Source organism: Streptomyces sp. NPDC051664, assembly GCF_044453545.1.
In the GTDB taxonomy this organism is placed as follows: Bacteria; Actinomycetota; Actinomycetes; order Streptomycetales; family Streptomycetaceae; genus Streptomyces.
In genome coordinates, this window is the sequence record NZ_JBITCU010000001.1 from 55,249 (window position 1) to 110,359 (window position 55,111).

A 55,111-nucleotide genomic window follows, 5' to 3' on the forward strand; every position below is an offset into this window, starting at 1 on the left:
TGGTGGGGCGCCCTCGGAGCGCCACGGCTGGTCGGTCCGATCGCGTGGCGGTACAGGACTGGTCACGCGCGCTCCTCTGCCGACGACCTTGAGGCGACATTAAGCACCAGAGCCTCAAGGGGCCCGTCCGGTGGGCCCATGGGGGGACATCGGCGCGCGGACGCGTGAACCCTTGCCAATATCCAGAATCCTGTTTACTGTTCGATCTGTGAACGTCACCGACGAACGCTTCCTCACCCGCAACGGCCTCGCCGCCAGGCAGCTCGCCGTCCTGCTCCTCAACCATGAGTCGGACACGCGCATGCCCCGGGTACGCGACTTCGCCGAGGAACTGGGCTGCGGAAACGGCACCGTACAGGCGGCGTTGCAGCTGCTGGAGGAATCCGGCGCCATCGAGACGACCGCCCGCGGCCACCTCGGCACCTTCCTCGTCCGCTCGGACCGCTCCGTGCTCTGGCGGCTCTCCGGCCTCGGCACTCTGCTCGCCGCGATGCCCCTGCCGTATTCACGTCGGTACGAGGGTCTGGCCACCGGGCTGCGCGGCGCCTTCGAAGCGGCCGGCGCACCGTTCGCCATCACCTTCATGCGCGGCGCCGGGGCCCGCACCGCCGCACTCCTCGAAGGCAAGGTCGACCTGGTCGTACTGTCCCGCTTCGCGGCCGACCAGCTGATCGCCGAGCATCCGGTGGAGCTGGTCGCCGATCTCGGTCCCGCCACCTACGTCGGGGCGCACGGCATGCTGCTGCGGCACGGTGCAGACCTCGGCTCCCCCGGGCTGCGGGTGGCGGTCGACCATGCCTCCGAGGATCTGCGGATGCTGGTCGAGCGGGTCTTCGCCGGCCGCGAGGACATCGAGTGGCGCGAGGCCTCGTACATGCAGCTGCCCGACCTCTTCGCCCGTGACGAGGTCGACGCCACCGTCTGGAACCTGGACGAGGTGCAGGACCGGATCGGGCTCGGGGTCGACGTGCTTCCGCTCGGAGACGAGGTCACCCGCGAGCTGTCGCTGCGCAACTCCAGTGCGGCAATCATCGGCCGGACCGGCGGAGCGAAGGCCCTCGCTGCCGTCCGGGAGTCGCTCGATCTCCCGCTGGTGACCCGGCTGCAGACCGAGGTACTGAAGGGCGAGCGCGTGCCCTCGTACTGATCCGGCGGATCCTGTGAGACCGACCCCGGCCACCTACGGCCTCGGACAACCTGAAAATACAAAATCCTGGTTTCTGTCGATTATAGGAGGATCATCGTGGACGACCAGCTCGCATTGCGGATCCGGCTCTTCCGTGAAGGAGGCCAGGTCAAGCCCGAAGTGGCCGACTTCGTCGCCGCCGAACTGGCCGCCCTCGAAGCCGACGGGCGCACCGTCACGGAAGCCAGCGCCGGAATGCTGACCAGTCACCTGATGATGGCCCTCACCCGGCTCCTCGACGGCGAACCGATCGAGCAGTTCCTCACCGACGACCAGGTCGCCGCCGAACTGGCCGGACATCCCCACGCCGTCGCGCGCGCCCGCGCCATCTCCGCGCGGGCCGAGCAGAAGCTCGGAGCGGCGCTCCCCGACTCAGAGATCAACTTCCTCGGCATGCACCTCGCCGTGCTCGCCCAGCACTCACCGGCCGCCCCGGCCTCCTGATCCCACCCCGTCCAACCCCAGACAGAGAAGGACCAGCCATGACGAAGATCCTCACCGGCGGTGTCGGCAAGATCGAGGTCACCGACACGATCAAGCAGCTCGCGATCGACGGCATCGACATCGTCGCCTCCAGTGACATGGACGCCGCGATGAAGCTGCGCGTCGGACAGGCCGACTACTACCTCGGCACCTGTCACACCGGCGCCGGCGCCTCCCTCGGCGTGCTCGTCGGCCTGATGGGCTCGGCCGCCTGCCACACCTTCGGGCGCAGCATCCCCTCCGAGGACGAGGTCGCCGCTCTCCTCGCCGACGGCAAGAAGGCCTTCGGATTCTCGATGGATCAGATCGACGCCGTCGCCCCCCTCATGGCGCGCGCCATCGCCGCCCGCGGCTGATCCCGGCCACCTCTTCCTGAACACCCCGGGCACGAAGGAGTGACCCTGTGAGCACGACACTCGCCGCCGGTGCCGGCCTCGATTTCACACTGGCCCAGCAGCTGACCGTGATAGCCCTCTGTGCGCTGACCGCGTACATCTCGCACATGGCGCTGGCCGTCTTCAACGACGGCGTACGCCCGTTCCTACTGGACTTCATCCAGGGGCGCACCACGCGCAGCGCCACGACGGCGGTCTCCTTCGGACTGTCCGCCGGGTTCATCTTCGGACTCGGCGCACCCATGGCGCTCTCCACCGGTGTGCTGAACCCGTGGCTCGTCTTCCTGCCCACCGACATCCTCGGCATGCTGGCGCCGAAGAAGTGGCTCGCGCCGATCCTCGGCGGCGCCTGGGGTGCGGTCGTCGTCTTCGGCCTGAACGGTGCGAACGACGTGGCACACGATCTGCCGGTCGACTTCATCACCGCGATGCAGCAGATGTCGACGCCGATCCTGTTCCTCTTCACGCTGTTCCCGGTGCTCGCGATCACCAAGCAGTTCGGCCGCAAGTGGGGCGGCGTCGCGGGGGGTCTCGAACTCGCGCTGGTCGTCCTCACCATGAAGGTCTGGCCGAAGATGTTCGCCGGGGCGCTGGCCATGGCCATCGGCGTTCTGATGCTGATCGCTCTGGCCATCGCCAAGGACATGAAGCAGCGCAAGGCCGACAAGGCCGCCGGCGTCACGGAGATCGTCCTGGACGACGACCCGATGGCCTCCCTGTTCAGCGCAAGCGCGGCCCGGCTGCGCAGGTATCTGCCACTCTTCATGGTGCTGGGCGCCGGAGTCTGTGTGCTGGCGCAGATGCACATATTCGGCGGCGGCGAGGCGACCAGCTTCCTGATCGCCAAGGGGCAGTACGCGGAAGCCGCCCAGGTCGACTTCTACCGGGTCTTCGGCTTCATCCCGCTGATCGCGACGACCGCGCTCGCATCGGGCGCGTACGGCATCGCGGGGTTCACGCTGGTGTACCCGATCGGCTATCTGATGCCGAACCCGTTCCTCGCCGCGATCGTCGGCGCCGCCGTGTTCGCCCTCGAGATCCTGGCCCTCTCCTCCATCGGCAAGGTCCTCGGCAAGCTGCCCAGCGTCCGCGACTCCTCGGAGCACCTGCGCAGCGCGATCGGCGACACGCTGCAGCTCGCGATCCTCTTCGGCTCGCTGATGGCCGCCAACGCCATGGGCGGCGGACTCGGGATCCTTGTCGTCGGCGGGCTCTACCTGCTGAACGACGCGATGGGCCGGCCGGTGGTGCGGATGGCCGCCGCTCCGGCAGCGGTGATCGTCGGCGGAATCCTCCTCAACGTCCTGTACTGGCTCGACCTGTTCACCCCGATCAAGGGCTGAGGCCGGGTCACGTACGACAGGAAGGCACCCTTCCACGATGCACACCACCGCCCCGCAGCCCGTGCTCCGTACGGTCGTCGGCGATCTCGCCCCCGGCTCGGTGCGCGGCCCCGCCCTCGCCCATGAGCACCTCGTCCTCGACCTCGACCACCGGGGCGACGGCGCGGCCGTCCTCCACCCGGACCGGCATGCCGCGGCCGTCACCGCCGAGCTGGCCGCCCTCCGGGAGGAGTTCGGGCTCGGCCTCGTCGTCGAGCTGACCTGCCGCGGCATGGGGCGGGACGCCGCCGCCCTGGCCCGGATCGCCCGGGACGCGCAGGTCGCCGTCGTCGCCGCCACCGGGTGGTACTACGAGCCGTTCCACACCCCCGAGATCGCCGCCGCCGACGTCGACGAGCTCACCGCCACCCTCGTCCGCGAGATCGGCACGGGCATCGGCTCCACCGGGATCCGCCCCGGCGTCCTCGGAGAGATCGGCAGTCACGGCGACACACCCACCGCCGCCGAGACGAAGGTGTTGCGGGCCGCCGCGCGGGCCGCGGCAACCACCGGGCTGTCCGTCGCCACCCATGCGCAGCTCGGCCGTGGCGGCCTCGCCCAGCTGGAGCTCCTCACCGCCGAGGGCGTGGAGCCGCACCGCATCAGCATCGGCCACCAGGACCTTCTCGACGATCCGGCCGTGCACCGGGAGATCGCGGCGACCGGTGCGTATGTCGCGTTCGACACCGTCGGCAAGGACAGCTATCAGAGCGACGACACCCGGCTGCGGCTGCTGCTCGCCCTGCTGGAGGCCGGGCACGCCGACCGGGTTTTGCTGAGCTGCGACATCTCGCGCCACGGCTACCTGCGCACGGAGGGCGGCCAGGGGTACGGGCATCTCTTCCGGAGCTTCCTGCCCAAGGCCCGCGCCGCCGGCGTCGACGACGGCCTGATCGACCTGATGACCCGCTGCAATCCGCTGCGCTTTCTCACCGGCGCCGGCGTGGAAGAGATCTGATCATGAACCCGGCACTACCGCAGACATTCCCCCTCGCGACCGTGGCACTGGACGACGCGATCGCCCGGCAGTTCCGGCTGCTGGAGGCGACCGCCGCCCACTTCGAGGGCCCCCAGCTCTTCGAAGCGGACGCCGGCGTCGTCCCCGGTCTCGGTCGTCCCCGCACCACCGCCCGCGTCGAAGCGGTCCTGGCCGACTTCTTCGGCGCCGAAGACGCCGCGTTCGTGCAGGGCGCGGGCACCGGCGCGATCCGCGCGGCGCTCAACGCCGCCGTACGGGCCGGGGATCCGCTGCTCATCCACCGGGCGCCCGTCTACCGCACCACCGAGGTCACCCTGCGCGGCATCGGTGTGCGGACCGTCGAGGTCGACTTCAACAACGGTGCCGCACTGCGCGAGGCCCTGGCATCCGGCCGGTTCCGGTGGGCGTACGTCCAGCACACCCGGCAGCGGCTCGCCGACTCGTACGACCCCGCCGAAGTCCTGGCCGCCTGCCGGGCCGCCGGCGTGCGCACGCTCGTCGACGACAACTACGCCGTGATGCGCACCCCCGCCGCGGGGGTGGAACTGGGCGCCGACGCCTCCTGCTTCTCGCTGTTCAAGCTGCACGGCCCCGAAGGCGTCGGCGTCGTCGTCGGGGCCCGCGATCTCGTCGGGCACATCCGGCACGACAACTACTCCGGCGGCGGCCAGGTCCAGGGCCACCAGGCGCTCGACGCCCTGCGCGCCCTGACCCACGTACCGGTCATGTGGGCCGTCCAGTCCAAGGTCGGTGCCGAGGTCGCCGAGCGGCTGGCGGCCGGGGAAGTGGCCGGCGTCGCCGAGGTCCGGATCGCCAACGCCCAGGACCTCTGTCTGCTGGTCCGCCTGGACCGGCCGGTGGCGAAAGAGCTGCCCGCCGTCGCCGCACGCTTCGGGGCCGCACCCTACCCCGTCGGCTCCAACTCGCGCTACGAGATCGCGCCGCTTTTCTACCGGATGTCCAGCTCTGCGCTGGACGACGCACCCGAGCTGGCCGACTGGACCGTACGCATCAACCCGATGCGGGCGGGAGCGGATCTCGTCGTCGATATTCTGCGCCGCTCGCTCGCCGCACTGGACGACCGGCCGGCCGAAGTGAACGACCCGAAGGACGACTGACCGTGTTTCTCGACACCGTGCTCACCCGCAACCCCGAGCTCGTCGACGCCGCGGCCGCCCTCCACCGGCGCGGTGAGATCCCGCCCGACACCTATGTGATGGACCTCGACGCCGTCGAGACCAACGCCGAGCTCCTCGCCGCCGAGGCCAAGCGGCTCGGCCTCTCCCTCTGGTTCGTCGTCAAACAGTTCGGGCGCAATCCCGAGCTGATCAGAGCCGTCGCCCGGCACATCCCCAAGTACGCCGCCATCGACCCGTCCGAGGCCCGCACCCTGCACGCGGCGGGCGCCCGGGCCGGGAACCTCGGCCACCTCGTCCAGGTCCCCCGCCGCGCCCTGCCCGAGATGCTGGCCTGGCGCCCGGAGACCGTCACCGTCTACGACCTGGCCAATGCCCGGGCCGTCTCCGAGGCCGCCGAGCGGCTGGGCCTGGTGCAGGACATCCTCGTACGGCTCGAAGGCGCCGAGGGCACCGTCTATCCGGGTCAGGAGGGCGGCGTCCCGCTCCCCCGCCTGGACGCGTTCGCCGAGGCCGCCGAGCGGCTGCCCGGCATCCGGATCGCGGGCGTCACCGCCTTCCCGTGCGTCCTGTGCGACCCGGCGACCGGAACCCCGTACGCCACCCCCAACTTCATGCTCGCCCTGAAGGCCCGCGAGCTCCTGGCCGCCCGCGGGCACGAGGACCTCAAGTTGAGTGCCCCGAGCGCCACCTCGATGGCCTCGCTGCCGCTGCTCGCCGCCCACGGCGCCACCCACGGCGAGCCCGGCCACGCCCTCACCGGCACGACCCCGCTGCACGCACTGGACCCCGGCCAGCCCGAGAAGCCCGCCTATGTGTACGTGAGCGAGATCGCCCACACCCTCGACGACGGCCGCCCCGCCCTCCACGGCGGCGGCTTCTACGCCCGCTCCCATATCAACAGCGCCCTACTGCCGCGCACCGGCGCACGCCTCGGCGTGCAGGGCGCTCCCGCCGAGAACATCGACTACTACCGGCTGCTCGACGCCCCAGCCGAGGGCCAGGACGTCCGGCTCGGCGACACCGCGCTGCTCGCCTTCCGTACCCAGATCTTCGTCACCCGCTCGACCGTCGCCGTCGTCTCCGGACTCTCGTCCGGAACCCCGCGGCTGCGCGGGCTGTACGACGCCCAGGGCCGGGCCCTGTAAGGAGCACACCATGGCCAAGACCGTCATCGTCGTCGTCGACGGATTCGGCATCGGCGCCATGCCCGACGCGGGCACCCTGCGCCCCGGCGATCTCACCGCCGACACCTGCGGGCATGTCCTCGACCACTGCCGCGAGGCCTTCGGCCGCCCGCTGCGGCTGCCGGTGCTCGGATCGCTGGGGCTCGGACTCGTCCACCCGCATCCGGATCTCGCCCGCCGCACCCATCTGCCCGTCGCCGCGGGCCGGGCCGCCCTGGGCTACCCCGGCGCCGACACGTTCGCCGGCCACCAGACGATGATGGGTGCGGACTTCAGCCGGGTGACGGTGGCCCGGCTCGGCGACCATCTGGACGAGGTGACCACGGCTCTGGAAGCGGCCGGGCACCGCGTCGCACCGCTGGACGGCCGGCCGCTTCTCGTCGTCGACGACGCGGTGCTCGTGCACGACAACCTGGAAGCCGACCCCGGCATCAACTGGAACGCCTCCGGCCGCCTGGAGGACCTCCCCTTCGACGGGCCGGGCGGGATCCTCGCGATCGCCCGTACGGTACGCGCGGTCGCGCCGGTCGCCCGGGTCATCGCGGTCGGCGGTCATGCGGACGGCCCGCTTCCGCAGTTCGTACGCCTCGGCGACGCGGGCACCGTAGGCCTCGACACCCCCGCCACCGGCTTCTACCGCAACGGCGGTCTCGCCGTGCAGCACCTCGGCGCCGGTATCGACCACACCCGCCAGCTGCCCGACCTGGCCGCCCGCGCCGGAATCCCGGTCACTCTGGTGGGCAAGGCCGCCGACATCCTGGCCTGCGACGCGGCCGAGCGGCACCCGGCCGTGCAGACCGCGGACGTCCTCACCCACACCCTCGAAGCGGTACGCGCCCCGGGCGACGCGCTCGTCGTCGCCAATGTCCAGGAGACCGACCTGGCGGGACACCAGCAGGACGCCGAACGGTACGGCCGCCTGCTGGAGCAGGTCGACGCGGGGCTCGCCGCGCTCCTGGCGCTGCTCGACGCCCCCGGCGACCGGCTGATCGTCACCGCCGACCACGGCAACGACCCGACGATCGGGCACGCCTACCACACCAGGGAGTACGTCCCCGTGCTGATCCACCGGCCCGGTGCGGACGGTGTGGAGCTGCTGCCGGACGCGGGCAGCCTTGCGGATGTCGGCGCGACCGCCGCCGTATCACTGGCGCTCGACCCGGCGGGGCTGGCCAACGGGACGACGCTGCGGCCGGGGCGGCGCGCGGCCTGAGCATGCGGGGCGCACACGAAAGTGGCGCCCGCCGGGAAGGCGGGCGCCACTTTCGCGCATGGGCCGAGCGTGGAGCGTCAGCCCATGAACTTCTTGAACTCGTCCGGCAGTTCGAAGTTCTTGTCCTCCTGGGCCGGCAGACCGAACGCGCCGCCCTGCGCCGCCGCCTGCTCGCGGCGGGCCGCCGCAGCCTCCTCCTCGGCCTTGCGCTTCATCGGGTTGCCGCTCTTGCGCTTGCCCTTGGCCTGCTTGATCTGCTTCTTCTGGCGACCGGGACCGCCACCCATGCCCGGCATCCCCGGCATGCCCGGCATGCCGCCGCCCTGTGCCATCTTCGACATCATCTTGCGCGCCTCGAAGAACCGCTCCACCAGGTTCTTCACGGCGGACACCTCGACACCCGAACCCTTGGCGATACGGGCCCGGCGCGAGCCGTTGATGACCGTCGGCTCCTGACGCTCGTGCGGCGTCATCGACTTGATGATCGCGGCGGTACGGTCCACGTCCCGCTCGTCGATGTTGTTGATCTGGTCCTTGATCTGCCCCATGCCGGGCAGCATCCCGAGCAGCTTGGAGATGGAGCCCATCTTCCTGACCTGCTCCATCTGCGCCAGGAAGTCGTCGAGCGTGAAGTCCTTGCCCTTGCTGGACGCCAGCTTGGAGGCCATTTTGGCGGCCTCTTCCTGGGTGAAGGTCTTCTCCGCCTGCTCGATCAGGGTGAGCAGGTCACCCATGTCGAGGATGCGCGACGCCATGCGGTCGGGGTGGAAGGCGTCGAAGTCCTCGAGCTTCTCACCGTTCGACGCGAACATGATCTGCTTGCCCGTGACGTGGGCGATCGACAGGGCGGCACCACCGCGGGCGTCACCGTCGAGCTTGGAGAGCACCACACCGTCGAAGCCGACACCGTCGCGGAAGGCCTCGGCGGTGTTGACCGCGTCCTGGCCGATCATCGCGTCGACGACGAAGAGGATCTCGTCGGGGCTGACGGCGTCGCGGATGTCCGCGGCCTGCTGCATCAGCTCCTGGTCGATACCGAGGCGGCCCGCGGTGTCGACGATCACCACGTCGAACTGCTTGGAGCGGGCGTGCTCGATGGAGTCCTTGGCGACCTGGACCGGGTCACCGACACCGTTGCCCGGCTGCGGGGCGTACACCGCGACACCCGCGCGGTCGGCGACGACGCTCAGCTGGTTGACGGCGTTGGGGCGCTGGAGGTCACAGGCGACGAGCAGCGGCGAGTGACCCTGGCCCTTGAGCCAGACACCGAGCTTTCCGGCCAGGGTGGTCTTACCTGCACCCTGCAGACCGGCGAGCATGATCACGGTGGGCGGGTTCTTGGCGAACCGCAGCCGCCGGGTCTCACCGCCGAGGATGCCGACGAGTTCATCGTTGACGATCTTGACGACCTGCTGGGCAGGGTTCAGCGCCTGGGAGACCTCGACGCCGCGCGCCCGCTCCTTGACGTTGGCGATGAATGTGCGGACCACGGGAAGCGCGACATCGGCCTCGAGCAGGGCGATACGGATCTCGCGTGCCGTGGCGTCGATGTCCGCCTCGGACAAGCGGCCCTTGCCCCGGAGGTTCTTGAAAGTCGCGGCAAGGCGGTCGGAGAGAGTATCGAACACGGCGCTCGTCGGTCCTCAGGGTCGGGGTCGGGTGCAGGTCAGTCGTCCCCCAGGGTATCCGGACGCCGGGAAACACGAAGCCCTCGCCCGCATACTCGTGACGGACCAGGGCCTCTCCACGTGTTCGCGGAAGCTCAGCTCAGGGCCCGCTGCACCTCTCCGGCCAGCTCCGCGGCCCGTACATCGGCCAACGGCTCGCCGTCCGCCCCTGTGACATAGAACGCGTCCACCGCGTTCGCCCCCAGTGTCGACACATGCGCGCTGCGCACCCGCACCGCGCTCTGCTCCAGCGCCCGGCCGATCCGGTGCAGCAGCCCCGGGGCGTCCTGAGCCCGCACCTCGATCACCGTCGCCAGCCGGGAGCCGGCCGGTGCGACCGTCACCCGGGGCGGCGGGGCCTTCACCCCACGGCGCCGCGGATAGGCGGCTTCGCGTTCGGCGAGGCGGGCCTGGATGTCGAGGGAGCCGTCCAGGGCGCGTACGAGATCGGCGCGGAGCCGGGTGGCCTGGGGCAGGGAGCCGTATTCGGCCGCCACCCGCCAGCTGAGCAGCAGGACGTCGACGCACTCGCCGAGTTCGGTGGGGAGCTCGACGGCCCGCAGGTCGGCGGCGCGGACGGTGAGGCGGTGCAGGGCGAGTACTCCGGCGGCGGCGGGCAGGACGCCGGGGCGGTCGGGGACGGCGATGAGGAGTTCGACGCCGACGGGTTCCGGTTCGCCGTCCCCGTTCGCGGGTTCGGCCTGGGCGTGCAGGGCGAGCACGGGTTCCCCGGTGCGCAGTGCCTCGATGGCGAGGCGTTCCTGCTCGGCACTGGGTTCGGCCGGTTCGGGTTCGTCCGGGGCCTCGCCCGCGAGGACGGCGGCGACGCGCTTGACCAGGTCGGTGACGAGGGAGGCGCGCCAGGTGGACCAGGCAGCGGGCCCGGTGGCCAGCGCGTCGGCCTCGGTGAGGGCGTGCAGGAGTTCCAGCGTGGACGTGGTCCCGACGGCGGTGGCGACGGACCGGACGGTCGCCGGGTCGTCGAGGTCGCGGCGGGTGGCGGTCTCGACGAGCAGCAGATGGTGACGTACGAGGGTGGCGATGACGCCCACGTCGTGCTGGTCGAAGCCGATCCGGGCGGCGAGGTCGCGGGCGATGACCTCTCCGGCGACGGAGTGGTCGCCGGGCCAGCCCTTGCCGATGTCATGCAGCAGGGCGGCGACGAGGAGGAGGTCGGGGCGGCCGACGCGGCGGGTGAGGGAGGAGGCCCGGACGGCCGCCTCGACGAGGTGGCGGTCGACCGTCCAGGTGTGGACGGGGTTGCGCTGGGGCCGGCAGTGGACGCGTTCCCAGTCGGGCAGCAGCCGGGTGATCAGCCCTTCCGCTTCGAGGGCTTCCCAGACGGGGACGGTGGCCTCGCCCGCACCGAGCAGGGTGACGAGTTCCTCACGGGCCTCGGCGGGCCAGGGCACGGGCAGCGGGCGTGCGGTGGTGGCGAGGTGGCGTACGACGTGCCGGGAGATCGGCAGTTCGGACTGAGCGGCCGCGGCGGCCGCGCGCAGCACGAGCACCGGGTCGCGTTCGGGGCGGGCGGTGCGGGCGAGGACGACTTCACCGTCGGCCTCGACGACGCCGTCGGCGAGCGGGGTGCGCTCCGGGGCGGCGGCCTTGCCACCACCCAGCATGGCGCGCAGCCGGGGGCGCACGGACCGGGCGCGGAGCACGCGGTTGACCTCGCGCCAGGTGACATCGGTGGCGTACGAGACGGTGCGCGCGGCCTCGTACACCTGGCGCAGCAGTGCGTCGGCGTCGAGGAGGCCGAGGGCGGTGGCGACCTGGTCCTGTTCCTGGAGGGCGAGGCGGTCGGTGGCGCGGCCGGTGGTCAGGTGCAGGGCATCGCGGGCGTCGAGGAGTACGCGGCGGGCCTCGGCGAGGCCTTCGCGGGGCGCGTCGGCGACCCACGAGGCGGCGACGGCGCGCAGGGCGGTGGCGTCGCGCAGTCCGCCACGGGCCTCCTTGAGGTCGGGTTCGAGGAGGTACTGGAGCTCGCCCTGGCGTTCGGCCCGTTCGCGGCAGAGTTCATCGAGGGCCGGGAGGCGTTTGGGGGCGAGGTTGCGCCAGTCGGCGAGGATCGTCGTGCGCATCGCGGCGACCAGGCCGAGGTCTCCGGCGACGGGCCGGGCGTCGAGCAGCCCGAGCTGCACCTTGAGGTCCTCGTCCGCCGTCTTCCTGGCTTCGGCGGGGGTGCGTACGGAATGGTCGAGCGCGAGGCCGAGGTCCCAGACGGGGTACCAGATGCGGTCGGCGAGGGAGGCGATGGCGCCGGCGTCGGCATTGCCGTCGTGCAGCAGCAGGAGGTCGAGGTCACTGCGCGGGGAGAGTTCGCCGCGGCCGTAGCCACCGACCGCGACGAGGGCTGCGCCGCGGACGCCGGTCGCCTCGGCAGCGGCGGTGAACAGGGCGGTCAGCCAGTCGTCGGTGAGTGAGGCGAGGGCCGCACGGCGCGGCGGCCCGGACTGCGCCTTCTCCTGGAGGAGGCGCAGTCGGGCCGCCGCGTAGCCGCTGGGTCCCGAGTCTTCGGAATCGGTGGTCACTTCAGTGCTCGTCACCCAGCTGCCTTTCAGTTTGCGAGACCGTCGGTCAGAGTGCGTCCGGGCCGCGTTCACCCGTGCGGACCCGTACGGCTGTCTCGACGGGGACGCTCCAGACCTTGCCGTCTCCGATCTTGCCGGTTCGGGCGGCCTTCACCACGACATCGACGAGCTGTTCGGCGTCCTCGTCCTCGACCAGTACCTCGATACGGATCTTGGGGACGAGGTCGACGGTGTACTCGGCGCCCCGGTATACCTCGGTGTGACCGCGCTGGCGACCGTATCCGCTGGCCTCGGTGACCGTGAGGCCCTGGATGCCGAAGGCCTGCAGGGCCTCCTTGATCTCGTCGAGCCGGTGCGGCTTCACGACCGCCGTGATGAGCTTCATGCGTCCACCTTCTTGGTCTGCGCTGCTGCCGTCGAGTCCGATACCGCCGCGGACCCCGTGGTGCGCGGGGCCGCACCGCCGCCGGCGCCGCTGAAGTCGTACGCGGTCTCGGCGTGTTCGACCTGGTCGATGCCGGAGATCTCGTCGTCCTCGTCGACCCGCATGCCGATCGTCCTGTCGAGGAGGAAGGCGAGGACCGCGGAGACGACCAGAGAGTATGCGAGGACCGCGAAGACACCGACGGCCTGCTTGCCGAGCTGGTCGAGACCGCCGCCGTAGAAGAGGCCCTTGGCGTCGGACTGGACACCGCCGGTGGCGAAGAAGCCGATGAGCAGGGAGCCCACGACACCGCCGACGAGGTGGACGCCGACGACATCGAGGGAGTCGTCGTAGCCGAACTTGTACTTGAGGCCGACCGCCATGGCGCAGAGCACACCGGCGATGGCTCCGACGGCGATGGCGCCGAGCGGGCTGATCGCACCGCCGGACGGGGTGATGGCGACGAGACCGGCGACCGCGCCGGAGGCGGCGCCGAGGGTGGTGAAGGAGCCGTGGCGGAGCTTCTCGTATCCGAGCCACGCGAGCATCGCGGCGGCGGTGGCAACCTGCGTGTTGACGAACATCACCGCGCCGACGCCGTCGTCGTTGCCGAGCCACGAGCCGGCGTTGAAGCCGAACCAGCCGAACCACAGGAGACCGGCGCCGAGCATGACGAGCGGCAGGCTGTGCGGCCGCATCGGGTCCTTCTTGAAGCCGACCCGCTTGCCGATGACGAGGATCACGCCGAGGGCTGCCGCACCGGCGTTGATGTGGACAGCCGTACCACCGGCGAAGTCGATGACGCCGAGCTCGAAGAGCCAGCCGCCGGCGCCCCAGACCCAGTGCGCGACCGGGAAGTAGACGACGGTCACCCACAGGGTGATGAACAGCGCCCAGGAGGTGAACTTGACGCGGTCGGCGAGGGCACCGCTGATCAGGGCCGGAGTGATGATCGCAAACATCAGCTGGAAGACGGCGAAGACATAGACCGGGATCGTGTAGCCGTCCCAGAGCTGGGTGATACCGATCCCGCTGAGGCCCGCGAAGTCCGAGCTCCAGCCGATGAACGAGCCGATGTCGGTGCCGAAGGTGAGGCTGAATCCGTACAGCACCCACAGGATCGTGACGATCCCGAGGCTGATGAAGCTCATCATCAGCATGTTGAGGGTGCTCTTGACGCGGACCATGCCTCCGTAGAAGAAGGCCAGACCCGGGGTCATGATCATCACCAGGGCCGAGCAGATGAGCATGAACCCGGTGTTGGCGGCAGACAGCGTCGGGGCGTCTGCGGCAAGCGTCGTGATGCCTGGGGGCATCGGCGTCTCCTCGTCGTCGGTGCGGCCGCGTGCGGGCAAAACCTGCGGGACCACTTGCGGGACCACTGTGGAAAAGGTGCGGGCCGGTTATGCGCCATGAGGTTCGCCCAGCGCGGTTTCCGCCGATGCCGCACGATGTTTCGCCGCAGTGACGAAGAGGTGTGTCGTGTTACGTCCCCATGAATCGTGAGTGGCGTATCCGGGGCCGGGCCTACCCTGCGGCCGGGGCCGCATACGGTGCGGTTACGACTCTGGAGTACGGGAACGGGAACGCGAACCGGCCACGCCGATCACCCACTGACCTGGCAAGGGGGAGCCGAGATCGGTCTGTGCGGGGTGCTCGTCGTGGCCGGAGTGCTGGGTGCCCGGTCAGATCGCTTCAGCGGTCTCGGGCAGCTGTTCGGTGAGCAGATCGGTGAGCCTTGCGACCTCGGGAATGTCTCCGAAGTCCCTGGCAGCGGTGTCGACGGTCTTGCGCAGCCGGGTGTTGACGCGCTCGGAGCGGACCTTCTTGGCGACCCGCAGGGCCTTTTCGGCCAGCAGCGTGGACTGTTCGGGTTCGCGCTTGAGGAGGTGCACCGTGGCGAGACCGACCAGGTTCAGTGCGTACGACCGCTGGTGCTCGTCGTCCTCGCCGAAGAGCTCGACGGCCTTCTCCATGATCGGCTCGGCGAGCGAGGCGTACGTGGGGCTCCGGCCGGCGACATAGGCCAGGTCACGGTACGAGTGGGAGTTCTCGCCGTTGAGTTCGGCCTCGGAGAAGAAGCGGATCCAGTCGGGCTCGGGCTCGCCGTCGATCCCGGCGTCGAGGAAGGTGTCCTCGGCCATCCGGACGGCCCGCTTGCACTTGCTGGGCTGGCCCATGTTGGCGTAGGCGCGGGCCTCCATCGCATACAGCATGGCCTGGGTGCGCGGGGTGGCGCAGTCCCGGCTGCCGTACTGCGCGAGATGGATGAGTTCGAGGGCGTCGTCGGGCCGTCCCAGGTGGATCATCTGACGGCTCATGCTGGACAGGACATAACTGCCCAGCGGTTTGTCCCCGGCTTCCTTGGCGGCGTGCAGCGCGAGGACGAAGTACTTCTGGGCGGTGGGCTGGAGGCCGACGTCATAGCTCATCCAGCCCGCCAGCTCGGCGAGTTCGGCCGCGCACCGGAAGAGCCGCTTGGCCGTGGCCACGGGCTGCGGTTCCTGCAACAGGTCGGTGACCTCGTGGAGTTGGCCCACGACAGCCTTGCGTCGCAGGCCGCCGCCGCACTGGGCGTCCCACTGGCGGAACATCACAGTGGTGGACTCCAGCAGGTCGAGCTCGGGGCTGGAGAGGCGGGAGGGGCGCCGGTCCGCCGCGGACGGCCCCGGATCCGCCGGGGCCGCGGCGGCGACCGGCACCAGCCACCGCTGCATGGGCTCGATCAGGGCCGGGCCCGCGGCGAGGGCGAGCGAGGTGCCCAGGAAGCCGCGGCGGGCGAGCATCAGGTCGCTGCGGGAGAACTCGCTGAGCAGCGCAACGGTCTGCGGGCCCGCCCAGGGCAGGTCGACACCGGCCACCGACGGTGACTGATGGGCGGAGCGCAGCCCGAGGTCCTCGACGGCGACGACGGTGCCGAAGCGCTCCGAGAAGAGCTCGGAGAGGATGCGCGGAATCGGCTCACGCGGCTGTTCGCCGTCGAGCCAGCGCCGGACCCGGGAGGTGTCCGTGCTGATGTGGTGGGCGCCCATCTGGCGCGCCCTGCGGTTCACCTGCCGTGCCAGCTCGCCCTTCGACCAGCCGCTGCGCACGAACCATGATCCCAATTGCCCGTTGGGGCGCTTACCGGCATTCGAATCGCCTGCGCCGCTGCCGCTCACTGGAACGCCCCCATCCCGCTGAATACGTGTCGCGCGAACCACTATCAGAATGCCGTGGGCCCAAGCCGTCCGTACGGCGGTTGCGCACCATCGAACAGGAAATCGACTTGCCTCCGGCATACCCGTCGGCGCACATACTTCCATGGTTCGTGTACCGACGGTAATCCTACGATCACCCGCCCGGCGAGCGTGATTACAGAAACGCCACCATTCGCCACCCCATCGAATGAACGCGTTCACCGTCGGGCGCGATTCACTTGACAGACGGCGATCAGTAGCAGACGCAGTGACGCACACCGGGGCGCGCGGACCGTGTCGCACCACCTGAGGTTCATGCGTGCGCTACCCGGTCGGCGGGGCGACGGAATGTAACGACCGCACTCCGCGTCGTAACCACCGGCGAGCCGGACCCGTTGGAGGGGGCATGGGCTTCACGATCGGCGGCATCCGTGAGATGCGATCCGGCGCACGGCGTCGAGGCCGTACGGCCGAGTGCACCGCGGTGGCCGAATACACAGGGCTGTGGGGCTGGGCCGTCGCGCCGGGAGCGCGGGCCGCGGCCGGCCGCTGCTCGTGCGGCGACAGCGGCTGCGCCTCCCCGGGCGCACATCCTCTGGACTTCGCCGACGAGGTGCCCGCCGGCGCCACGCTGGCCATGGCGGCGAGCGCGTGGGCCGAGGTGCCGGGCGCGTCGATGCTGCTGCCGGTGGGGCGCACGTTCGACGTCCTCGATGTCGCCGAACCGGCCGGGCGCCGGGCACTGGTACGGCTGGAGCGGATGGGGCTGCCGCTCGGCCCGGTGGCGGTGACACCGTCCGGGCGGGCCCAGTTCTTCGTCGCGCCGGGCGCCGCCGCCGAACTTCCGCAGCTGCTGTACCGGATGGGCTGGGACGACGCGGATCTGGACCTGCGGGCACTGGGCCCCGGCCGCCACGTCACCGCCCCGCCGTCCGACGAGGGCGGTCTCGGCCCGGTCCGCTGGCTGCGTCCACCGGCGCTCGACACGTCGGGCAGGCCGCCGCAGGCGCGGCTGCTGCTCGGCACGCTGGCGTACATCTGCCATCGCTCCCGGGGCCTGAAACCCAATTGCCGGACGGGCTCGAAAGCGAACCCGTCCGGCAATTGAGGACGAAACGGCGATCGGGCGGACCCGAGGGCGTCAGTCGCCGATCAGCGCATCGACGAACGCCTCCGGCTCGAACGGAGCCAGGTCGTCCGGACCCTCGCCCAGACCCACCAGCTTCACCGGTACGCCCAGCTCACGCTGGACGGCGATGACGATGCCGCCCTTTGCGGTGCCGTCCAACTTGGTGAGGACGATGCCGGTGATGTCGACGACCTCGGCGAACACCCGGGCCTGAACCAGGCCGTTCTGCCCGGTCGTGGCGTCGAGGACGAGCAGGATCTCGTCGAGCGGGCCGTGCTTCTCGACGACGCGCTTGACCTTGCCGAGCTCGTCCATGAGCCCGGTCTTGGTGTGCAGCCGGCCGGCGGTGTCGATGAGTACGACGTCAGCGCCCTCGGCGATGCCCTCCTTCACCGCGTCGAACGCGATCGACGCCGGGTCGCCGCCCTCGGGCCCGCGGACGGTGCGGGCACCGACGCGCTCGCCCCAGGTCTGGAGCTGGTCGGCGGCGGCGGCACGGAACGTGTCGGCGGCGCCGAGCACGACACTGCGGCCGTCGGCGACGAGGACCCGGGCCAGCTTGCCCGTGGTGGTGGTCTTGCCGGTGCCGTTGACACCGACGACCATCACGACGCCCGGGGTGTCGACACCGCTCTCCGTCTTGACCGCACGGTCGAAGTCGGTGCCGAGCAGGGCGAGGAGCTCCTCGCGCAGCAGTGTGCGCAGCCCCTCGGGGGTACGGGTGCCGAGGACGCGGACGCGCTCGCGCAGCCGCTCCACCAGCTCCTGAGTGGGTGCGACGCCGACATCGGCGGTGAGCAGGGTGTCCTCGATCTCCTCCCAGGTGTCCTCGTCCAGGTTGTCGCGGGACAGGAGCGTGAGAAGCCCCTTGCCAAGGGTGCTCTGCGAGCGGGCGAGCCGGGCGCGCAGCCGTACGAGACGGCCTGCGGTGGGCTCGGGGATCTCGAGCGCGGGGGCAGCGGGTACCTCCGGCTCGGCGACTGCCGGGGCTTCCGCGACGGGAGCCTGGGCGTCGGGGGGACCGGCCTCCTCGATGGTGCGGCGCGGTTCCTCGCGCGGTGTCTCGGCTTCCTCGCCGACATGAGGTTCGGCGGGAGGAGTGAGGGTCGGCGTGCTCGACGGTGCCGGGGGCAGCTGCTTCTTCTTGCGGCCGCTGACCACGAGCCCGCTGACCAGGCCGGCCACGACCAGGGCGGCGATGACTACAGCAAGGATGACGAATTCCATAACCCACCCAGTATCAGTCACGGCCGCGCCCGCGGGGGCCCCGGAGGATCACCCCGGAATCCGACAGGGCGTTATGCACCTTTTGGCGGTAACGGTACGATCCCGTTCGTGGAGACCCGCGGCCTGGAACCTGTCCCCGACAGCGAGCGCACCGGTCGGGTCCGCACCCTCTTCCCCACCTGGGCCGCCGCCAATATGACCGTCCTGCTGCTCACCGTGGGCGCGGGGCTGGTCGTCTTCAGCGGCCTGAATCTCTGGCAGGTGCTGATCGTCGCGGTCACAGCGCCCGTCGTCAGTTACGGACTGGTCGGCCTGGTCTCGGTCGCCGGGCAGCGGGGCGGCGCGCCAGGCATGGCGCTCTCCCGGGCCGTCTTCGGACAGCGCGGCAATCTGCTGCCCGGTGCGCTGATCTGGATCGCCCGCTGGGGCTGGGAGGCCGTGAACGCGGTCACCGGTGCGTACGCCCTGCTGGCCGTGCTCGATCTGCTGTTCTCCGTCCGATCCACCACAACGCTGGTCATGGCGGTTCTGGTGGCCTTCGTGGCGAGCAGCTTTCTGGTGTCCGGGCTCGGGGCGGGCGCACTGCGTGCGTGCTCCACCTGGTCGGCGTACCTCTTCGGCGGGTTCAGCGTCCTCGTGCTGATCCATCTGGGGGCCGGGACCGACTGGCGGGCCGTCATGGACAGACCGGCCGGACCGACGGCGCCCATGATCGCCGGGATCGGCACCCTGGCGGCCGGCGGCATCAGCTGGGTGCCGTCCGGCCCGGACTTCACCCGCTATCTGCCGCGCACCACTCCCTGTCGGGCGGTGGTCGGGGCGACCGTGGGCGGAGCGGTGCTCGTCTCGCTCCCGCTGGTACTGATGGGTGCAGTGATGGCGGTGGCCACTCCTGGCCTGGCCACCAGCAGCGATCCGGTCTCCTTCATCGGCACGCTGCTGCCGGACTGGATCTCGGTGCCGTATCTGCTGATCGCCATGGTGGGAATGGTGCTGATCAACGCGATGTCGATGTATTCGGCCGGTTTCACCACGCAGACGCTGGGATTCATGATCCCGCGCACCTGGGCGGTCGGGCTGAATGCCGCCATCAGTCTCCTTCTCGGCGGGTTCCTGATAATGGCGACGAGTGGCTTTATCGATCTGTTCGTCTCCTTTCTGACGTTGCTCGCGGTGACGTTCTCCGCCTGGATCGGCGTCTTCGGCGTGGATCTGCTGCGGGGGCGTACATACGATGCGGCGGCCCTGCTGGACACCACTCCCGCCGGTGCCTACTGGTACACCGGCGGCTTCTCCGTGCCCGCCGTGGCCGCGTGGGGTTCGGGGCTGGTGGTCGGGCTGCTGCTGACCGGCGTGGAGTGGTTCACCGGCCCGCTCGCCACCACCTGGATCGGGCGCCACGGCCTGGGCTGGGCGGCCACCATCGTCGTCTCCGGTGCCCTGTACGCCCTGCTGCCGCGCCCGGCCAAGGCGCGGTGACGGCATACCCCTACACTTCTGACGCCATGTCAGCTACTGTCCCGGCGCGCCAAGCCCGCCCGGCGAAAAGGGGACACCCGTCATGGCCTTCACAGTGGTCCGGTTCAATCTCGTCGATCCCGCCGCCACCCCCGAGTCCCTCTCGGCCCGCTACCGTGCGGCGCTGGAGATGGCCGCGTACGCCGACGGGCACGGCGTCGACACCGTGCAGACCGAGGAGCACCACGGAGCCGCCGACTCCTGGCTGCCCTCCCCCTTCGTCTTCGCAGGATCGGTCTTCGGCGCCACGAACCGGATCGCGGTCACGGTCTCGGCGATCATCGGCCCGCTGCACGACCCGCTACGGCTTGCGGAGGACATCGCGGTCCTCGATCTGCTGAGCGGGGGGCGGCTGGTGACGGTCGCGGGCATCGGATACCGGCCCGAGGAGTACGAACAGGCCGGCGTCGAGTGGGGCAGGCGCGGCCGGCTCCAGGACGAGCTGCTGGAGACCTTGTTGCAGGCGTGGACCGGCGAGCCGTTCCCGTACCGCGGCCGTACGGTCCAGGTCACTCCGCGCCCGTACACCCAGCCGCATCCGCTGCTGCTGGTGGGGGGCAGCTCGCGGGCGGCGGCGCGGCGGGCGGCCCGGCTGGGGCTGCCGTTCTTCCCGAGCGCCCATCTGCCCGAGCTCGAGGCGTACTACCACGAGCAGCGCGCGGTGCACGGCACGGAGGGTTTCTGCATGATGCCGGCGGCCGAGACGCCGTTGCTTCATGTCTCGGAGGATCCCGATCGGACCTGGGCCGACTACGGTCACCACTTCCTGCACGAGGCACGGACGTACGCCTCCTGGCAGTCGAAGGACATCCGCTCGGCCGTACGCTCGGCGGCCACGACGGTGGCGCAGCTGCGGGACGAAGGGGTCTACCGGGTCGTCACCCCGCAGCAGCTGGCCGGACTGGAGGCGGACAGCCTGGTGCTGCATCCGCTGTGCGGTGGGATGCCGGTCGAGGAGGGGTGGCGCAGCCTGCGGTTGTTCTGCGACGCAACCGCACGATGACGTAGGCGGATGCGCGCGTCCCCGGCTCGCGGGCGCGGGCCGGGGACGCGTGGTCGAGGAGAGGGGCAGCGGGGATTAGCCCATCTCCTCCAACGCCTTGCCCTTGGTCTCCTTCACGAACTTGAGCACGAAGGGGATCGAGAGCACGGCGAAGCATGTGTAGATGATGTAGGTGCCCGACAGGTTCCAGTCGGCCAGGCTCGGGAAGCTGGCGGTGATCGCCCAGTTGGCGATCCACTGGGCGGAGGCGGCGACACCGAGTGCGGCGGCGCGGATCCTGTTCGGGAACATCTCGCCGAGGAAGACCCAGACCACGACGCCCCACGACAGGGCGAAGAAGAGTACGAAGACATGGGCCGCGACGAGGGCGACGACGCCCTGGGCGGTCGGGAGTTTGCCGTTGACCAGATCGGCGGAGAAGGCCCAGGCCTCGAAGGCCAGCGCGATCGCCATACCGGCGGAGCCGGCCAGCGCGAGCGGTTTACGGCCGATACGGTCGACCAGGACCATCGCGATCACCGTACCGATGATGTTGACGATCGAGGTGGTGAACGACCAGAAGAACGAGTCGGTCGGGTCGATACCGACGGACTGCCACAGCGTCGCCGAGTAGTAGAACGCCACGTTGATGCCGACGAGCTGCTGGAAGATCGAGAGACCGATACCGACCCAGACGATCGGCAGGAAGCCGAAGCGGCTGCCGAGCAGGTCCTTGAAGGTGGACTTGTGCTCGCGGTGCATGGCCGTCTCGATCTCCAGGACGCGGGCGTCCAGGTCGACGGTCTTGCCCTCGACCTCACGGAGGATCTCCCGGGCCTGGTCCTTCTTGCCGACCGAGATCAGGAACCGCGGCGACTCGGGGATCGCGAACGACAGCAGCCCGTACAGGAGCGCGGGAACGACCATCACACCGAGCATCCACTGCCAGGCCTCCAGGCCGCCGATCGTGCCGCGCTGCTTGCCGTCGGCCATCTGCAGGATGCCGAAGTTCACCAGCTGCGAGATGGCGATGCCGATGACGATCGCCGCCTGCTGGAAGGAGCCGAGCCGGCCACGGTAGGCGGCCGGCGACACCTCGGCGATGTAGGCCGGGCCGATGACCGAGGCCATACCGATGGCGAAGCCGCCGATGATCCGCCAGAAGGCAAGATCCCAGAGGGCGAACGGGAGCGCGGAGCCGATGGCGCTGATGGTGAACAGCACCGAGGCGATCCGCATGCACCGGATGCGGCCGATCCGGTCGGCGATACGGCCCGCCGTGGCGGCGCCGATGGCGCAGCCGATCAGAGCGATGGCGATGACCTGGGCCAGGGTTCCGGAGCCGATGTCGTAGCGGTCCCGGATCGCCTCGACGGCGCCGTTGATCACGGCACTGTCGTAGCCGAAGAGGAAGCCACCCATCGCAGCGGCTGCCGTGATGAAGATGACATGGCCGAGGTGTTCCGGATGGGCTGCTCGGGCTCCGGATCCTGGTGTCTGCGATGTGCTGGTCACATGAACTCCTGGTGCCTGGCCGCGTCGTCAGGCGTGGGGGGCGAGTCGTCAGGCGTGGGGGGCGAACTCTTCTCAAGTGGCGCACAACTTTTCAGCCGCCACCACTTGAAGCTAAAAATGACGTTTCAGAGAGTATGTGTTCAAGTTTCGAAGTCAAAAATCGAGCATGGCCCGCTTCTACTCAGGACCACCCAAAAGGTGCGTTGAAGGTTTGAAGAATGAGTAAAGCTTCAGCGCAGTCGCTGGCTGATGACCTTGGAGACCCCGTCACCCTGCATCGACACGCCGTACAGCGCGTCGGCGACCTCCATCGTCCGCTTCTGATGCGTGATCACGATGAGCTGCGAGCTCTCCTGGAGCTCCTCCATGATCCGGATCAGCCGCTGCAGATTGGTGTCGTCGAGTGCTGCCTCGACCTCGTCCATCACGTAGAACGGGCTCGGCCTCGCCTTGAAGATCGAGACCAGCAACGCGACGGCAGTCAGGGACCGCTCGCCGCCCGACAGCAAGGAGAGCCGCTTGACCTTCTTGCCCGGCGGGCGGGCCTCGACGTCGACACCGGTCGTCAGCATGTTGTCCGGATCGGTCAGGACGAGCCGGCCGTCGCCGCCCGGGAAGAGCCGTGAGAAGACGCCCTCGAACTCGCGGGCCGTGTCCCGGTACGCCTCCGTGAACACCTGCTCGACCCGCTCGTCGACCTCCTTGATCACCAGCATCAGATCGGCCCGGGTCTTCTTGAGGTCTTCGAGCTGCTCGGAGAGGAACTTGTGCCGCTCCTCCAACGCCGAGAACTCCTCGAGGGCGAGCGGATTCACCTTCCCGAGTTGCTGGTACGCCCGTTCGGCGGACTTCAGCCGCTTCTCCTGCTCGGCCCTGACGAACGGCTTCGGCTGGTTGCGCGGGTGCTCCGGGTCCTCCGGCAGCTCCTCGCCCTCCGCGGCCGGCGACGGCGGCACCAACTGGTCGGGGCCGTACTCGCCGACCAGCCCGGCCGGCTCCACGCCCAGCTCCTCGAGGGCCTTCGCCTCCAGCTGCTCTATCCGCAGCCGCTTCTCGGCGCCCAGCACCTCGCCGCGGTGGACGGTGTCGGTCAGCTTGTCCAGCTCGCCCTTGAGCTCACGGCCGTGGCCGCGCTCGGCGGTCAGCTCCCGCTCACGCTCCGCCTTCGCCGCCTCGGCCGCGACCCGCTCCTCCTCGGCCCGTACGACGGACACCTCGACGTGAGCGAGAAGCTGACGGGCGCCGGACGCGACGGCGGAGGCGACCGCGGCCTCGTGGCGCAACCGGGTGCGGCGCTGCTCGGCGCGGGCGCGGGCCTCGCGTTCGGCACGGGCGCCGCGATCGAGGGAGTCGGCGCGTCCGGCGAGCCCCTTGACGCGTTCCTCGTGGGTGCGGACCTGGAGGCGGGCCTCCATCTCGGTCTGGCGTGCGTTGGCCCCGTCCGCGGCGAGCCGGTCGCGCACGGAGTTGTCGGGCTCCTCCTCGACCGGCATCTCCTCGGCCACGAGCAGCCGCTCGGCCAGCTCCTCGGCCTCCTCGGTCGCCCGCTCCAGGGCGTCCTGGGCGCGAGCGGCGGAGGCGGCCGACCGCTCGGCCTCACCCGCGGCGCCGCGCGCCTGCCCGGCGAGCCGCCCGAGTTGCTGGGCCACTCCGGACTTCTCCCGCTCGGCGGCCCTGCGCCGTTCCGCCAGCTCCTCGACGAGTTCGGCGCAGGCGCTGCGCCGCTCCCCCGCGAGTCGCTGGGCCTCGGCCAACTCGGTGCACCGAACGGCCAGTTCCGCCAGCTCGGCGGCGGCCTCGTCGACGGACGCCTGCACTTCGAGAAGACTGGGCGCGCCGGCGGACCCACCGTGCGCGAAGTGGGCCCCCAGAACATCCCCCTCGCCGGTCACGGCGGTCAGCTCGGGATGCGTGGCAACGAGATCCTCGGCGTCCTCCAGCGTGGGGACGACCACCATGCCCCGCACGAGCCCGCGCACGGCGCCCATCAGCTCGGCGGGACCGCGAACAAGATCGGCCACGGCCGGCGGGGCGTCCGGACCCGCCGCGCGAAGCGCCGGGCCGGACGCCCCGGCAAGCCCGGCAACACCGTGTGCCGGGGTGTCCTGCCCCGGTACGTGCCCCGCGCCCGCCGCGCCCCCCAGCAGCAACGCCGCCCGCCCCGCGTCCTGCTTGCGCAGCAGGCGGATCGCGTTCGCTGCCGTGGCCGGATCCGTCACGGCCACCGCGTCCGCCGCAGCGCCCAGCGCCGCTGCCACCGCCACCTCGTGGCCCGGGGCCACCGTCAGGAGTTCCGCGGCCGGGCCGAGCAGACCCGACAGGCTGTCCTTCGAGGCGAGCAGCACCCCCGTGCCGTCCTTGCGGCGCAGGCCCAGGGCCAGTGCCTCGTGGCGGGCCGCTACCGCCGCCCGCTTGCGCTCCGCGCCGGTGGCGGCCTCCCGGGCGGCCGAGAGGGCCGCATCCGCCTCCGCCAGCTCCCGTCTGGCGGCGTCGTGGCGCTCGCCCAGCTCCGCGTCGCCCGCGTCCAGGCCCTCCACCTCGGCCTTGAGCTGCTCGTACTCCTCCTGCGCTGCGACCGCCCGCTCCTGCGCCTCGTCGCGCGAGGCGGCCAGCCGGTCGATCTCCGCCTGCGCCGAACCGGCCCGGCTCCGCGCCGCGTTGACCTGTCCGGTCAGCCGCGCCAGACCTTCGCGCCGGTCCGCGATGGCTCGGGCCGCGTCCTTGAGCCTGCGTTCTTCGGCAGCCAACTCCCTTTCCAGTTCGGCCCGGTGGGCGGCGGTGTCCTCCAGCGCGTGTTCCGCCGCTTCCAGCGCGGCCTCCAGCTCCGCCTCCTGCTCACGGATCCGGGCGGCCTCGCGCTCCATGTCCTCCGGGTCGCGACCGCGCCGCTCCTCCTCCGGTGCGGCGGTGGCGCTCTTCACCCGGGCGTCGGCGAGCGAGATCGTGCCGCGTACCCGCTCGGCCAGCTGCGAGAGCTCGTACCAGGTCTGCTGGGCGCGCTGCAGCCGCGGCGCCAGCCGCCGTACCTCGTCCTCCAGCTCCGCCTCACGTGCCAGAGCCGCCTTGAGCTCCGCCTCCGCCGCTTCCCGGCGCTGCTTCAGCGCGGCTTCGTCGGCGATCTCACTGCGCAGCGCGTTGCGCAGCCGCACCAGGTCGTCGGCGAGCAGCCGCAGCCGGGCGTCGCGCAGATCGGCCTGGATGACGGCGGCCCGCCGGGCCACGGCCGCCTGCCGGCCCAACGGTTTCAGCTGCCGCCGCAGTTCGTCCGTCAGATCCTGGACGCGGGCCAGGTTGGCCCCCATCGCGTCCAGTTTCCGCAGCGCCTTCTCCTTCCGCTTGCGGTGCTTGAGCACGCCTGCGGCTTCCTCGATGAACGCGCGCCGCCCCATCGGATCGGCATGGAGTACGGAGTCCAGCTGGCCCTGCCCGACGATGACGTGCATCTCCCGGCCGATACCGGAGTCCGAGAGCAGTTCCTGGATGTCGAGGAGCCGGCAGGTGTCGCCGTTGATCTGGTATTCACTGCCGCCGTTGCGGAACATGATCCGAGTGATCGTCACTTCGGCGTATTCGATGGGCAGTGCGCCATCCGCATTGTCGATGGTCAGCGACACTTCGGCGCGTCCGAGCGGCGGCCGCCCGGTGGTGCCGGCGAAGATCACGTCTTCCATCTTGCCGCCGCGCAGGGATTTGGCTCCCTGCTCACCCATGACCCAGGAGAGCGCATCCACCACATTGGACTTGCCGGAACCGTTGGGACCGACGACACAGGTGATCCCCGGTTCGAACCGCAGGGTCGTGGCGGAGGCGAACGATTTGAAACCACGCAGGGTCAGGGCCTTGAGATGCACGCCGCCGGACTCTACCTTTCGCTCTCGGTTTCGCTGATGAAGGTGCAGGGCACATCAGACGGTAAGGGAAGGGGTGTACGTCCGGGGGCGGTCCGGCGCAGGTCCGCGAGACAAAGAAAGAAGGGACGCCGAGGCGCCCCTTTAAATCTTGCTGCTGTGCTGCGTGACGGATCAAGAACGTGACGGATCAATAGCGCGACAGATCAGAGCGATGATCTTCAGTGATCCGGTGACGATCCGGTGATGAACTCAGACGGCTGACGCAAGCAGCCCGACCGGCCCCTGTGGGCCTTCGGTCAGGTCAGCGCCGGCTCCGCCTGGGGTACGTCGATGTCGATGCTGTCGAGCAGCGACTCTTGGTGCTGGGCGGCGGCGTTGAGCGCGTCGTTCTCGTCCTGAATCCGTACGAGCTCGGATTCAAGATCCTGGACGCGCTGCTGAAGCCGTCGCATCTCGGCGAGGAGTCGCGGGTCGGAACCGCCGACGTAACCGAGAAGCGCCTTTGCCATGATGGATGGTCCTCCACACTGAGTGACCGACCGATGCGGTGTGGGTCGTGAGGGAATCGCACCCGCGGTGCTCGGCAGTGCTCTGTCATCACTGCGGTTCTGCTGCCAACCAGCTCTGCCAAACAGCTAAGGTGCGCGGGGTTTTCAGCGTCTCACCAAAAAGTTTGACGGTCAACACGATCACACCCCGTAAAGGCGGGCGTCCCTGGGGCGCGCGGCTTGACGATCATGCGGCGCGACTCTCCTGCGGGGCCCTGAAGGGCGTGGAGATCATCCTTACTGCCGCAGCCTGGCATGCCAACCGATTCTTGGCAACCACCCGGTCCTTCCGCAGGTCATTTCATGTGTACGCGGATCACTGGCGCACACCGTCACCCCTCGCCGCCCATCGAACACGGTCCGAACACGGCCCCGAATTCGGTCGGCATTCGGATCACGATCAGCGGATGGCAAATCCCTCGTAACCACCGCGCGGGGTGTCCCAGATCTCAGTGACTCCGTCCACGCGGCCGGGTGTGTCGTCGGACCGCAGCCACTCCAGCAGACGGTGGCAATTCTCACGTTGCCCTTCGGCGACAACCTGCACCCGACCGTCGTCGAGATTGAGGGCGAATCCGGTGAGGCCCCCGATCTCCAAAGCATTTGCCCTGGTGAACCAGCGGAACCCTACTTGCTGCACTCGGCCGCGTACCCAAGCAGTGAGCCGCACGTCTTCGTTCATGCCGGAACGCTAACCGGCCAATTGCTCAACGGGCACTTCGGCCCCATAGGCCATGGCGTACAGTCCCGTCGCAATAGCCTCACCTGATCGGGTGAGGCATGTTGACGCCGGGAGTGGCGTCCAGATCGCCAGAAGGGGACAGCAGATGGGCCGCCATCGACGCTCCGCCGCAGGTCCCGAAGCAGGTCCGGCCGCCGACCCGTACAAGGCCGCGAACACCCGCCGCCACCGGGGCGCCCGCCGCAGGAAGCGGTCCGCCATGCAACTGCGTACCGGACTGGTCGGCGTCTCCGCGGCCATGGCCGTCGGAGCTGTCGCCGTGGCCTCCGGACTGCTGCCGGGCGGTGCCGGCTACCACGTGAGCGGCGGCACGGCCGCCGACCAGGTCCGCGCGGACGGGGCGCCGGACCTGCTGACGCAGGGCGGTTCCACCACGGCGCCGGCCGACCGCGGCATGTCGTCGGCCTCGGCCAGCCGCGGTACGGGGCGCTCCCAGGGGCCCGAGGGGTCGCGCTCCCCCAGTTCCTCGTCGACGCCGTCCGCCTCGCCTTCGAAGAAGGCCGAGCAGACCAAGCAGGCGGAGAGGACGGAAGAGAGCGCTGCTCCCTCGGCGGCCGACAGGACGGGCGCCGCCCCGGCAACCGAGACCCCGACGGCCAAGGCCTCCGCGACGACGAAGCCGTCGGCCGCCGCTCCGACCCGCCAGGCCTCGCCCCCGGCTGCCGGCACCTCCGCACAGGCGGCCGTGCTCGCCCTGGTCAACGAGGAGCGCGCGAAGGTCGGCTGCAGCCCGGTGACGGCCAGCGCCTCGCTCGCCTCACTGGCCCAGGACTTCAGTGACGACATGGCGGCCCGCGGCTTCTTCAGCCACACCGACCCGGACGGCCAGACCCCCTGGGATCGTGCCACCAAGGCCGGCGTGACGGGGCTCGGCGGCGAGAACATCGCCCGCGGCCAGGCCGACGCAGCGGCCGTGATGGCCTCCTGGATGAACAGCGAAGGCCACCGAGCAAACATTCTCAACTGCGACTACAAGACACTCGGTGTCGGAGTTCACTTCGGCTCCGGCGGCCCCTGGTGGACGCAGGACTTCGGCTTCTGAGATTTTCGCAGGTCGGCGACCCATCAGCTTCTTGGGCCGTCTCGGGGCCGTTATCGGCGACCGAGGCGGCCCGAACTGTGTCTACGGCCGCCCGCGTACGGGTCTCGCTCGACGCCATCAGATATGTGTAGGTCCGCAGCGTGAAGCCGGGTCATGGTGGCCGAGGTATTCACTGAGAGCCTTGACGCTCTCCCCCGCGTCCAGGAGTACGGACGCGTAGAGATGACGCAGCGCGTGCAATCCGTTATCCCGCCCGGTGACCACACCAGCAGCGCGTGGAGCAGGACGCCACTGGGGATCGCTGAACCGGTTGCGGTTCAGGGAGAGGCCCTCAGGACACCGGCCGATGAGCGACGCCGTGACCGGTGACCCGTCCAGCGTCTTCCAGGGCAACGTCACCTCGGCCGCGGGAAACCGTGTGCGCCGAGATTCGTCGCGGCGAGCGGCATGGAGACACTGGACATCATCAGTCGGTTGCAGGCATCCGGCGTCGACACCGCCACTCCACTCCTGACGCACTCCGGATCACCATGGACACCGGCCGAACCCGCTCCGCGAACCTAAGGGCTGTCCCATAACCCCTGGCGGGCGCACGACGACAGCTACGGCACCTCGCTGCGTTGTCGGAACGCCCGAATACGCCCAGTATGAGGACGCCCCTCCGCCTTGCGATGCACCGCATCTGACGCCGCGCGCTGATCCACCAGGGATTACGGGACAGCCCTTAGGTTCTCCGACTCACGACCAGTCCTGGTGAACGTTTCGACAGTGGCGTATTCCGCTTGGGTGGTAGCCCCCGCGTGGGTGGGAACACGGTGTAGCCGAGTCAGGTGACGTGCAGAGCGGAGCGGAGAGGGGGCGGTTAGCCTGAGCCGACCAGGAGCCCAGCAACGTCAGGGGTTACACGTGGCAAGGCTGGGAGCGTGGAAGTGGGTGGAGAAGCGGGGCCGCCTGCTGCCGGCCATCCTGCTTCTCATTGCCGCATCGATTGATCTCAGCACGCCTCGCACCGTCAGCGCTGCGGCCCTCTATGCGGCTGCGATCTTGTCGGCCGCTCCACTGCTGTCTCTGCGGGGCACCGTTCTCACTGGGGTGTTTGCGCTCCTCATCGACTGGATGATGTTCCGGTATTTCGGCTATCGCCGGAGTGCGATCGCCATCAGCGAGCTGATCATGATTGCGACAGTGACCGTGATCGCGGGCTTCCTCAATCGCGTCTTGTACCACCGGAAAATGCAGCTGGAGTCCGTACGTGACATTGCCGCGGCTGTTCAGCGTGCTGTCCTGCCACACCCTCCGGACAGAATCGGTCCGCTGCACTTTGCCGCACGTTACGAGGCTGCTCAGGCGGATGCGCAAATCGGCGGGGACCTCTACGTAGTGGTCGACACTCCGTTCGGCGTGCGCTGCGTGATCGGTGATGTGCGTGGCAAGGGGATGGGGGCAGTCAGGGCGGTCGCGCTCAGCATCGGGACTTTTCGGGAGGCAGCCCTGCACGAGCCCACCCTGACCGGTCTCGTGGAACGGCTGGAGCAGGCCCTCGTCCTCGAGGCTCAGCAGTTAGGGATCCTGACCGAGCTCGAAGGGTTCGTCACGGGCGTATTGGTCGAGTTCCCCCGGCGAGGAAACAAAGTTCGGTTGGTCAACCGCGGCCACCCGGCACCCCTGCTCATCGTGGGAGACACGGTGCAGTATGTCGAGCCCGGTAGGCGAAGTTTGCCCCTGGGCTTGGGGGCCCTCGACGCCGCCCCTGAGTGCGTCGACACGGTGACGTTCCCCGAAGGGGCCACTCTGCTGCTGTACACCGATGGCCTCATCGAAGCCCGGGACGAAACGGGTACCTTTTACGACCCTGTCGGCAAGTGCACGGAGCACTGCTATGCCGACCCGGATGCTCTTCTTGACGCTCTGATTGCCGACCACTGCCGACACATTGGTGGCCGGAGAACTGATGACATGGCGCTGCTGGCCATCACCCATGCATCCGACAACTCATGACCGATGAGCGCCCCGGACCCGCCGGACGCCCGCCCCGGAGCCTTCTCGCCTCACCACTTACGCCCGCACAGCGCACTCCCGAAGTGAGCACTGTGCGGGCGTAAGCTGTTTTCATGAACGAGAGCACCCGGCGGGACGGCGCCGACAGCCTGCCGTTCGACGTGTTCTCCCGGCAGTGCCCCTCGCGCGGCACGCTGGAACATGTCACCGGACGCTGGGGCAGCCTGACGCTGACCGCGCTCCACGATTCCGGTGCCCGCTTCAACGAGCTGCGGCGCCGGGTCGACGGGGTGAGCGAGAAGATGCTCTCCCAGACGCTTCACGCACTGGAGCGGGACGGGCTCGTCCACCGGGAGGCACAGCCCACCAACCCGCCGCGTGTCGACTACGAGCTGACCCCACTGGGTCGCGAGGTCGCCGACCGGCTGAGCGGGCTGATCCAGCTCGTCGAGGGGCGGATGCCCGAGGTGCTGGACGCCCGCAGCCGTTACGACGAGGCCCGCGGGAGCTGAGGGGCTCCGGCTCGATCGGCCGGATGCCGCTCAGGGCCGCGGCGGCCGCTGGCAGCGCGGGCAGAAGTAGCTGGAGCGGTTCATCCACGGGCGGCGGCGCATCGGCGTACCGCAGCGGTGGCAGGGCTCGCCCTCACGCCCGTAGGCGTCGAGCGACCGGTCGAAGTAGCCCGACTCGCCGTTCACATTGACGTAGAGGCTGTCGAAGCTGGTGCCGCCCTGGTCGAGCGCAGCGTTCATCACGTCGCGGACATGACCGAGCAACTCGGCGGACCTGGGCCGGGTCAGCGTCGCGGTGGGCCGGTCGTAGTGCAGCTTCGTGCGCCAGAGCGCCTCGTCCGCGTAGATGTTGCCGACGCCGCTGATCAGCGACTGGTCGAGCAGGGCGCGCTTGACCGTTGTACGGCGCAGCCGCAGCGCGGTGTGGAACGCGGCGTCGTCGAACGCCGGGTCCAGGGGGTCGCGGGCGATGTGCGCGATGGTGTCGGGCAGCCCGTCGGGGGTGTTCTCGTGGAGCGACAGCCCGCCGAAGGTCCGCTGATCGACGAAGCGCAGCTCGGTGCCGAGGGTGTCGTCGAAGCGGATCCGGATCCGCAGGTGCTTCTCGTCGGGGGCGTCCTGCGGCTGCACGAGCAGCTGGCCGCTCATGCCGAGGTGGCCGAGGAGCGAGGAGGACACCTCGTCCAGCGGCACCCAGAGGTACTTGCCGCGGCGCATGGCCCTGCCGAAGCGGCTGCCGCTGAGCCGGGCCGCGAAGTCCGTGGAGCCCGCGATATGGCGACGGACGGCGCGCGGGTGCAGGACCTCGACGTCGGCGACCGTGCGGCCGGTGATCCAGCGATCGAGACCGCGCCGTACGACTTCGACCTCGGGCAGCTCGGGCACGGTGCAGCTCCTTCAGATCCTTCGGAACAAGGTTACGTACCTGTCTTTGATTACGGACACGGAAAACCCCCCGGTGCACAAGGCACCGGGGGGTCGACGCGTCAGGCCGGAGCGACGTCCGTGGACGGCGACGGGTCGGCAGGGGTGTCGGCGGCCCCTCCGTCGGCGGCGGCCTTGGCCGCAGCTGCCCGTTCCTCCGCGGCGGCGTTGATCTCGCGCCAGGCGGACTCGGCCGCCTGCTGCTCCGCTTCCTTCTTGCTACGGCCGGTGCCGGTGCCGTACGAGACACCACCGACGCGAGCAGCAGCAGTAAAGGTCTTCTCGTGATCCGGGCCGGTCTCCGTGACGAGGTACTCGGGGACTCCGAGACTCTCGCTCGCGGTGAGTTCCTGGAGACTGGTCTTCCAGTCCAGGCCGGCGCCGAGGTTGGAGGACCTGTCGATCAGCGGGTCGAAGAGCCGGTGGACCAGCTCCGAGGCCGCACTGAGGCCCTGGTCGAGATAGACCGCGCCGATCACCGCTTCAAGGGTGTCGGCGAGGATGGACGCCTTGTCCCTGCCACCCGTGCCCTCTTCGCCCCGGCCGAGCCGGATGAAGGAGCCGAGTTCGAGGCCGCGGCCCACCTCAGCAAGTGCACGCGAGTTGACCACCGCGGCCCGCAACTTGGCCAGCTGGCCTTCGGGCAGGTCGGGGTGGGTGCGGTACAGCGTGTCCGTGACCACCAGGCCGAGCACCGAATCCCCGAGGAATTCGAGCCGCTCGTTGGTGGGCAGACCGCCGTTCTCGTATGCGTACGAGCGGTGGGTCAGCGCACGCACCAGAAGGGCGGACTCGAGGTGATACCCGAGCCGCCCTTCCAGAAGCGTGTGGGACGAGGCTGTGTTGACGTTGTCTGCCTGCTTCTTGGCGTGGGACAACTCAGACATCGGGCCTCTCACCAGCCGCTCAGACCTCGAGGACCTGGCGCTTGTTGTACGTGCCGCAGCTCGGGCACGCGATGTGCTGCAGCTTCGGCTCCTGGCAACGCTCGCACGAAACCAGAGTGGGGACCGCAGCCTTCCACTGCGACCGGCGGTGGCGCGTGTTGCTGCGCGACATCTTCCGCTTCGGAACAGCCACGGCTACTTCTCCTGCTTCTCGTCGACGCCCGCTTCGGCGCCGCCCATGTTGTCCTTCTCGCCGTCCGAAACGGTCTCGGCGAGTCCTTGCAATGCCGCCCAACGAATGTCGACGGCATCGTGGTGGTGACCGGGGTTCTCGTCCAGCCTGATTCCGCATTCGGAACACAGACCGGCACAGGACTCCCGGCACACCGGCTGCATCGGCAGTGCGAGCACCACCGCATCGCGCAGCACTGACTCGAGGTCGAACAGGCCGTCCTCGATGAAGAGCCTGTCCTCGTCGTCCTCGGCGTCGTCGGCCGGTTCCGCTTTGATGCGGCCCCGGTCATCGGCGTCAGGGTACGAGAACATCTCCTGGAAGTCCGCCGCAACCTCTTGGCGCAGCGGCTCCAGACACCTTACGCACTCCCCCTCGGCCGACGCACGGGCGGTGCCTGTGACAAGCACCCCTTCCATGACCGATTCGAGGCGGAGGTCCAGTTCCACCGGTGCGCCCTCCGGCACACCGATGACCCCGTCGATACCGAGGTCCTTGGGGGCGTCCACCGAGCGGGTCAGCCGCAGGAGGGCACCGGGACGCCGACCCAGCTCGTGCGTATCGAACACGAGAGGGTTTCGGTGGTCGAGGTGGCCGTTCAGGGCTTTTCCTGCTTTCGAAATCGTATGCATGGCGCATCGCGCACCGTGGGAGGGGCGGACCCGTTCGGAGTCGAAGCGGGCAGCCGGGATCGCAGTCCTACGCGCGACCGAAGAACCAGGATACTGGACGCGTCACCCTGCTCCCAATCGGGTCCGATTCCGGACCCGAATCGACCTGCATCGGTCAGCGCTCCTGCTCGTACCGGCGGAGCTGGTCGAGGTCGATCATGCTGGTGTCGAACAGGCTGGTCTCGTCGAGGGCGCTCTCCCCCTGCTGGTGAAGCCCCTGCTGCGGGAGGGGCTGGTGCTGCCAGCTGTCGTACCCCTGCGTCTGGCCCTGGTCGTAGCCCTGAGCCTGCAGCTGCGCGTGCCCCTGGTCGTAGCCCTGTTGCTGATAGGCGGCGTACGGGTCGGGCTGCTGCTGGTAGCCGTACATGTCCTGCTGGGGCTGCTCCTGGTACGCGTACGTCTCGGCGTAGCTCGGCTGGGCCTGCGTCGGGAAGTGCGGCTGGACCTGCTGGGGAACCGGCTGCGGCTCCGGGGTGGCGAGCTCGGCGAGACCGGCCCAGTGGTCCTCGTCGCTGGTGTGGCCCTGGCTGACCGCGGCGTCCTGGGCGGCCATGTGTGCGCCGAGCTCGTCGGTGGCGACCCGGCCGTGCAGCTTCTGCCGGCCGCGGCCGACCGCCTCCAGGGTCTTGGCCAGCACGGCCTCGAAGGCGCCGAGCTTGGTGTCGACGTATTCGTCGGCGCGGCGCTGCAGCGTCGCCGGGTCGGTGCTGCGCTCCGGGGCCTCGGCGAAGTCCGGGTCCTCGTACCCCTGCTCGTCGAAGGGCTGGCCGTGGCCGAGGAGCTTCTCACGGCCACGGTCGACGGAGCCGATCGTCTTGGTGAGGACGACCTCGAAGTTGGCGAGCTTGCTGTCGACGTACTCGTCGGCCTCGGCACGGACCTCGTCGGCCTCCCGGCGGGCCTCGTCGAGGATGCGGTCGGCCTCGGACTGGGACTGCCGGGCGATCTCGGTGTCGGAGACCAGTGAGCCGCGCTGGGCGTGGGCGGACTCGATGATCCGCTCGGCCTCCTGGCGGGCCTGCTCGACCAGCTGCTCCCGGCCGCCGAGGAGCTCCTGGGCGTGGGCGAGCGAGCCGGGGAGGGCCTCACGTACCTCTTCGAGCATCGCGAGCAACTCGGCGCGGTTGACCACGCACGACGCCGACATGGGCATGGACCGGGCGTTCCCGACCGCTTCGACGATCTCGTCGAGCTTCTTCTGCACGTCCACCGTGTGCTCGCCACTCTCTACTGCTGATTGGAGACGGACGGGACGACTGTACGGCCAGTCGGCGCCCGTCCGACACCTGGTGACGGGCTGTCAGTGGTTCACTCCTGGGCGAGCCGGTCCACCAGGGCCCGGTGGACCAGCGGCGGCAGCAGGTGCGAGACATCGCCGCCCCAGGTCGCGACCTCCTTGACCAGGGAGGACGACAGGAAGCTGTACGTGGGGTTGGTCGGCACGAAGAGCGTTTCGACACCGGAGAGGCCGTTGTTCATCTGGGCCATCTGCAGCTCGTAGTCGAAGTCACTGACGGCTCGCAGGCCCTTCACGATGGCCGGGATGTCGCGCTGCTTGCAGAAGTCGACCAGGAGGCCGTGGAAGGACTCGACCTGGACGTTGCCGAAGTCGGCGGTGACCTGGCGGATCAGCTCGATCCGCTCGTCGACCGTGAACAGGCCCTTCTTGGACTGATTGATCATCACCGCGACATGTACGACGTCGTACAGCTTCGAGGCGCGGCCAATGATGTCGAGGTGTCCATTGGTGATGGGGTCGAACGACCCCGGACAGACGGCGCGGCGCAACTTGAGTCCCTCGCTCTCCGGTGCGGTCATCGTGCGTCTTCGCACGTAGAGGCGGCGCGACCGTACCAAAGCGTTCCCTCGCCGTAGCGACGGGCCCGCAGTGGCTCGAATCCCTTGGGCCAGTTGAATTCTCCGCCTCTGGTGCTCCGTTCCACGGTGACGAGGGCATCGTCCGTGAGCCAGCCCTGGGCACGGAGTGTGAGCAGTATCTCGCCAAGATCGTCGTCGGTGACGACGTACGGCGGATCCAGGAAGACCACGTCGTACGGGTCCGCGGGCGCCGGTCCTGTCACGATCTGTTCGGCTTTGCCGGTACGGACTTCGGCACCGGGCAGGCCGAGCGTACGGACGTTGTCCCGGACCGTGCGGGCGGCCCTGGTGTCCGCCTCGACGAGCAGGGCGTGGACCGCGCCGCGGGAGAGCGCTTCGAGGCCGACGGCGCCTGAACCCGCGTACAGATCCGCGATACGGATGCCCTCCAGGGTGCCGAGGAGCGCCTCCCAGGTGGAGAAGAGGCCTTCGCGTGCGCGGTCGGAGGTGGGGCGGGTGCCGGTGCCGGGCGGGACGGCCAGGCGGCGTCCGCCGGCCGAGCCGGCGATCACGCGGGTCATGGGTGTCTGAATCCTCGGGTCGGGGTGGCCCGCCGGGGTGGGGCGGGCGCCGTGCGTCCCACGATATGGCTTCGTGCCTGTCCGGGCCCGGGGGCCCCGGCGGACACGTGGGTCTCCCCCCGTCCTCAGCCGTTGTCGTCCGTCCTGTGCCTTGGCTGCCGTCTCCCCCTGCGTCCAGCCCGTGTGCTCAGCCCTTGTCGAGGTATTCCTCGCGCTCCTTGTCGAGCAGCGCGTCCAGGGCGGTGCGCAGCTCGGGCAGGTGTGTCAGCTCCGGGTCGGCGACGACGACGGCGACGGCCTCCTCGCGGGCGGCGGCGATGACCTCCTCGTCGTCGATGACGGTGAGCATCCGCAGGGACGAGCGGACACCGGACTGGGCCTGGCCGAGGACATCGCCCTCACGGCGCTGTTCGAGGTCGATCCGGGACAGTTCGAAGCCGTCGAGGGTGGCGGCGACGGAGGACAGGCGGGCGCGGGCGGGGCTCGCCTCGTGCGCCTCGCTGACCAGCAGGCAGAGGCCGGCGGCGGAGCCACGGCCGACGCGGCCGCGCAGCTGGTGGAGCTGGGAGACGCCGAACCGGTCGGCGTCCATGATCACCATCGCGGTGGCGTTGGGGACGTTCACCCCGACCTCGATGACGGTCGTCGCGACGAGGACGTCGACCTGGCCCGCGGCGAAGCGGCGCATCACGTCGTCCTTGTCGTCGGGGTTCATCCTGCCGTGCAGCACCGCGATGCGCAGACCGGCGAGGGCGCCCTTGGAGAGCTGCTCGGCGATCTCCAGCACGGCGAGCGGCGGGCGCTTGTCGCCGTCGTCCTCGGGAGGCTGCTTCTTGCCCTTCTTCTTCTCGGTCTCGTCGTCGGCGTCGTCACCGATCCGGGGGCATACGACGTACGCCTGATGGCCGTTCTCGACCTCCTCGCGGACCCGCTCCCAGGCGCGGGTGAGGAAATGCGGCTTGTCCTTGGCGGGGACGACATGGCTGGCGATCGGCGAGCGGCCGGCCGGCAGCTGGTCCAGCACGGACGTCTCCAGGTCACCGAAGACGGTCATGGCGACGGTACGGGGAATGGGTGTGGCGGTCATGACCAGCAGGTGCGGCGGCTGCTTGCCCTTGGACCGCAGGGCGTCGCGCTGCTCGACACCGAAGCGGTGCTGCTCGTCGACGACGACCAGTCCCAGGTCATGGAACTGCACCTTGTCCTCGATCAGCGCATGCGTGCCGATCACGATCCCGGCCTCGCCGGTGACCAGGTCCAGCAGCGCCTGACGGCGGGCCGCCATCCCCATGGAGCCGGTGAGCAGCACCACCTTCGTACCGAGGTCGGAGCCGCCCAGCATCCCTCCCTCGGCCAGCTCGCCCATCATTTCCGTGATGGACCGGTGGTGCTGCTGGGCCAGTACCTCGGTGGGGGCGAGCATCGCGGCCTGTCCGCCCGCGTCGACGACGGCGAGCATGGCGCGCAGCGCGACCAGCGTCTTCCCGGAACCGACCTCGCCCTGCAGCAGCCGGTGCATCGGGTGCTCGGTCGCCAGGTCGTCGAAGATCTCCTTGGAGACCTTCTCCTGGCCCTCGGTGAGGGTGAACGGCAGCTTGGCGTCGAATGCGTCGAGCAGTCCGCCGTGGGCGGGGACCCGCGCCACCGCCGGCAGCTGGGTGTCCGCGTACCTGCGGCGGGCGAGCGCGACCTGGAGGACGAACGCCTCGTCCCACTTCAGCCGGTCCCTGGCGTCGGCGACGTCCGCCTTGGTCTGCGGACGGTGGATCTTCAGCAGCGCCTCGGGCAGCGGGGTGAAGCCACGCCCCTCGCGCAGCGACGACGGCAGCGGGTCGACGGCATCCCCGGCGCTGGGCAGCACGGTGTCGACGGCCTTGGCGATCCGCCAGGAGTCGAGTTGCTTGCACGCCGGATAGATGGGCAGCAGCTTCCCGGCAAAGGCGTCCACCGCCTCCGTGGCCTCGTCGGTGTCCGTGGCGTCGAGCAGCTGGTAGGTGGGGTGGGCGAGCTGCATCTTCCGGTTGAAGACGGAGACCTTGCCCGCGAACATCGCCCGGCGTCCGGGCAGCAGCTCCTTGTGCGGCTTGTGCACGCCGTGGCCGAAGAAGACCAGCTGGAGCCGGCCGCTGCCGTCGGTGAGAGTCACCTCCAGGCGTTTGCCCCTGCCGTTGTTGAACATCATGATCCGGGCGTCGGCGACCTGGGCGACGACGGTCACATGCTCGTCCAGCGGGAGGTCGGCCAGCGCGGTCAGCTTGCCGCGCTCCTCGTACCGCCGCGGGTAGTGGTGCAGCAGATCACCGACCGTGTGCAGGTCGAGGTGTTCGGCCATCACCTTCGCGGTGGCACCGCCGAGCAGCTTCTTGAGGGGTTCGTCGAACGCAGACACGCGATCCATTGCACACCACACCACTGACAGAAGTCGCCCGCACCACCGGAATCCCCTGGTCCCAAACGCCTTCGCGCCCCTGGGACCGGTCCCCCGCTCCTCGCTCGCGATCACCCATGGGATCGCCCGACCCGCGCCGTCGCCCGTCCCTCCACCGGCGCGACGATGACATCCGAGACCTCAGCGAACTCCGCGTCCCCCGATTCGTCCTCCGGATCCTCGATCAGCTGGTGCCCGGTGCCCCGGACGAGTCGTCCGCCGAGACCGCGGTCGACGCTCTCGAGCCGGGGGGACGGGAGCTGCTCGCCTTCACCGAACCGCTGGGCGCACAGGCCGGCGTGGCCACCGGGACCGCGGAGCCGTTGGGCTTCCTCGGCGACATCGCGGCGTACCGGGGCGACGGGCCGGAAGCAGGCAAGCTGTATGCGCGGGCCGGGACCAAGGCGGCCGGACTGCCCTGGTACTCCGTCGCGTACGAGACCGAGGCCGCGCGGATCGCAGTCGAACTGCCGGACCCACGCCTGCAGCTCGCCGAAGTCCTCGCCGGCATCGACGGCACCCTGGCCGCCTCGCTGTTCGCTCCCTTGCCCCCGCACCTGCTGCACGAGGCACGACGTACCGCGCGGATCGCGGAACTTATTTAGTTGCTGAGCAACGTTTGGGGAGGGTGGCGCTACCGGAGAGCCAACGTCGGCGAATGAACGAATTGATCGGGGAGGCGCAATGCTCAAGCGCACGCTGCGAATCGTCGAGGAAGCGTTGAAAAGCGGCGACGGCACGCTGCGGCTGATCCTCTTGATGGGAGCGGCCACCTGCGCCGCACTCACCCTCGGTGGTGGCGCCTGGCTCGCGGGTCTGCTGTAGCGGCGCTGAGGCGCGATCCAGATTTTTCGGAGTTCGGCGGTCTGCGGATGTCGAGAACGTGCCACCGGCTCCGTCCCAGGGACATCAGCGGCCACCACCGGCCGCACGAGGAAGAAGGAGAAACCAGCGTGGCGATTCAGCGGATGGACAACGTCGGCATCGTCGTCGAGGACATGGATGCCGCCATCGGGTTCTTCGTGGAACTCGGTATGGAGCTGGAGGGCAGGGCGGAGGTCAAGGGCCTCTTCGCCGACCAGTGCACCGGACTCGACGGCGTCCGCTGTGACATCGCGATGGTCCGGACCCCGGACGGTCACAGCCGGCTCGAGCTGGCGAAGTACCGCAGCCCCGCGGTGATCAGCGCCGGGCCGCGCAACCGGCCGCACAACATTCTGGGCACGCACCGCGTCATGTTCGCCGTCGACGACATCGAGGACACCGTTGCCCGCCTGCGCCCTCACGGCGCCGAACTCGTCGGCGAGATCGCCCGGTTCGAGGACAGCTATCTGCTCTGCTACGTCCGCGGCCCGGAGGGCATCATCGTCGGACTGGCCGAGCAACTGCGCTGAGAAGGAGGAACCGAACCATGCAGCCGAACGAGATCGTCGAGGTTCTGAACCGCCCGATCAGCCAGGAGCTGCCGCGGCCCGTGACGTGACCCGCCTGGCCCACGTCGCCAAGGACGGAACCCCGCGCAACGTACCGATCGCCTTCACCTGGAACGGGTCGCACATCGTCATGTGTACGACGAAGAACGCGCCGGCGATAGGGACGGCGCTTCACGGGCGGCGGCGCCGCCCGTATCCGCCCTACTCCACGCCGATCAGAAGCGGCGTTCCCTGTCCGCCGCCCCGGTACACCACCGTGTCCACCGCCAGATAGCCCTCCCGCACATGCTCCTCCAGGGCGTCGGCCAAGGCGTCCGGTACGTCCTCGCCCAGTACCAAGGTGACGAGTTCGCCGCCCGCCGCCAGCATCCGGTCGATCACCGCCCGGGCCGTGCCGGGGACGTCCTCGCCGATGACCGCCACATCGCCTTCGATCAGGCCCAGGATGTCGCCGGCCTGGCAGATGCCCGCCATGGTCCAGGACTGCCGTTCGGCGACGGCCAGTTCGCCGTAGCGGGTGGCACCGGCCGCCGCGGTCATCGCCACCACGTCCTCGTCGAAGCTGCGGTCCGGTTCGTGGACGGCGAGCGCGGCGATGCCCTGGACGGCGGCCCGGGTCGGGATGAGGGCGACCCGGATGCCCTCGGTACGGGCCTGTTCGGCGGCGGCGGCCGCCGTGTGGCGCAGCTCGGCGTCGTTCGGCAGGAGCACCACCTCGCGGGCGTGCGCGCGGCGGATCGCGTCGACCAGTTCGCCGCTGGCCGGCGGCTCCCCGGGCCGGGCGAGCACGGTGGTCGCACCGGCTTCCGAGCAGAGGCCGGAGAGCCCGGGGCCGGGGACCACGACGACGACACCGCGCTGCGCGGGCTCGCTGTGGTGCAGGTGGACCCGGTCGGCGCCGAAGTGGGTGATCCGGATCCGGTACGGCCGGCCGGCCTCGACCCCGGCCTCCACCGCCGCACCCGCGTCGTCGACATGGACGTGGACGTTCCACAGCCCGTCTCCGCCGACCACGACGAGCGAGTCACCCAGCCCGTCGAGCCGGGTCCGCAGCCGGTCGACCGCGTCCTCCGCGGCCTCCAGCAGATAGATCACCTCGAAGGCGGGGCCGTCCTGCGGTCCGCCCGCCGCGCAGTCGTCGGCCGCGGCAGTGGTCACGGGGGCGATGTCGGGGGCCACCCAGGTGCCGTGTCGGGGTGTCTCGCCGGAGACCGCTTCGACGAGCGCCTCGAGAACGGTCACCAGGCCCCGTCCTCCGGCGTCCACGACGCCCGCCCGCCCGAGGACGGCCAGTTGTCCGGGGGTCTCGTCCAGCGCCGTGCGCGCCCCCTCGTACGCCGCCTGCACGACCGCCTGCGCACTCGGGTCGCCCGCCGTGCGCCCGGCGGCCTCGGCGGCGGCGGTGGCCACCGTCAGCACCGTGCCCTCGACGGGGTGGGCGACGGCCTGCCTGGCTGCGGTCGCGGCCCGGGTCAGCGCGAGCCGCAGATGATCCGCGTCGTGCCCGTCGGCCAGCACCCCCGCCATGCCGCGCAGCAACTGTGCCAGGATCGTGCCGGAGTTCCCGCGGGCGCCGATCAGCGCCCCGTGCGCCATGGCCCGTACGGCATCGGCGAGAGCGGGCACGGACGCGCCGGTCTCGTGCGCGGCGAAGACCGCTTCGACGGCTCCTGCCGCGGACTCCACCGTCAGATAGAGGTTTGTCCCGGTGTCCCCGTCCGCGACGGGATACACATTGATCGCGTCGATCGCCGCACGCTCCCGGCCCAGTGCCTCCAGGGCGAGCGAGCACCAGGTACGCACCGCGCCGGCGTCCATGTCGTCGGCGGTCTGCGGCACGTGGTGTTCCTCCTGGAGAGCGGCCGTGGGCTGCTGGCTGAACCGCAGAGTAGTCCGGCCCGGTGGGCCCGGCAGGGACAGGGGCGGGGCGGACGGCGGCGAAACCCATGGTAGTTTCGTTCTACCGACGCAGCCGTTGTATGCTGCTTCGGTTGCCCGATGAGAGTCGGGCCATTCCTCCGGTACCGCCACTTCAGTCAAATGATTCCGGCGCGCCGGAATTCACTGTAAGTGCATCTGAAGTCTTTGGAGTGACCCGTGGCTGCCAACTGCGACGTCTGCGGCAAGGGGCCGGGCTTCGGCAACAACATTTCGCACTCGCACCGCCGTACGTCCCGTCGCTGGAATCCCAACATCCAGCGCGTGCGTGCCGTGGTCGGTCGGACGCCGAAGCGGCTCAACGTCTGCACCTCGTGCATCAAGGCCGGCAAGGTCGCGCGCTGACGTTCCCGTCGTAGCGCAGCCTTCCGGTTGCCCAAAAAGCCGGTCCACCTCGGTGGACCGGCTTTTTGCTGTGCGCCGGGCTTCTACAGCCGCCACCCGTGGTCGACGGGGCCGATCCCGGTGCCCAGCGGGAAGCCGGCCGCGATCGCCCCGGTGACGTACTCCTTCGCTGCCCGTACCGCCGTCGGCACGTCCTGTCCCCTGGCCAGTCCGCAGGCGATCGCGGAGGCCAGGGTGCAGCCCGTGCCATGGGTGTGCCGGTTGTCGTGCCGGGGGGCACGCAGCCAGTGCTCCTCGGTGCCGTCCGTGAGCAGGTCGACCGGTTCGCCGGGCAGATGCCCGCCCTTGATGACGACCCAGCGCGGTCCGTGTCCGAGGATCTCCGCGGCGGCCCGACGCATTCCGGGCTCGTCCGTGACGGTCACTCCGGTGAGCTGTGTCACCTCGTCCAGGTTGGGGGTCGCCACCGTCGCGACCGGCAGGAGCTTCTGCCGTACGGAATCGAGAGCCTCGGCGGCCAGCAGCGGATCGCCGTGCTTGGAGACCCCGACCGGGTCGACGACGACCGGGGCGCCGGTCGCCGCAAGAAGTGCGGCGACGGTCTCCACGAGTGCGGCCGACGCCAGCATGCCGGTCTTCACCGCCTGGACCCCGATGTCGTCGACGACGCTGCGGTACTGGGCCCGGACAGCCTCCACGGGCAGCTCCCAAGCGCCCTGGACACCCAGCGAATTCTGCGCCGTCACTGCGGTGATCACGCTCATGCCGTGCACGCCGTGCGCCAGCATCGTCTTCAGATCGGCCTGAATGCCCGCACCGCCGCCGGAATCGGATCCGGCGACGGTGAGTACACGAGGTGGTACGAGCGGTGCGGCGGGGGATGCAGATATGGGCATACCCCGAAATCTACTCCGGGCGCCGGAGCTGCCCGGCGCCCCCTAGTGGGCGTCCTCGATGCCACCGAAGTGGTCCCAGCCGCCCTTGCTGGTCCAGGGCGCCCCGTCGACCGTCACCTGGGGCAGCGCCGACGGGTTGAGGACCTCGCCGATCACCTTCCAGCGGGCGGGCAGCTTCACGTCCGCCGGGAACGTGGCGACGATCGCGTGGTCCTCTCCCCCGGTGAGCACCCACTGCAGTGGATCCACACCGACCGCCTGGCCGATGTCGGACATCTGCGAGGGGATGTCGATGAGACCGGAGCGCAGATCGATCCGGACCTTGCTGGCCTCGGCGATGTGCCCGAGGTCGGCGACGAGCCCGTCGCTGACGTCCGTCATGGCGGTGGCGCCGAGCCCGGCGGCCGCGGGGCCCGCGTGGTACGGCGGTTCGGGGCGCCGGTGGGCCTCGACGAAGGCGCGCGGCGAGCGGAAACCACGGGAGAGCACCGCGTACCCGGCGGCGGACCAGCCGAGCCAGCCGGTGACGGCGACGACGTCGCCGGGGCGGGCGCCGGCCCGGGTGACCGGTTCGTGGTTGCGCAGATCGCCGAGTGCCGTGATCGCGACGGTGATGGTCTCCCCGCCGACCACGTCACCGCCGACCACGGCCGCCCCCGCGACCTGGCATTCGTCACGGATGCCGTCCATCAGCTCGCCGGCCCAGGTGACCGGGAGTTCGGCGGGGACGACCAGGCCGAGCAGCAACGCGGTGGGCACGGCGCCCATGGCGGCGATGTCGGCGAGATTCTGCGCGGCGGCCTTGCGCCCGACGTCGTACGCCGTCGACCAGTCGCGGCGGAAGTGCCGTCCCTCCAACAGGATGTCGGTACTGGCCACGACCCTGCGGTCGGGAGCGGCCACGACCGCGGCGTCGTCGCCGGGTCCGAGCCGTACCGCCGGGGTGGTGGTGAGGCGGGAAGTGAGCTCCCTGATGAGCCCGAACTCCCCCAACTCGCCCACGGTTCCCTTCACCGAGTCTCACCTCTCGTCTATCGCGCCGGACGGGCGTCCGGCCTGGATCGGCGGCCGGGGGCCGGGACCGTGGCCCAGCCGTCGGATGCAGTCTGCTCCGGTTGTCGCCGGCATGCCTGTCCCCCATCCGGACCGCTGCACTTGCGGTCGCGAGCCGTCACTGCTGTCGGTACTGTCAAGAGATACGTCAACCGCTGCCATCCGTACGCCACGCGGTGGGACGTCATCCGGTCCGCAGGTCTCCCCGCGGCCCGCGGCAACGCGATACCGTGGCGTCTCTTTCCCCCACATGATCCTCGTGGCCGCCCTGGAGGTTCCGTGGTACAGGCGTACATCCTTATTCAGACCGAGGTGGGCAAGGCGTCGACCGTCGCCGAGACCATCACGAAAATCCCGGGAGTGATCCAGGCAGAGGACGTCACCGGCCCCTACGACGTGATTGTGCGTGCGCAGGCCGACACAGTCGATGAACTCGGACGCATGGTGGTCGCCAAGGTCCAGCAGGTGGAAGGCATCACCAGAACCTTGACCTGCCCGGTCGTTCATCTGTAGCCCCCTTATACGCTGGGCCGGTGACGTCTCTCCGCCCCCGGCTTCGCCGCCCCGTGTTCCTCGGCCCGTCCGCTGCCGTTCTGCTGCTGGCCGCGGCGGGCTGCACCACCACGGACACCCATGCGTCGATCACGGTTCCCACCCCGACGCCGGAAGCCGCAGCCTACTGCCGTGCACTGCACAAGGAGCTGCCGAAAACCGTCGCCGGACAGGAGCGCAACGACCCCGGGCCGAAGTCGGAGCTGACCGCCGGCTGGGGGGACGGGGCGATCGTACTGCGCTGCGGCGTCGACCGGCCCGCAAAGATGGACGATCCGATGTCGAAGGGGACCCAGGCGGACGGCGTCAACTGGCTGCTGGAGCAGCCGGAGGACGCCGGTCCGCGCTTCACCACCACCTATCGCAAGGCGTATGTCGAGGTGTCGCTCTCGACGGCGTACGCACATGACATGAGCCCGCTGGCGGCGTTCGCCGCAGCCGTCAAGAAGACGGTCCCCAGCAGTATCTAGAGAGTGTCCGCGCAGTCCGGCCCGGCGCCTGCGCGCACATCCGGCCCGGCGCTTCTCAGCGCAGGCCGGTCGGGCGGGTCAATGCCGCCTGGATCAGCCGGTCCACCAGCTCCTGGTAGCTCACGCCGCTCTCCTGCCACATCCGCGGGTACATGGAGATCGGGGTGAAGCCCGGCAGCGTATTGATCTCGTTGATCACGAAGCTGCCGTCCTCGGTGAGGAAGAAGTCGGCGCGTACCAGGCCCTCGCAGGACGCCGCCTCGAAGGCTTCGACCGCGAGCCGCTGGACCTCGGTCGTCTGCTCCTCGGTCAGCGGGGCGGGCACGATCCCGGACGCCGAGTCGATGTACTTGGCCTCGAAGTCGTAGAAGTCGTGCGCGGTGACCGGCGGAATCTCGGCGGGCACGCTGGCGCGCGGTCCGTCCTCGAACTCCAGCACCCCGCACTCGATCTCGCGGCCCCGCAGCAGCGACTCGACCAGAAACTTGGGGTCGTGGCGACGGGCCTCCTCGATCGCCTCGTCGAGGCCGGAGAGGTCGTCGACCTTGGTGATACCGATGGACGAACCTGCCCGGGCGGGCTTGATGAAGAGCGGCCAGCCGTGCTCACCGGCGAAGTCCACGATGCGCTTGCGGGCACCGGAGCGGTCGGTGTCCCACTCACGGGGGCGGATCACGACGTACGGACCGACGGGCAGCCCGAACGAGGTGAACACCCGCTTCATGTACTCCTTGTCCTGGCCGACCGCCGAGGCGAGCACACCGGCGCCCACGTACGGCACCCCGGACAGTTCCAGCAGCCCCTGGAGGGTGCCGTCCTCGCCGTACGGGCCGTGCAGGACGGGGAAGACGACGTCGACCTCGCCGAGCGCCTTCGGGACCGAGCCGGGCTCGCTGTAGACCACCTCACGGCTGCCGGGGTCGACGGAGAGCACCACGCCGCCCTCGCTGGACTCGGCCAGTTGTGCCACGTCCGGCATCTTCCGGTCGGTGATGGCCATCCGCTCGGGCTCGTCGGCGGTGAGCGCCCAGCGGCCGTCCGTCGTGATGCCGATCGGCAGGACGTCGTACTTCGTCCGGTCGATGGCGTTCAGGACGGCACCTGCGGTGACGACCGAAATGCCGTGTTCGGAGCTGCGGCCGCCGAACACGACGGCCACACGCGGCTTGCGGAGCTGCTGCTCCGGGCTCTGGGGGAGGTTCTCGCTGCTCATATCGCGTTGAGCGTACCTGCTGGTGCGGGTCACGTCAGCGTCCCCGGGGCCGACCTGCGTACGGAGCAGCCGCTCAGTGGCGCTCGGCCTTCGCGCTGCGCGACATCAGCTCGCCCAGTGCGACCATCGGCGGCTTGCCCTCGTGGACGATGGAGACGACCGTCTCCGTGATGGGCATGTCGACCCCGTGCCGGCGTGCCAGATCGAGCACCGATTCACAGGACTTGACGCCTTCGGCCGTCTGCTTGGTGACGGCGATGGTCTCTTCCAGCGTCATGCCGCGGCCGAGGTTGGTGCCGAAGGTGTGGTTGCGCGACAGCGGCGAGGAGCAGGTCGCCACCAGGTCGCCCAGGCCCGCGAGTCCGGAGAACGTCAGCGGGTCGGCGCCCATGGCGAGGCCGAGCCGAGTGGTCTCGGCGAGGCCGCGGGTGATGAGCGAGCCCTTGGCGTTGTCGCCGAGGCCCATCCCGTCTGCGATGCCGACGGCGAGACCGATGACGTTCTTGACCGCGCCGCCGAGCTCGGCGCCGACCACATCGGTGATGGTGTACGGGCGGAAGTACGAGGTGTGGCAGGCGGCCTGGAGGCGACGGGCCACCGACTCGTCCTGGCAGGCGACGACGGCCGCGGCGGGGCGGCGTTCGGCGATCTCCTTGGCCAGATTGGGGCCGGTGATGACGGCGATGCGGTCCGCGGGGACCTTGGTGACGTCCTCGATGACCTCGCTCATCCGCTCGGCGGTGCCGAGTTCGACGCCCTTCATCAGCGAGACGAGAACGGTGTCCGGACCCAGGTGCGGGGCCCAGTCGGCAAGGTTGGCGCGCAGCGTCTGCGACGGCACGACGAGCACGGCGAAGTCGGCGCCGCGCAGCGCCTCCGCGGCGTCGGTGGTGGCCCTGATGGAGTCGGGGAGTTCAATTCCCGGCAGATAGTCGGGGTTGGTACGGGTCGTGTTGACCGCCTCGACGAGCTCGGCGCGACGGCCCCACAGAGTGACCTCGCAACCGGCGTCGGCGAGGATCATGCCGAAGGCCGTACCCCATGAGCCGGTTCCGAAGACGGCTGCTTTTACGGGGTGCGTCACTTGGGTCCCTTTCCTTCGGCCTTGCGCCGCTGTTCGGCACGCGCCTTGCGGTGGTCGTAGAGCTCGGCGGGGGCCTTCTCGCCGCGTACGACTTCGAGCTGGGCGGTGACCGCGGCCATGATGACCTCGGTCGCCTCACGCAGGACGTCGGGCGTCGGCTCCTCGTCGTAGAACCGGGAGAGGTCGACGGGCGGTCCGGCCTGCACCTGCAGTGTCTTGCGGGGGAAGAGCCGGAGCTTGTTCTCCTTGGCGTACGGCGGCATCGCGAGGTTGGCGCCCCACTGCGCGACGGGGATGACCGGGGCCTTCGTCATCAATGCGACGCGGGCGGCACCGGTCTTGCCGGCCATCGGCCACATGTCGGGGTCGCGGGTGAGCGTGCCCTCCGGGTAAAAGGCGACACATTCACCGCGCTCGATGGCGTCGACGGCGGCCCGGAAAGCGTCCAGCGCATTGGTCGTCTCGCGGTACACGGGGATCTGCCCGGTGCCGCGCAGGATCATTCCGACAAAGGGAGTCTTGAAGAGGCCCGCCTTGGCGAGAAGCCGCGGCACCCGGCCGGTGTTGTACTGGAAGTGACCGTAGGAAAGCGGGTCCAGATACGAGTTGTGGTTGACCGCAGTGATGAATCCGCCGTCGGCCGGGATGTGTTCCATTCCCCGCCAGTCACGCTTGAACAGAACCACCAGCGGCGGTTTTGCGATGGCCGCCGCCAGGCGGTACCAGAAGCCGATTCTGCGGCGGGACACTCGGACACCTTCCTCTACGGACCTGACGTGCTGCCTGACTGTGGGCGGCCAATTGTGACCCCAGGCCCCTGCTCTGTCGAGAACACGGTACGCCCCGCCTCCGGGACCGACCCTCCGGGTTGTCGCACCCGCAGGCGAGAATGAGCGGCGATGTGCATCGAAGGGGAGATCGCCACGAACACCGACCCGACCGGCCTGTGGTCCCTGGTCGTCCCGTTGAAGCCGCTGACACAGGGCAAGAGCAGGCTCACGGGGGCGGCCGGCGTCATGCTGCGCCCCCGGCTCGCCCTGGCCTTCGCGCAGGACACCGTGGCTGCCGCGCTCTCCTGCCGGGCCGTACGGGATGTGGTGGTCGTCACGGACGACCCGGTGGCCGCGGCCGCGCTCGCGGCGCTCGGGGCGCGCTCCGTTCCCGACGAACCGGCCGCCGGGCTCAACGCCGCACTCGTCCACGGCGAGCGGGCGGTGCGCGACCGGCGGCCCGCCGCGGCGGTCGCGGCGCTGAACGCGGATCTGCCCGCACTGCGCCCCGCGGAATTGGCCCGGGTCCTCGATTTCGCAGCCGAATTTCCTCGCGCATTTGTTACGGATGCGACGGGAATCGGCACGACATTTCTTTCGGCTTCATCCGGGGTGGAATTGCGTCCGGCTTTCGGCGGCCCGTCCAGGGCCCGGCATCTCGCCTCCGGCGCGGTGGAAATCACATCGGCCGGCATCGATTCGGTCCGCCAGGACGTGGACACCGGCGACGATCTGCGGGCGGCCGTGCGCCTCGGGGTGGGCCCGCACACGGCGGACCGCTGGCCCGCGGGCGTGCCCGCGCGGGACCGATAGGCTGCCGTTCATGCAGGCGACCTCGTACACGTACGACCCCGAGACCCGCACCGGCAGTGTGCTGCTCGACGACGGCACCCCGGTGGAATTCGACGCCCCGGCCTTCGACGCGGGCGGCCTGCGGCTGCTGCGCCCCGGGCAGCGGGTGCGGATCGAGATCGCGGGCGAGGGTGCGGACCGGCGGATCACCCTGGTGACGCTGCAGACGTTCTGAAGGGCGCCTCGGACCACCGGGTCCCCTCCGGCAGTGAGCCGGGCCCCGAACAGCCCGCGGGCCGGGCTCCCCGTGGGGAGCCCGGCCCGGCGCGTGTGAGTAGCCCTGCGCTGCTCGGTCTCACTTCTTCCGCGCGACAGCCTTCTTGGCCGTGGTCTTGCGCGCCGTGGTCTTCTTCGCGGGCGCCTTCTTCGCCGTGGCCTTCTTGGCGGGCGCGGTCTTGCTGGCGACGGTCTTCTTGACGGCCGTGGTCTTCTTCGCCGCCGCGGCCGTGGTCTTCTTCGCCGGCGTGGTCTTCTTGGCCGCCGCGGTGGTCTTCTTCGCGGTGGTCTTCTTGGCGGCGGTGGTCTTCGCCGCGGTCACCGCCTTCTTGGCGGTGGCCTTCTTCGCCGTGGCCTTCTTGGCGGTGGCCTTCTTGGCGGCGGCCTTCGTGGTCGTACGGGTGGAAGCACCGCCCGAGAGGCTGCCCTTGGGCGCCTTCTTCACGGCCACATCGTGCTTGGGGAGCTTCTTCGAGCCGCTCACCAGGTCCTTGAAGCCCTGTCCCGCACGGAAGCGGGGCACCGAGGTCTTCTTGACCCGTACGCGCTCACCCGTCTGCGGGTTGCGGGCGTAGCGAGCCGGGCGGTCGACCTTCTCGAACGAGCCGAAGCCGGTGACCGAGACACGGTCCCCGGCGACAACGGCACGGACGATCGCGTCGAGTACCGCGTCGACAGCGTCTGCGGCCTGCTGGCGGCCGCCGACCTTGTCGGCAATCGCTTCTACGAGCTGCGCCTTGTTCACGTCTTCCCCTTCGGAGACATTGCCAGAACGAAAGTGTTCAAGCGTTTTCGCACGTTAGGCAGATATATACCGCAAATCAAACACGAAACGGGCTAATCACCCTAGTGCCGCAACGAAGTCGACCGCTGCGCAGTTCCGCAGAGTCAGTCACCTTCGGGGAATCGGCCCTCATCGAGGTCCTTCATCAACCGGTCCAGACGCCTTGCCGCATCCGGTAGATCGTGCTTCGCCGCGGCCGTGACGACCAACAGCTTCCGGGACAGCGCCATCCTTACGCCCTCCGGGACTTGCAGTGCGCGCACTCTTGCGTGCGCTTCCTTCAATTGGTCGGCGACTTGGCCGTAAAGCTTGAGTTGGCTGTCGCGTTCCATGCACCGATTGTGCCATCTGGGGCGAGTTGTCGCCCGACGGGGTCTCAACAAGCGACTGCGCCCTCTACCAGAAGGCAGAGGGCGCAGTACTGGAAACGCGCTGCTCAGGCGTTAATTGTACGTGGCTTGAAGGTCGGCCTTACCGCCTCATAAGTCGCGATGTCCGCTTCGTTCTGAAGGGTGAGGCTGATGTCGTCCAGCCCGTTCAGCAGTCGCCAGCGGGCGTTCTCGTCGAGCTCGAAGTCGGCGGTGATGCCCTCGGCGCGGACCTGGCGCTCCTCCAGGTCCACAGTGATCTCGGCCTTCGGGTCGGCCTCGGTCAGCTCCCAGAGCGCGTCGACCACCTTCTGGTCGAGCACCACGGTCAGCAGGCCGTTCTTCAGCGAGTTGCCGCGGAAGATGTCGGCGAACCGGGAGGAGATGACGGCCTTGAAACCGTAGTTCTGCAGGGCCCAGACGGCGTGTTCGCGGGACGAGCCGGTACCGAAGTCGGGACCTGCCACCAAGACCGTGGCGCCGTCCCGCTCGGGGCGGTTGAGGACGAAGTTCCCATCCTTGCGCCAGGCCTCGAAGAGTCCGTCCTCGAAGCCGTCGCGGGTGACCTTCTTCAGCCAGTGGGCGGGGATGATCTGGTCGGTGTCGACGTTGCTGCGGCGCAGCGGGACGGCCCGGCCGGTGTGTGCGGTGAAAGCTTCCATGATTCTCAGACTCCGGCGGACGTACGGGCGTCGGACAGGTCGGCCGGCGAGGCCAGGTGGCCCAGCACGGCGGTGGCGGCGGCGACCTGCGGGGAGACCAGGTGCGTACGGCCGCCCTTGCCCTGCCGGCCCTCGAAGTTACGGTTCGAGGTCGAGGCTGAGCGCTCGCCGGGGGCCAGCTGGTCGGGGTTCATACCGAGACACATCGAGCAACCCGCGTGCCGCCATTCGGCGCCGGCCGCGGTGAAGACCTTGTCCAGGCCTTCCTCGACAGCCTGCAGAGCGACCCGGACCGAACCGGGGACGACCAGCATCCGTACGCCGTCGGCGACTTTGCGGCCGTCCAGGATCGAGGCCGCGTTACGCAGGTCCTCGATGCGGCCGTTGGTGCAGGAGCCTACGAAGACGGTGTCGACGTCGATCTCGCGCAGCGGCTGCCCGGCGGTCAACCCCATGTATTCCAGGGCCTTTTCGGCGGCGTTCCGCTCCGAGGCGTCCTCGTACGAAGCGGGGTCGGGGACGTTCGCCGACAGGGGCGCACCCTGACCGGGGTTGGTGCCCCAGGTGACGAACGGGGCCAGTTCTGCGGCGTCGATGACGACCTCGGCGTCGAAGACCGCGTCCTCGTCCGTGCGCAGCGTCTTCCAATACGCGACGGCGGCGTCCCAGTCCTCGCCCTGCGGGGCGTGGTCGCGGCCCTTCAGGTAGTCGAACGTGGTGTCGTCCGGGGCGATCATGCCCGCCCGGGCGCCCGCCTCGATCGACATGTTGCAGATGGTCATCCGGGCTTCCATCGAGAGCTTCTCGATGGCGGAGCCGCGGTATTCGAGGATGTAGCCCTGGCCGCCGCCGGTGCCGATCCGGGTGATGATCGCGAGGATCAGGTCCTTGGCCGTCACGTCGTCGGGCAGTTCGCCGTCGATGGTGATCGCCATCGTCTTCGGACGGGCCAGCGGCAGCGTCTGGGTGGCCAGCACGTGCTCGACCTGGCTGGTGCCGATGCCGAATGCCAGCGCGCCGAACGCGCCGTGCGTGGAGGTGTGGGAGTCGCCGCAGACGACCGTGGTGCCGGGCTGGGTCAGCCCCAGCTGCGGGCCGACCACGTGCACGACGCCCTGCTCGACGTCGCCCAGCGGGTGCAGCCGTACGCCGAACTCCGCGCAGTTCTTGCGCAGCGTCTCCAACTGGGCGCGGGAGACCGGGTCGGCGATGGGCTTGTCGATGTCGAGGGTCGGGGTGTTGTGATCCTCGGTGGCGATGGTGAGGTCGAGGCGCCGCACCCGGCGTCCGGCCTGACGGAGGCCGTCGAAGGCCTGCGGGCTGGTCACCTCGTGCAGCAGGTGCAGATCGATGAAGAGGAGGTCGGGCTCACCTTCGGCGCGCCGGACGACATGGTCGTCCCAGACCTTCTCCGCGAGTGTCCTACCCATCGCTTTCCCTCCGGCCGGCATCCTCGCCGGCCCAACTAGAGATTCGGTGCGCCACCGTCCGGACCCCCGTGCGGGGCGGTGGCTTCGGGCCGTTGTGTGGCCGCCCCTACAGGTTCGCAACTTCTGCCGAAAATTGAACTTGCGTTTCACAGAGTGAGACGCGAGTATCGTCGTATGGACAACTCTAGCGGCGTCGGCGTTCTCGACAAGGCAGCTCTGGTATTGAGCGCCCTGGAGTCCGGTCCGGCCACCCTCGCCGGGCTGGTCGCGGCGACCGGGCTCGCACGACCCACGGCCCATCGACTGGCCGTGGCACTGGAACACCACCGGATGGTGGCGAGGGACATGCAGGGCCGTTTCATCCTCGGCCCGCGGCTGGCGGAGCTCGCGGCCGCGGCCGGCGAGGACCGCCTGCTGGCGACGGCCGGCCCGGTGCTCACACACCTGCGCGACATCACCGGCGAGAGCGCGCAGCTCTACCGCAGGCAGGGCGACATGCGGATCTGCGTGGCGGCCGCGGAGCGGCTGTCCGGACTGCGGGACACCGTGCCGGTCGGCTCCACACTCACCATGAAGGCCGGCTCGTCGGCCCAGATCCTGATGGCCTGGGAGGAGCCGGAGCGCCTGCACCGCGGCCTCCAGGGCGCCCGCTTCACGGCGACGGCGCTCTCCGGCGTCCGGCGGCGCGGCTGGGCCCAGTCGATCGGCGAGCGGGAGCCGGGCGTCGCCTCGGTCTCGGCGCCGGTGCGCGGCCCGTCGAACCGGGTGGTCGCCGCCGTCTCGGTCTCCGGACCGATCGAGCGGCTGACCCGTCACCCGGGCCGGATGCACGCCCAGGCGGTCATCGACTCGGCCGCGCGGCTGAGCGAGGCCCTGCGCCGCAACGGCTGACGTACTCGTTCTCCCCTGATCCGAAAGGCCGCCCCAGCGTCGTGGCGGCCCCGCTCAGCCCTTCCGCTCCGTGACCGAGCGATGCGCGAGACGATCCGCCGCGCGACGGCCCCGCCCCTCGACGGGCAGCACGCCGGTCACCGCAGCCAGCCCGTACGGCGGCATGTCGGCGTAGATCGATTCGTACGAACCCTCGGGCGCGATATACGTCTCATGCCACAGCCCCACGTGCTGCCTGGACTTCTTCTCCTTGCGGTTCATCATCGCCCAGGCCTTGCGGTGGAACATGTCGGGAGCGCTCGCGTACGCGTACAGCTTCTCCTTCGACTCCCAGTACTGGACGACGTAGTACGTCCTCGGCGAACCGGTCAGCAGCGTGTAGCCGAGCAGTCCGCGACTCCTGTCCCGGCTCAACTCCCGCAGCATGCGCGGCATTGCGGCGAGGACCGGCAGCCAGTGGTGCACGCCCCAGAAGTGGTTGATGCGCATCCCGATGAGCAGCACGACCACCTCCCCCTCAGCGGCCGCGGTCGTCCGCCCCGGTATCGGCTTCGCAAACATGCAGTGCCCCCTGATTCTCTTGGCGACCATTGGAGAGCGTCACTATCCAATGGTTGGATAGTGGCACTGCCCAAGGGGTGGCGCAAGGAAAGGCCCGGACATGCGACTGTCGGAACTGAGCAAGCGGAGCGGCGTCACGACCGCGACGATCAAGTACTACCTGCGTGAGGGGCTGCTGCCGCCCGGTGAACGCGTCAGCGCGACCCAGGCCGAGTACGACGAGAGCCATCTGCGCCGGCTCCGTCTGGTGCGGGCACTGATCCAGGTCGGCCGCCTTCCGGTGGCAACGGCCCGCGAAGTACTGGCACATGTCGACGACGAGTCCCTCGGCCGGACGATCCGCCTCGGCGCGGCGCTGTGGTCCCTGCCGCACGGCCCCGAGCCGGACGAGGAGACCCCGGAGACGGCCGTGGCACGCCACGAGGTCGACCGGCTTCTCGACCGGCTCGGCTGGGCGTTCGTGCAGGATCTCGGCTCACTGGACCCCGTACATCGCGCACTGGTCGCATCGATGGCCACCCTCATCCGGCTCGGCTATCCCTGTGACATCGAGTACTTGGCGGAGCAGGCCCGCCTGATGGAGCAAGTGGCCGTCCACGACCTGGACATGATGGAGTCCTATCCGGCGGGCGCGCAGCAGGTGGAGATGGCGGTCGCCTCGGTGGTGCTCTACGAGCCGCTGCTGCTGGCGCTGCGCAGGCTGGCCCAGGAGGAGGAGTCGGCCCGGCGGTACGGCCTCTGAACACAACGGGTCCCGGGCATACGACCAAGGGCCCTTCACCGAAGTGAAGGGCCCTTGGTTTTCCGCTCTGTTGTACCCCCGACCGGATTCGAACCGGCGCTACTGCCGTGAGAGGGCAGCGTGCTAGGCCGCTACACAACGGGGGCGTGTTTTACAGATGAAGCTCTGCGCTGGGCTACCAGGACTCGAACCTAGAATGACGGTACCAGAAACCGTAGTGTTGCCAATTACACCATAGCCCATGGTGTTACAAGTACCCCCGACCGGATTCGAACCGGCGCTACTGCCGTGAGAGGGCAGCGTGCTAGGCCGCTACACAACGGGGGCCCTAGCGATCCTGCATCGAAATCGTGGGTGCGACCCAAATGATCTCGCGGGAAGGATCTGTACCCCCGACCGGATTCGAACCGGCGCTACTGCCGTGAGAGGGCAGCGTGCTAGGCCGCTACACAACGGGGGCGTGTTTTACAGATGAAGCTCT

General features: G+C 69.7%; 54 protein-coding genes and 4 tRNA genes (1 of these 58 cut by a window edge). 24 read left to right on the forward strand and 34 right to left on the reverse strand.

Annotated elements, in window-relative coordinates:
- On the reverse strand, nt 1–66 hold the 5' end (the start) of the coding sequence (ftsH, locus tag ACIA8E_RS00285) for an ATP-dependent zinc metalloprotease FtsH (protein ID WP_399292712.1). Its footprint begins 1,848 nt before the window's first position; the window shows 66 of its 1,914 coding nt (coding positions 1–66); the start codon lies at nt 64–66; its stop codon lies beyond the left edge, outside the window.
- A gap of 142 nt (nt 67–208) precedes the next feature.
- Between ftsH and yhfZ the strand changes: the two genes are divergently transcribed.
- The 8 genes from yhfZ to ACIA8E_RS00325 all read left to right on the forward strand — a co-directional run bounded on the left by yhfZ (nt 209) and on the right by ACIA8E_RS00325 (nt 7,961).
- The gene (gene yhfZ / locus ACIA8E_RS00290) at nt 209–1,147 is read left to right on the forward strand and encodes a GntR family transcriptional regulator YhfZ (protein ID WP_399292714.1); all 939 of its coding nucleotides are present in this window, start codon (nt 209–211) and stop codon (nt 1,145–1,147) included.
- A gap of 96 nt (nt 1,148–1,243) precedes the next feature.
- Complete coding sequence (locus ACIA8E_RS00295; RefSeq protein ID WP_376266702.1) at nt 1,244–1,630, forward strand: PRD domain-containing protein; 387 nt, start codon at nt 1,244–1,246, stop codon at nt 1,628–1,630.
- 38 nt (nt 1,631–1,668) lie between these two features.
- Nucleotides 1,669–2,025 (forward strand): DUF2620 domain-containing protein, encoded by a 357-nt coding sequence (locus ACIA8E_RS00300; RefSeq protein ID WP_399292716.1) that lies wholly within the window; start codon nt 1,669–1,671, stop codon nt 2,023–2,025.
- Nucleotides 2,026–2,072: 47 nt separating this feature from the next.
- The gene (locus ACIA8E_RS00305; protein ID WP_030978794.1) at nt 2,073–3,407 is read left to right on the forward strand and encodes a YhfT family protein; all 1,335 of its coding nucleotides are present in this window, start codon (nt 2,073–2,075) and stop codon (nt 3,405–3,407) included.
- A 37-nt stretch (nt 3,408–3,444) separates the two neighbouring features.
- Nucleotides 3,445–4,404 carry a phosphotriesterase gene (locus ACIA8E_RS00310; RefSeq protein ID WP_399292718.1) on the forward strand — a complete coding sequence of 320 codons (960 nt, stop codon included), beginning with the start codon at nt 3,445–3,447 and terminating at the stop codon, nt 4,402–4,404.
- Between the two features lie 2 nt (nt 4,405–4,406).
- Nucleotides 4,407–5,543 carry an aminotransferase class V-fold PLP-dependent enzyme gene (locus ACIA8E_RS00315; RefSeq protein WP_399292720.1) on the forward strand — a complete coding sequence of 379 codons (1,137 nt, stop codon included), beginning with the start codon at nt 4,407–4,409 and terminating at the stop codon, nt 5,541–5,543.
- A gap of 2 nt (nt 5,544–5,545) precedes the next feature.
- The gene (locus ACIA8E_RS00320; RefSeq protein ID WP_399292722.1) at nt 5,546–6,709 is read left to right on the forward strand and encodes a YhfX family PLP-dependent enzyme; all 1,164 of its coding nucleotides are present in this window, start codon (nt 5,546–5,548) and stop codon (nt 6,707–6,709) included.
- A gap of 10 nt (nt 6,710–6,719) precedes the next feature.
- Nucleotides 6,720–7,961, forward strand: coding sequence for a phosphopentomutase (locus tag ACIA8E_RS00325; RefSeq protein WP_399292724.1), 1,242 nt, complete (start codon nt 6,720–6,722; stop codon nt 7,959–7,961).
- A 77-nt stretch (nt 7,962–8,038) separates the two neighbouring features.
- Here ACIA8E_RS00325 and ffh read toward each other — a convergent pair whose 3' ends face one another.
- The 5 genes from ffh to ACIA8E_RS00350 form a co-directional block, all read right to left on the reverse strand.
- The gene (ffh, locus tag ACIA8E_RS00330; RefSeq protein WP_399292726.1) at nt 8,039–9,589 is read right to left on the reverse strand and encodes a signal recognition particle protein; all 1,551 of its coding nucleotides are present in this window, start codon (nt 9,587–9,589) and stop codon (nt 8,039–8,041) included.
- 134 nt (nt 9,590–9,723) lie between these two features.
- On the reverse strand, nt 9,724–12,177 hold the full coding sequence (locus ACIA8E_RS00335) for a [protein-PII] uridylyltransferase (RefSeq protein ID WP_399292728.1): 2,454 nt from the start codon (nt 12,175–12,177) through the stop codon (nt 9,724–9,726).
- 31 nt (nt 12,178–12,208) lie between these two features.
- Entirely contained in the window at nt 12,209–12,547 is a 339-nt protein-coding gene (locus tag ACIA8E_RS00340) for a P-II family nitrogen regulator (RefSeq protein WP_030978780.1), read from the reverse strand.
- Nucleotides 12,544–13,902, reverse strand: coding sequence for an ammonium transporter (locus ACIA8E_RS00345; RefSeq protein ID WP_399292730.1), 1,359 nt, complete (start codon nt 13,900–13,902; stop codon nt 12,544–12,546). The genes ACIA8E_RS00340 and ACIA8E_RS00345 overlap by 4 nt, the downstream gene beginning before the upstream one ends.
- A 369-nt stretch (nt 13,903–14,271) precedes the next feature.
- Nucleotides 14,272–15,747, reverse strand: a complete 1,476-nt coding sequence (locus ACIA8E_RS00350) for a hypothetical protein (protein ID WP_399292732.1) — start codon at nt 15,745–15,747, stop codon at nt 14,272–14,274.
- 424 nt (nt 15,748–16,171) lie between these two features.
- Here ACIA8E_RS00350 and ACIA8E_RS00355 point away from each other — a divergent pair, with 424 nt between their 5' ends.
- A complete protein-coding gene (locus ACIA8E_RS00355; RefSeq protein WP_399292734.1) occupies nt 16,172–16,873 on the forward strand; it encodes a bifunctional DNA primase/polymerase in 702 nt (233 codons plus the stop codon).
- A gap of 33 nt (nt 16,874–16,906) precedes the next feature.
- Here ACIA8E_RS00355 and ftsY read toward each other — a convergent pair whose 3' ends face one another.
- On the reverse strand, nt 16,907–18,121 hold the full coding sequence (gene ftsY / locus ACIA8E_RS00360) for a signal recognition particle-docking protein FtsY (protein ID WP_399292736.1): 1,215 nt from the start codon (nt 18,119–18,121) through the stop codon (nt 16,907–16,909).
- A 108-nt stretch (nt 18,122–18,229) separates the two neighbouring features.
- Here ftsY and ACIA8E_RS00365 point away from each other — a divergent pair, with 108 nt between their 5' ends.
- Entirely contained in the window at nt 18,230–19,600 is a 1,371-nt protein-coding gene (locus tag ACIA8E_RS00365) for a purine-cytosine permease family protein (RefSeq protein ID WP_399292738.1), read from the forward strand.
- A gap of 82 nt (nt 19,601–19,682) precedes the next feature.
- Nucleotides 19,683–20,642, forward strand: a complete 960-nt coding sequence (locus ACIA8E_RS00370; RefSeq protein WP_399292740.1) for an LLM class flavin-dependent oxidoreductase — start codon at nt 19,683–19,685, stop codon at nt 20,640–20,642.
- A 75-nt stretch (nt 20,643–20,717) separates the two neighbouring features.
- On the opposite strand, the gene ACIA8E_RS00375 is transcribed toward ACIA8E_RS00370, so the two are convergent.
- From ACIA8E_RS00375 to ACIA8E_RS00390, 4 genes are all read right to left on the reverse strand, one after another.
- Nucleotides 20,718–22,136 carry a sugar porter family MFS transporter gene (locus ACIA8E_RS00375; RefSeq protein ID WP_399292742.1) on the reverse strand — a complete coding sequence of 473 codons (1,419 nt, stop codon included), beginning with the start codon at nt 22,134–22,136 and terminating at the stop codon, nt 20,718–20,720.
- A gap of 230 nt (nt 22,137–22,366) precedes the next feature.
- Entirely contained in the window at nt 22,367–25,987 is a 3,621-nt protein-coding gene (smc, locus tag ACIA8E_RS00380) for a chromosome segregation protein SMC (RefSeq protein WP_399292744.1), read from the reverse strand.
- 296 nt (nt 25,988–26,283) lie between these two features.
- Nucleotides 26,284–26,496, reverse strand: a complete 213-nt coding sequence (locus ACIA8E_RS00385) for a hypothetical protein (RefSeq protein ID WP_018551753.1) — start codon at nt 26,494–26,496, stop codon at nt 26,284–26,286.
- Nucleotides 26,497–26,935: 439 nt separating this feature from the next.
- Nucleotides 26,936–27,217: an acylphosphatase gene (locus ACIA8E_RS00390; protein ID WP_093778642.1), complete on the reverse strand. Its 282-nt coding sequence runs from the start codon at nt 27,215–27,217 to the stop codon at nt 26,936–26,938.
- A 145-nt stretch (nt 27,218–27,362) separates the two neighbouring features.
- Between ACIA8E_RS00390 and ACIA8E_RS00395 the strand changes: the two genes are divergently transcribed.
- The 3 genes from ACIA8E_RS00395 (at nt 27,363) to ACIA8E_RS00405 (ending at nt 30,829) form a co-directional block, all read left to right on the forward strand.
- On the forward strand, nt 27,363–28,319 hold the full coding sequence (locus tag ACIA8E_RS00395) for a CAP domain-containing protein (RefSeq protein WP_399292746.1): 957 nt from the start codon (nt 27,363–27,365) through the stop codon (nt 28,317–28,319).
- A 933-nt stretch (nt 28,320–29,252) separates the two neighbouring features.
- Nucleotides 29,253–30,317: a PP2C family protein-serine/threonine phosphatase gene (locus tag ACIA8E_RS00400; protein ID WP_399292748.1), complete on the forward strand. Its 1,065-nt coding sequence runs from the start codon at nt 29,253–29,255 to the stop codon at nt 30,315–30,317.
- Nucleotides 30,318–30,430: 113 nt separating this feature from the next.
- Nucleotides 30,431–30,829, forward strand: coding sequence for a winged helix-turn-helix transcriptional regulator (locus ACIA8E_RS00405; RefSeq protein WP_399292750.1), 399 nt, complete (start codon nt 30,431–30,433; stop codon nt 30,827–30,829).
- A gap of 30 nt (nt 30,830–30,859) precedes the next feature.
- Here ACIA8E_RS00405 and mutM read toward each other — a convergent pair whose 3' ends face one another.
- From mutM to recG, 8 genes are all read right to left on the reverse strand, one after another.
- On the reverse strand, nt 30,860–31,714 hold the full coding sequence (mutM, locus tag ACIA8E_RS00410; RefSeq protein WP_030978756.1) for a bifunctional DNA-formamidopyrimidine glycosylase/DNA-(apurinic or apyrimidinic site) lyase: 855 nt from the start codon (nt 31,712–31,714) through the stop codon (nt 30,860–30,862).
- A 101-nt stretch (nt 31,715–31,815) separates the two neighbouring features.
- Nucleotides 31,816–32,640, reverse strand: a complete 825-nt coding sequence (gene rnc, locus ACIA8E_RS00415) for a ribonuclease III (protein ID WP_399292752.1) — start codon at nt 32,638–32,640, stop codon at nt 31,816–31,818.
- A 19-nt stretch (nt 32,641–32,659) separates the two neighbouring features.
- Nucleotides 32,660–32,833 (reverse strand): 50S ribosomal protein L32, encoded by a 174-nt coding sequence (gene rpmF / locus ACIA8E_RS00420; protein ID WP_003965982.1) that lies wholly within the window; start codon nt 32,831–32,833, stop codon nt 32,660–32,662.
- Between the two features lie 2 nt (nt 32,834–32,835).
- Nucleotides 32,836–33,504: a YceD family protein gene (locus ACIA8E_RS00425; protein ID WP_399292754.1), complete on the reverse strand. Its 669-nt coding sequence runs from the start codon at nt 33,502–33,504 to the stop codon at nt 32,836–32,838.
- Between the two features lie 154 nt (nt 33,505–33,658).
- A complete protein-coding gene (locus tag ACIA8E_RS00430; protein WP_399292756.1) occupies nt 33,659–34,753 on the reverse strand; it encodes a cell division initiation protein in 1,095 nt (364 codons plus the stop codon).
- A gap of 98 nt (nt 34,754–34,851) precedes the next feature.
- Entirely contained in the window at nt 34,852–35,331 is a 480-nt protein-coding gene (gene coaD / locus ACIA8E_RS00435; RefSeq protein WP_199822945.1) for a pantetheine-phosphate adenylyltransferase, read from the reverse strand.
- Nucleotides 35,332–35,357: 26 nt separating this feature from the next.
- The gene (gene rsmD / locus ACIA8E_RS00440; RefSeq protein ID WP_399292758.1) at nt 35,358–35,942 is read right to left on the reverse strand and encodes a 16S rRNA (guanine(966)-N(2))-methyltransferase RsmD; all 585 of its coding nucleotides are present in this window, start codon (nt 35,940–35,942) and stop codon (nt 35,358–35,360) included.
- Nucleotides 35,943–36,129: 187 nt separating this feature from the next.
- A complete protein-coding gene (gene recG, locus ACIA8E_RS00445) occupies nt 36,130–38,340 on the reverse strand; it encodes an ATP-dependent DNA helicase RecG (RefSeq protein WP_399292760.1) in 2,211 nt (736 codons plus the stop codon).
- A 107-nt stretch (nt 38,341–38,447) separates the two neighbouring features.
- Here recG and ACIA8E_RS00450 point away from each other — a divergent pair, with 107 nt between their 5' ends.
- The 3 genes from ACIA8E_RS00450 to ACIA8E_RS00460 all read left to right on the forward strand — a co-directional run bounded on the left by ACIA8E_RS00450 (nt 38,448) and on the right by ACIA8E_RS00460 (nt 39,764).
- Nucleotides 38,448–38,975, forward strand: a complete 528-nt coding sequence (locus tag ACIA8E_RS00450; RefSeq protein ID WP_399292762.1) for a hypothetical protein — start codon at nt 38,448–38,450, stop codon at nt 38,973–38,975.
- A 79-nt stretch (nt 38,976–39,054) separates the two neighbouring features.
- Nucleotides 39,055–39,195, forward strand: coding sequence for a hypothetical protein (locus ACIA8E_RS00455; RefSeq protein ID WP_399292764.1), 141 nt, complete (start codon nt 39,055–39,057; stop codon nt 39,193–39,195).
- A 128-nt stretch (nt 39,196–39,323) separates the two neighbouring features.
- Nucleotides 39,324–39,764: a VOC family protein gene (locus tag ACIA8E_RS00460; protein ID WP_399292766.1), complete on the forward strand. Its 441-nt coding sequence runs from the start codon at nt 39,324–39,326 to the stop codon at nt 39,762–39,764.
- A 240-nt stretch (nt 39,765–40,004) separates the two neighbouring features.
- On the opposite strand, the gene ACIA8E_RS00465 is transcribed toward ACIA8E_RS00460, so the two are convergent.
- Nucleotides 40,005–41,642 carry a DAK2 domain-containing protein gene (locus ACIA8E_RS00465; protein ID WP_399292768.1) on the reverse strand — a complete coding sequence of 546 codons (1,638 nt, stop codon included), beginning with the start codon at nt 41,640–41,642 and terminating at the stop codon, nt 40,005–40,007.
- 258 nt (nt 41,643–41,900) lie between these two features.
- On the opposite strand from ACIA8E_RS00465, the gene rpmB reads away from it, so the two are divergent.
- Entirely contained in the window at nt 41,901–42,086 is a 186-nt protein-coding gene (rpmB, locus tag ACIA8E_RS00470) for a 50S ribosomal protein L28 (RefSeq protein ID WP_030928661.1), read from the forward strand.
- Nucleotides 42,087–42,169: 83 nt separating this feature from the next.
- Here rpmB and thiD read toward each other — a convergent pair whose 3' ends face one another.
- Both thiD and ACIA8E_RS00480 read right to left on the reverse strand, forming a co-directional pair.
- Nucleotides 42,170–42,982, reverse strand: coding sequence for a bifunctional hydroxymethylpyrimidine kinase/phosphomethylpyrimidine kinase (thiD, locus tag ACIA8E_RS00475; protein WP_399292770.1), 813 nt, complete (start codon nt 42,980–42,982; stop codon nt 42,170–42,172).
- Nucleotides 42,983–43,024: 42 nt separating this feature from the next.
- A complete protein-coding gene (locus tag ACIA8E_RS00480; protein ID WP_093778662.1) occupies nt 43,025–43,996 on the reverse strand; it encodes a thiamine-phosphate kinase in 972 nt (323 codons plus the stop codon).
- A gap of 318 nt (nt 43,997–44,314) precedes the next feature.
- On the opposite strand from ACIA8E_RS00480, the gene ACIA8E_RS00485 reads away from it, so the two are divergent.
- Together ACIA8E_RS00485 and ACIA8E_RS00490 are read left to right on the forward strand one after the other, a co-directional pair.
- Nucleotides 44,315–44,548, forward strand: a complete 234-nt coding sequence (locus tag ACIA8E_RS00485; RefSeq protein WP_030928667.1) for an Lrp/AsnC family transcriptional regulator — start codon at nt 44,315–44,317, stop codon at nt 44,546–44,548.
- A 20-nt stretch (nt 44,549–44,568) separates the two neighbouring features.
- Complete coding sequence (locus ACIA8E_RS00490; RefSeq protein WP_399292773.1) at nt 44,569–45,057, forward strand: DUF3515 domain-containing protein; 489 nt, start codon at nt 44,569–44,571, stop codon at nt 45,055–45,057.
- A gap of 55 nt (nt 45,058–45,112) precedes the next feature.
- On the opposite strand, the gene ACIA8E_RS00495 is transcribed toward ACIA8E_RS00490, so the two are convergent.
- The 3 genes from ACIA8E_RS00495 to ACIA8E_RS00505 all read right to left on the reverse strand — a co-directional run bounded on the left by ACIA8E_RS00495 (nt 45,113) and on the right by ACIA8E_RS00505 (nt 48,103).
- On the reverse strand, nt 45,113–46,270 hold the full coding sequence (locus tag ACIA8E_RS00495) for a D-alanine--D-alanine ligase family protein (protein ID WP_399292775.1): 1,158 nt from the start codon (nt 46,268–46,270) through the stop codon (nt 45,113–45,115).
- A 73-nt stretch (nt 46,271–46,343) separates the two neighbouring features.
- Entirely contained in the window at nt 46,344–47,354 is a 1,011-nt protein-coding gene (locus tag ACIA8E_RS00500; protein ID WP_399292777.1) for an NAD(P)H-dependent glycerol-3-phosphate dehydrogenase, read from the reverse strand.
- Nucleotides 47,351–48,103 carry a lysophospholipid acyltransferase family protein gene (locus tag ACIA8E_RS00505; protein WP_399292778.1) on the reverse strand — a complete coding sequence of 251 codons (753 nt, stop codon included), beginning with the start codon at nt 48,101–48,103 and terminating at the stop codon, nt 47,351–47,353. Before ACIA8E_RS00505 ends, ACIA8E_RS00500 begins: the two co-directional genes overlap by 4 nt.
- Before the next feature lie 150 nt (nt 48,104–48,253).
- Between ACIA8E_RS00505 and cofC the strand changes: the two genes are divergently transcribed.
- Nucleotides 48,254–48,937: a 2-phospho-L-lactate guanylyltransferase gene (gene cofC, locus ACIA8E_RS00510; RefSeq protein WP_399292780.1), complete on the forward strand. Its 684-nt coding sequence runs from the start codon at nt 48,254–48,256 to the stop codon at nt 48,935–48,937.
- A gap of 10 nt (nt 48,938–48,947) precedes the next feature.
- Entirely contained in the window at nt 48,948–49,151 is a 204-nt protein-coding gene (locus tag ACIA8E_RS00515; RefSeq protein WP_399292782.1) for a hypothetical protein, read from the forward strand.
- A 120-nt stretch (nt 49,152–49,271) separates the two neighbouring features.
- On the opposite strand, the gene ACIA8E_RS00520 is transcribed toward ACIA8E_RS00515, so the two are convergent.
- From ACIA8E_RS00520 to leuC, 4 genes are all read right to left on the reverse strand, one after another.
- A complete protein-coding gene (locus tag ACIA8E_RS00520) occupies nt 49,272–49,937 on the reverse strand; it encodes an HU family DNA-binding protein (RefSeq protein ID WP_384103194.1) in 666 nt (221 codons plus the stop codon).
- Nucleotides 49,938–50,080: 143 nt separating this feature from the next.
- Entirely contained in the window at nt 50,081–50,308 is a 228-nt protein-coding gene (locus ACIA8E_RS00525) for a hypothetical protein (protein ID WP_030978727.1), read from the reverse strand.
- 104 nt (nt 50,309–50,412) lie between these two features.
- On the reverse strand, nt 50,413–51,006 hold the full coding sequence (leuD, locus tag ACIA8E_RS00530) for a 3-isopropylmalate dehydratase small subunit (protein WP_356643951.1): 594 nt from the start codon (nt 51,004–51,006) through the stop codon (nt 50,413–50,415).
- A gap of 5 nt (nt 51,007–51,011) precedes the next feature.
- Nucleotides 51,012–52,436: a 3-isopropylmalate dehydratase large subunit gene (gene leuC, locus ACIA8E_RS00535; RefSeq protein WP_399292785.1), complete on the reverse strand. Its 1,425-nt coding sequence runs from the start codon at nt 52,434–52,436 to the stop codon at nt 51,012–51,014.
- Between the two features lie 174 nt (nt 52,437–52,610).
- Here leuC and ndgR point away from each other — a divergent pair, with 174 nt between their 5' ends.
- Nucleotides 52,611–53,327, forward strand: coding sequence for an IclR family transcriptional regulator NdgR (gene ndgR / locus ACIA8E_RS00540; protein WP_030928691.1), 717 nt, complete (start codon nt 52,611–52,613; stop codon nt 53,325–53,327).
- Nucleotides 53,328–53,381: 54 nt separating this feature from the next.
- Here ndgR and ACIA8E_RS00545 read toward each other — a convergent pair whose 3' ends face one another.
- Nucleotides 53,382–53,888 (reverse strand): DUF4188 domain-containing protein, encoded by a 507-nt coding sequence (locus ACIA8E_RS00545; protein ID WP_313939361.1) that lies wholly within the window; start codon nt 53,886–53,888, stop codon nt 53,382–53,384.
- 100 nt (nt 53,889–53,988) lie between these two features.
- Between ACIA8E_RS00545 and ACIA8E_RS00550 the strand changes: the two genes are divergently transcribed.
- Nucleotides 53,989–54,630 (forward strand): MerR family transcriptional regulator, encoded by a 642-nt coding sequence (locus ACIA8E_RS00550; protein WP_399292788.1) that lies wholly within the window; start codon nt 53,989–53,991, stop codon nt 54,628–54,630.
- Between the two features lie 73 nt (nt 54,631–54,703).
- On the opposite strand, the gene ACIA8E_RS00555 is transcribed toward ACIA8E_RS00550, so the two are convergent.
- The 4 genes from ACIA8E_RS00555 to ACIA8E_RS00570 all read right to left on the reverse strand — a co-directional run bounded on the left by ACIA8E_RS00555 (nt 54,704) and on the right by ACIA8E_RS00570 (nt 55,090).
- A tRNA-Glu gene (locus ACIA8E_RS00555) sits at nt 54,704–54,776 on the reverse strand.
- A 24-nt stretch (nt 54,777–54,800) separates the two neighbouring features.
- A tRNA-Gln gene (locus ACIA8E_RS00560) sits at nt 54,801–54,872 on the reverse strand.
- 12 nt (nt 54,873–54,884) lie between these two features.
- Nucleotides 54,885–54,957: transfer RNA gene (locus ACIA8E_RS00565), tRNA-Glu, on the reverse strand.
- Nucleotides 54,958–55,017: 60 nt separating this feature from the next.
- Nucleotides 55,018–55,090, reverse strand: a tRNA-Glu gene (locus tag ACIA8E_RS00570).
- Nucleotides 55,091–55,111: the final 21 nt, after the last annotated feature.

Excerpts from the sequence above, each read along its gene's own strand:
- ACIA8E_RS00300 (WP_399292716.1), top strand. The coding sequence starts at position 1,669 with ATGACGAAGATCCTCACCGGCGGTGTCGGCAAGATCGAGGTCACCGAC.
- ACIA8E_RS00310 (WP_399292718.1), top strand. The coding sequence starts at position 3,445 with ATGCACACCACCGCCCCGCAGCCCGTGCTCCGTACGGTCGTCGGCGAT.
- ACIA8E_RS00315 (WP_399292720.1), top strand. The coding sequence starts at position 4,407 with ATGAACCCGGCACTACCGCAGACATTCCCCCTCGCGACCGTGGCACTG.
- ACIA8E_RS00325 (WP_399292724.1), top strand. The coding sequence starts at position 6,720 with ATGGCCAAGACCGTCATCGTCGTCGTCGACGGATTCGGCATCGGCGCC.
- ACIA8E_RS00340 (WP_030978780.1), bottom strand. The coding sequence starts at position 12,547 with ATGAAGCTCATCACGGCGGTCGTGAAGCCGCACCGGCTCGACGAGATC.
- ACIA8E_RS00345 (WP_399292730.1), bottom strand. The coding sequence starts at position 13,902 with ATGCCCCCAGGCATCACGACGCTTGCCGCAGACGCCCCGACGCTGTCT.
- ACIA8E_RS00355 (WP_399292734.1), top strand. The coding sequence starts at position 16,172 with ATGGGCTTCACGATCGGCGGCATCCGTGAGATGCGATCCGGCGCACGG.
- ftsY (WP_399292736.1), bottom strand. The coding sequence starts at position 18,121 with ATGGAATTCGTCATCCTTGCTGTAGTCATCGCCGCCCTGGTCGTGGCC.
- ACIA8E_RS00370 (WP_399292740.1), top strand. The coding sequence starts at position 19,683 with ATGGCCTTCACAGTGGTCCGGTTCAATCTCGTCGATCCCGCCGCCACC.
- ACIA8E_RS00385 (WP_018551753.1), bottom strand. The coding sequence starts at position 26,496 with ATGGCAAAGGCGCTTCTCGGTTACGTCGGCGGTTCCGACCCGCGACTC.
- ACIA8E_RS00390 (WP_093778642.1), bottom strand. The coding sequence starts at position 27,217 with ATGAACGAAGACGTGCGGCTCACTGCTTGGGTACGCGGCCGAGTGCAG.
- ACIA8E_RS00395 (WP_399292746.1), top strand. The coding sequence starts at position 27,363 with ATGGGCCGCCATCGACGCTCCGCCGCAGGTCCCGAAGCAGGTCCGGCC.
- ACIA8E_RS00405 (WP_399292750.1), top strand. The coding sequence starts at position 30,431 with ATGAACGAGAGCACCCGGCGGGACGGCGCCGACAGCCTGCCGTTCGAC.
- rnc (WP_399292752.1), bottom strand. The coding sequence starts at position 32,640 with ATGTCTGAGTTGTCCCACGCCAAGAAGCAGGCAGACAACGTCAACACA.
- ACIA8E_RS00425 (WP_399292754.1), bottom strand. The coding sequence starts at position 33,504 with ATGCATACGATTTCGAAAGCAGGAAAAGCCCTGAACGGCCACCTCGAC.
- rsmD (WP_399292758.1), bottom strand. The coding sequence starts at position 35,942 with ATGACCCGCGTGATCGCCGGCTCGGCCGGCGGACGCCGCCTGGCCGTC.
- recG (WP_399292760.1), bottom strand. The coding sequence starts at position 38,340 with ATGGATCGCGTGTCTGCGTTCGACGAACCCCTCAAGAAGCTGCTCGGC.
- ACIA8E_RS00450 (WP_399292762.1), top strand. The coding sequence starts at position 38,448 with ATGGGATCGCCCGACCCGCGCCGTCGCCCGTCCCTCCACCGGCGCGAC.
- ACIA8E_RS00455 (WP_399292764.1), top strand. The coding sequence starts at position 39,055 with ATGCTCAAGCGCACGCTGCGAATCGTCGAGGAAGCGTTGAAAAGCGGC.
- thiD (WP_399292770.1), bottom strand. The coding sequence starts at position 42,982 with ATGCCCATATCTGCATCCCCCGCCGCACCGCTCGTACCACCTCGTGTA.
- ACIA8E_RS00495 (WP_399292775.1), bottom strand. The coding sequence starts at position 46,270 with ATGAGCAGCGAGAACCTCCCCCAGAGCCCGGAGCAGCAGCTCCGCAAG.
- cofC (WP_399292780.1), top strand. The coding sequence starts at position 48,254 with ATGTGCATCGAAGGGGAGATCGCCACGAACACCGACCCGACCGGCCTG.
- ACIA8E_RS00515 (WP_399292782.1), top strand. The coding sequence starts at position 48,948 with ATGCAGGCGACCTCGTACACGTACGACCCCGAGACCCGCACCGGCAGT.
- ACIA8E_RS00525 (WP_030978727.1), bottom strand. The coding sequence starts at position 50,308 with ATGGAACGCGACAGCCAACTCAAGCTTTACGGCCAAGTCGCCGACCAA.
- leuD (WP_356643951.1), bottom strand. The coding sequence starts at position 51,006 with ATGGAAGCTTTCACCGCACACACCGGCCGGGCCGTCCCGCTGCGCCGC.
- leuC (WP_399292785.1), bottom strand. The coding sequence starts at position 52,436 with ATGGGTAGGACACTCGCGGAGAAGGTCTGGGACGACCATGTCGTCCGG.
- ndgR (WP_030928691.1), top strand. The coding sequence starts at position 52,611 with ATGGACAACTCTAGCGGCGTCGGCGTTCTCGACAAGGCAGCTCTGGTA.
- ACIA8E_RS00545 (WP_313939361.1), bottom strand. The coding sequence starts at position 53,888 with ATGTTTGCGAAGCCGATACCGGGGCGGACGACCGCGGCCGCTGAGGGG.
- ACIA8E_RS00550 (WP_399292788.1), top strand. The coding sequence starts at position 53,989 with ATGCGACTGTCGGAACTGAGCAAGCGGAGCGGCGTCACGACCGCGACG.